At 40.0% G+C, this 57036-nt stretch carries 59 protein-coding genes, 1 tRNA gene and 1 pseudogene (1 of these 61 only partly in view); 33 read left to right on the forward strand and 28 right to left on the reverse strand.

Going from position 1 to position 57036, the window contains the following annotated elements:
- Positions 1 to 348: 348 nt before the first annotated feature.
- Positions 349 to 2343 carry an ATP-binding protein gene (locus ACE1AT_RS05610; RefSeq protein WP_374866304.1) on the reverse strand — a complete coding sequence of 665 codons (1995 nt, stop codon included), beginning with the start codon at positions 2341 to 2343 and terminating at the stop codon, positions 349 to 351.
- Between the two features lie 241 nt (positions 2344 to 2584).
- On the reverse strand, positions 2585 to 3526 hold the full coding sequence (locus ACE1AT_RS05615; protein WP_374866305.1) for a serine hydrolase: 942 nt from the start codon (positions 3524 to 3526) through the stop codon (positions 2585 to 2587).
- A 15-nt stretch (positions 3527 to 3541) separates the two neighbouring features.
- On the opposite strand from ACE1AT_RS05615, the gene ACE1AT_RS05620 reads away from it, so the two are divergent.
- The 3 genes from ACE1AT_RS05620 (at position 3542) to ACE1AT_RS05630 (ending at position 6846) form a co-directional block, all read left to right on the forward strand.
- Positions 3542 to 4309, forward strand: coding sequence for an NlpC/P60 family protein (locus ACE1AT_RS05620; RefSeq protein WP_374866306.1), 768 nt, complete (start codon positions 3542 to 3544; stop codon positions 4307 to 4309).
- Positions 4306 to 5340: a glycosyltransferase family 2 protein gene (locus tag ACE1AT_RS05625; RefSeq protein ID WP_374866307.1), complete on the forward strand. Its 1035-nt coding sequence runs from the start codon at positions 4306 to 4308 to the stop codon at positions 5338 to 5340. The genes ACE1AT_RS05620 and ACE1AT_RS05625 overlap by 4 nt, the downstream gene beginning before the upstream one ends.
- A 270-nt stretch (positions 5341 to 5610) precedes the next feature.
- The gene (locus ACE1AT_RS05630) at positions 5611 to 6846 is read left to right on the forward strand and encodes an MFS transporter (protein WP_374866308.1); all 1236 of its coding nucleotides are present in this window, start codon (positions 5611 to 5613) and stop codon (positions 6844 to 6846) included.
- Positions 6847 to 6920: 74 nt separating this feature from the next.
- Here ACE1AT_RS05630 and ACE1AT_RS05635 read toward each other — a convergent pair.
- Positions 6921 to 6994: transfer RNA gene (locus ACE1AT_RS05635), tRNA-Arg, on the reverse strand.
- Positions 6995 to 7032: 38 nt separating this feature from the next.
- Here ACE1AT_RS05635 and moaC point away from each other — a divergent pair.
- Together moaC and ACE1AT_RS05645 are read left to right on the forward strand one after the other, a co-directional pair.
- Positions 7033 to 7539 (forward strand): cyclic pyranopterin monophosphate synthase MoaC, encoded by a 507-nt coding sequence (gene moaC / locus ACE1AT_RS05640; protein WP_374866309.1) that lies wholly within the window; start codon positions 7033 to 7035, stop codon positions 7537 to 7539.
- 259 nt (positions 7540 to 7798) lie between these two features.
- The gene (locus ACE1AT_RS05645; protein ID WP_374866310.1) at positions 7799 to 8344 is read left to right on the forward strand and encodes an Hsp20/alpha crystallin family protein; all 546 of its coding nucleotides are present in this window, start codon (positions 7799 to 7801) and stop codon (positions 8342 to 8344) included.
- Between the two features lie 236 nt (positions 8345 to 8580).
- Here the strand turns inward: ACE1AT_RS05645 and ACE1AT_RS05650 are convergent.
- A pseudogene (locus ACE1AT_RS05650) lies at positions 8581 to 8679 on the reverse strand (Uma2 family endonuclease); the annotation flags it as partial.
- 95 nt (positions 8680 to 8774) lie between these two features.
- On the opposite strand from ACE1AT_RS05650, the gene ACE1AT_RS05655 reads away from it, so the two are divergent.
- The 4 genes from ACE1AT_RS05655 to ACE1AT_RS05670 all read left to right on the forward strand — a co-directional run bounded on the left by ACE1AT_RS05655 (position 8775) and on the right by ACE1AT_RS05670 (position 10775).
- Entirely contained in the window at positions 8775 to 9032 is a 258-nt protein-coding gene (locus tag ACE1AT_RS05655; RefSeq protein ID WP_374866311.1) for a 2TM domain-containing protein, read from the forward strand.
- Positions 9033 to 9145: 113 nt separating this feature from the next.
- On the forward strand, positions 9146 to 9457 hold the full coding sequence (locus ACE1AT_RS05660) for a DUF3181 family protein (RefSeq protein WP_374866312.1): 312 nt from the start codon (positions 9146 to 9148) through the stop codon (positions 9455 to 9457).
- Between the two features lie 223 nt (positions 9458 to 9680).
- Positions 9681 to 9899, forward strand: a complete 219-nt coding sequence (locus ACE1AT_RS05665; protein WP_016861275.1) for a hypothetical protein — start codon at positions 9681 to 9683, stop codon at positions 9897 to 9899.
- Between the two features lie 441 nt (positions 9900 to 10340).
- A complete protein-coding gene (locus ACE1AT_RS05670; RefSeq protein ID WP_374866313.1) occupies positions 10341 to 10775 on the forward strand; it encodes a hypothetical protein in 435 nt (144 codons plus the stop codon).
- Positions 10776 to 10858: 83 nt separating this feature from the next.
- Here ACE1AT_RS05670 and ACE1AT_RS05675 read toward each other — a convergent pair whose 3' ends face one another.
- On the reverse strand, positions 10859 to 12370 hold the full coding sequence (locus tag ACE1AT_RS05675) for an FAD-dependent oxidoreductase (RefSeq protein ID WP_374866314.1): 1512 nt from the start codon (positions 12368 to 12370) through the stop codon (positions 10859 to 10861).
- 179 nt (positions 12371 to 12549) lie between these two features.
- Between ACE1AT_RS05675 and ACE1AT_RS05680 the strand changes: the two genes are divergently transcribed.
- Entirely contained in the window at positions 12550 to 13335 is a 786-nt protein-coding gene (locus tag ACE1AT_RS05680; protein WP_374866315.1) for a Uma2 family endonuclease, read from the forward strand.
- A gap of 303 nt (positions 13336 to 13638) precedes the next feature.
- Here the strand turns inward: ACE1AT_RS05680 and ACE1AT_RS05685 are convergent, their stop codons facing one another.
- Entirely contained in the window at positions 13639 to 15027 is a 1389-nt protein-coding gene (locus ACE1AT_RS05685; protein ID WP_374866316.1) for a serine/threonine protein kinase, read from the reverse strand.
- A 216-nt stretch (positions 15028 to 15243) separates the two neighbouring features.
- Positions 15244 to 16281 carry a serine/threonine protein kinase gene (locus tag ACE1AT_RS05690; RefSeq protein ID WP_374866317.1) on the reverse strand — a complete coding sequence of 346 codons (1038 nt, stop codon included), beginning with the start codon at positions 16279 to 16281 and terminating at the stop codon, positions 15244 to 15246.
- A gap of 184 nt (positions 16282 to 16465) precedes the next feature.
- On the opposite strand from ACE1AT_RS05690, the gene ACE1AT_RS05695 reads away from it, so the two are divergent.
- From ACE1AT_RS05695 to glmS, 4 genes are all read left to right on the forward strand, one after another.
- Positions 16466 to 16720: a hypothetical protein gene (locus ACE1AT_RS05695; protein ID WP_374866318.1), complete on the forward strand. Its 255-nt coding sequence runs from the start codon at positions 16466 to 16468 to the stop codon at positions 16718 to 16720.
- Positions 16717 to 17145: a type II toxin-antitoxin system VapC family toxin gene (locus ACE1AT_RS05700; protein ID WP_374866319.1), complete on the forward strand. Its 429-nt coding sequence runs from the start codon at positions 16717 to 16719 to the stop codon at positions 17143 to 17145. Before ACE1AT_RS05695 ends, ACE1AT_RS05700 begins: the two co-directional genes overlap by 4 nt.
- Before the next feature lie 236 nt (positions 17146 to 17381).
- The gene (gene psaC, locus ACE1AT_RS05705) at positions 17382 to 17627 is read left to right on the forward strand and encodes a photosystem I iron-sulfur center protein PsaC (RefSeq protein WP_096677324.1); all 246 of its coding nucleotides are present in this window, start codon (positions 17382 to 17384) and stop codon (positions 17625 to 17627) included.
- A 415-nt stretch (positions 17628 to 18042) separates the two neighbouring features.
- On the forward strand, positions 18043 to 19944 hold the full coding sequence (gene glmS, locus ACE1AT_RS05710) for a glutamine--fructose-6-phosphate transaminase (isomerizing) (protein WP_374866320.1): 1902 nt from the start codon (positions 18043 to 18045) through the stop codon (positions 19942 to 19944).
- A gap of 318 nt (positions 19945 to 20262) precedes the next feature.
- On the opposite strand, the gene arsS is transcribed toward glmS, so the two are convergent.
- Positions 20263 to 21249, reverse strand: coding sequence for an arsenosugar biosynthesis radical SAM (seleno)protein ArsS (arsS, locus tag ACE1AT_RS05715; protein ID WP_374866321.1), 987 nt, complete (start codon positions 21247 to 21249; stop codon positions 20263 to 20265).
- A gap of 218 nt (positions 21250 to 21467) precedes the next feature.
- On the reverse strand, positions 21468 to 22436 hold the full coding sequence (gene arsM / locus ACE1AT_RS05720; protein ID WP_374866322.1) for an arsenosugar biosynthesis arsenite methyltransferase ArsM: 969 nt from the start codon (positions 22434 to 22436) through the stop codon (positions 21468 to 21470).
- Positions 22437 to 22770: 334 nt separating this feature from the next.
- On the opposite strand from arsM, the gene ACE1AT_RS05725 reads away from it, so the two are divergent.
- Positions 22771 to 24207: a phosphoglucomutase/phosphomannomutase family protein gene (locus tag ACE1AT_RS05725; protein WP_374866323.1), complete on the forward strand. Its 1437-nt coding sequence runs from the start codon at positions 22771 to 22773 to the stop codon at positions 24205 to 24207.
- Positions 24208 to 24327: 120 nt separating this feature from the next.
- Complete coding sequence (gene rdgB / locus ACE1AT_RS05730; RefSeq protein ID WP_374866324.1) at positions 24328 to 24906, forward strand: RdgB/HAM1 family non-canonical purine NTP pyrophosphatase; 579 nt, start codon at positions 24328 to 24330, stop codon at positions 24904 to 24906.
- A 93-nt stretch (positions 24907 to 24999) separates the two neighbouring features.
- Here rdgB and ACE1AT_RS05735 read toward each other — a convergent pair whose 3' ends face one another.
- Positions 25000 to 25338: a P-II family nitrogen regulator gene (locus ACE1AT_RS05735; protein ID WP_016858596.1), complete on the reverse strand. Its 339-nt coding sequence runs from the start codon at positions 25336 to 25338 to the stop codon at positions 25000 to 25002.
- Positions 25339 to 26032: 694 nt separating this feature from the next.
- On the opposite strand from ACE1AT_RS05735, the gene ACE1AT_RS05740 reads away from it, so the two are divergent.
- Entirely contained in the window at positions 26033 to 26329 is a 297-nt protein-coding gene (locus ACE1AT_RS05740; RefSeq protein WP_374866358.1) for a hypothetical protein, read from the forward strand.
- Positions 26330 to 26469: 140 nt separating this feature from the next.
- Here ACE1AT_RS05740 and psaK read toward each other — a convergent pair whose 3' ends face one another.
- The gene (psaK, locus tag ACE1AT_RS05745) at positions 26470 to 26730 is read right to left on the reverse strand and encodes a photosystem I reaction center subunit PsaK (RefSeq protein ID WP_026719191.1); all 261 of its coding nucleotides are present in this window, start codon (positions 26728 to 26730) and stop codon (positions 26470 to 26472) included.
- 989 nt (positions 26731 to 27719) lie between these two features.
- On the opposite strand from psaK, the gene ACE1AT_RS05750 reads away from it, so the two are divergent.
- From ACE1AT_RS05750 to ACE1AT_RS05760, 3 genes are all read left to right on the forward strand, one after another.
- Positions 27720 to 28148, forward strand: a complete 429-nt coding sequence (locus ACE1AT_RS05750) for a hypothetical protein (protein WP_374866325.1) — start codon at positions 27720 to 27722, stop codon at positions 28146 to 28148.
- 506 nt (positions 28149 to 28654) lie between these two features.
- Positions 28655 to 29341 (forward strand): DNA-binding response regulator, encoded by a 687-nt coding sequence (locus tag ACE1AT_RS05755; RefSeq protein WP_374866326.1) that lies wholly within the window; start codon positions 28655 to 28657, stop codon positions 29339 to 29341.
- A gap of 711 nt (positions 29342 to 30052) precedes the next feature.
- Complete coding sequence (locus ACE1AT_RS05760; protein ID WP_374866327.1) at positions 30053 to 31852, forward strand: ShlB/FhaC/HecB family hemolysin secretion/activation protein; 1800 nt, start codon at positions 30053 to 30055, stop codon at positions 31850 to 31852.
- Between the two features lie 110 nt (positions 31853 to 31962).
- On the opposite strand, the gene ACE1AT_RS05765 is transcribed toward ACE1AT_RS05760, so the two are convergent.
- From ACE1AT_RS05765 to ACE1AT_RS05790, 6 genes are all read right to left on the reverse strand, one after another.
- Complete coding sequence (locus tag ACE1AT_RS05765; RefSeq protein ID WP_374866328.1) at positions 31963 to 32712, reverse strand: M50 family metallopeptidase; 750 nt, start codon at positions 32710 to 32712, stop codon at positions 31963 to 31965.
- A gap of 164 nt (positions 32713 to 32876) precedes the next feature.
- Positions 32877 to 33227, reverse strand: coding sequence for an FHA domain-containing protein (locus tag ACE1AT_RS05770; RefSeq protein ID WP_374866329.1), 351 nt, complete (start codon positions 33225 to 33227; stop codon positions 32877 to 32879).
- A gap of 42 nt (positions 33228 to 33269) precedes the next feature.
- Complete coding sequence (locus tag ACE1AT_RS05775) at positions 33270 to 34199, reverse strand: FHA domain-containing protein (protein ID WP_374866330.1); 930 nt, start codon at positions 34197 to 34199, stop codon at positions 33270 to 33272.
- A 256-nt stretch (positions 34200 to 34455) separates the two neighbouring features.
- Positions 34456 to 35178, reverse strand: coding sequence for a 6-phosphogluconolactonase (pgl, locus tag ACE1AT_RS05780; protein WP_374866331.1), 723 nt, complete (start codon positions 35176 to 35178; stop codon positions 34456 to 34458).
- Positions 35179 to 35486: 308 nt separating this feature from the next.
- Complete coding sequence (gene rph, locus ACE1AT_RS05785; protein WP_374866332.1) at positions 35487 to 36227, reverse strand: ribonuclease PH; 741 nt, start codon at positions 36225 to 36227, stop codon at positions 35487 to 35489.
- A gap of 271 nt (positions 36228 to 36498) precedes the next feature.
- Entirely contained in the window at positions 36499 to 37059 is a 561-nt protein-coding gene (locus ACE1AT_RS05790) for an adenylate kinase family protein (RefSeq protein ID WP_374866333.1), read from the reverse strand.
- Positions 37060 to 37415: 356 nt separating this feature from the next.
- Between ACE1AT_RS05790 and ACE1AT_RS05795 the strand changes: the two genes are divergently transcribed.
- The gene (locus ACE1AT_RS05795; RefSeq protein WP_374866334.1) at positions 37416 to 37952 is read left to right on the forward strand and encodes a P-loop NTPase family protein; all 537 of its coding nucleotides are present in this window, start codon (positions 37416 to 37418) and stop codon (positions 37950 to 37952) included.
- Positions 37953 to 38008: 56 nt separating this feature from the next.
- Here the strand turns inward: ACE1AT_RS05795 and ACE1AT_RS05800 are convergent, their stop codons facing one another.
- The 4 genes from ACE1AT_RS05800 to ACE1AT_RS05815 all read right to left on the reverse strand — a co-directional run bounded on the left by ACE1AT_RS05800 (position 38009) and on the right by ACE1AT_RS05815 (position 41479).
- A complete protein-coding gene (locus ACE1AT_RS05800) occupies positions 38009 to 38494 on the reverse strand; it encodes a nucleoside 2-deoxyribosyltransferase (RefSeq protein ID WP_374866335.1) in 486 nt (161 codons plus the stop codon).
- Complete coding sequence (locus ACE1AT_RS05805) at positions 38491 to 39228, reverse strand: deoxycytidine deaminase (RefSeq protein WP_374866336.1); 738 nt, start codon at positions 39226 to 39228, stop codon at positions 38491 to 38493. The genes ACE1AT_RS05800 and ACE1AT_RS05805 overlap by 4 nt, the downstream gene beginning before the upstream one ends.
- Positions 39229 to 39230: 2 nt before the next feature.
- Entirely contained in the window at positions 39231 to 39824 is a 594-nt protein-coding gene (locus ACE1AT_RS05810; protein ID WP_374866337.1) for a cytidine/deoxycytidylate deaminase family protein, read from the reverse strand.
- A gap of 161 nt (positions 39825 to 39985) precedes the next feature.
- Positions 39986 to 41479: a thymidylate synthase gene (locus tag ACE1AT_RS05815; RefSeq protein WP_374866338.1), complete on the reverse strand. Its 1494-nt coding sequence runs from the start codon at positions 41477 to 41479 to the stop codon at positions 39986 to 39988.
- A 203-nt stretch (positions 41480 to 41682) separates the two neighbouring features.
- Here ACE1AT_RS05815 and ACE1AT_RS05820 point away from each other — a divergent pair, with 203 nt between their 5' ends.
- The 4 genes from ACE1AT_RS05820 (at position 41683) to ACE1AT_RS05835 (ending at position 44361) form a co-directional block, all read left to right on the forward strand.
- A complete protein-coding gene (locus tag ACE1AT_RS05820; protein ID WP_374866339.1) occupies positions 41683 to 41898 on the forward strand; it encodes a high light inducible protein in 216 nt (71 codons plus the stop codon).
- 112 nt (positions 41899 to 42010) lie between these two features.
- Positions 42011 to 43147 (forward strand): Gfo/Idh/MocA family protein, encoded by a 1137-nt coding sequence (locus tag ACE1AT_RS05825; RefSeq protein ID WP_374866340.1) that lies wholly within the window; start codon positions 42011 to 42013, stop codon positions 43145 to 43147.
- Positions 43148 to 43282: 135 nt separating this feature from the next.
- Entirely contained in the window at positions 43283 to 43756 is a 474-nt protein-coding gene (locus tag ACE1AT_RS05830; protein WP_374866341.1) for a TspO/MBR family protein, read from the forward strand.
- A 131-nt stretch (positions 43757 to 43887) separates the two neighbouring features.
- On the forward strand, positions 43888 to 44361 hold the full coding sequence (locus ACE1AT_RS05835) for a TspO/MBR family protein (protein ID WP_374866342.1): 474 nt from the start codon (positions 43888 to 43890) through the stop codon (positions 44359 to 44361).
- A gap of 52 nt (positions 44362 to 44413) precedes the next feature.
- On the opposite strand, the gene ACE1AT_RS05840 is transcribed toward ACE1AT_RS05835, so the two are convergent.
- A complete protein-coding gene (locus tag ACE1AT_RS05840) occupies positions 44414 to 45121 on the reverse strand; it encodes a M15 family metallopeptidase (protein ID WP_374866343.1) in 708 nt (235 codons plus the stop codon).
- A gap of 280 nt (positions 45122 to 45401) precedes the next feature.
- Here ACE1AT_RS05840 and ACE1AT_RS05845 point away from each other — a divergent pair, with 280 nt between their 5' ends.
- The 3 genes from ACE1AT_RS05845 (at position 45402) to ACE1AT_RS05855 (ending at position 47321) form a co-directional block, all read left to right on the forward strand.
- Positions 45402 to 46007 carry a VWA domain-containing protein gene (locus tag ACE1AT_RS05845; RefSeq protein ID WP_374866344.1) on the forward strand — a complete coding sequence of 202 codons (606 nt, stop codon included), beginning with the start codon at positions 45402 to 45404 and terminating at the stop codon, positions 46005 to 46007.
- Positions 46008 to 46100: 93 nt separating this feature from the next.
- Entirely contained in the window at positions 46101 to 46706 is a 606-nt protein-coding gene (locus ACE1AT_RS05850; RefSeq protein WP_374866345.1) for a VWA domain-containing protein, read from the forward strand.
- Positions 46707 to 46922: 216 nt separating this feature from the next.
- Entirely contained in the window at positions 46923 to 47321 is a 399-nt protein-coding gene (locus ACE1AT_RS05855) for a salt stress protein, Slr1339 family (RefSeq protein WP_374866346.1), read from the forward strand.
- 18 nt (positions 47322 to 47339) lie between these two features.
- On the opposite strand, the gene ACE1AT_RS05860 is transcribed toward ACE1AT_RS05855, so the two are convergent.
- The 3 genes from ACE1AT_RS05860 to ACE1AT_RS05870 form a co-directional block, all read right to left on the reverse strand.
- Positions 47340 to 47924: a Uma2 family endonuclease gene (locus ACE1AT_RS05860; RefSeq protein WP_374866347.1), complete on the reverse strand. Its 585-nt coding sequence runs from the start codon at positions 47922 to 47924 to the stop codon at positions 47340 to 47342.
- 77 nt (positions 47925 to 48001) lie between these two features.
- Complete coding sequence (locus tag ACE1AT_RS05865) at positions 48002 to 48340, reverse strand: winged helix-turn-helix transcriptional regulator (protein WP_374866348.1); 339 nt, start codon at positions 48338 to 48340, stop codon at positions 48002 to 48004.
- A 112-nt stretch (positions 48341 to 48452) separates the two neighbouring features.
- A complete protein-coding gene (locus tag ACE1AT_RS05870) occupies positions 48453 to 48740 on the reverse strand; it encodes a hypothetical protein (protein WP_374866349.1) in 288 nt (95 codons plus the stop codon).
- Positions 48741 to 49072: 332 nt separating this feature from the next.
- Here ACE1AT_RS05870 and ACE1AT_RS05875 point away from each other — a divergent pair, with 332 nt between their 5' ends.
- Positions 49073 to 49741 carry a class I SAM-dependent methyltransferase gene (locus ACE1AT_RS05875; RefSeq protein ID WP_374866359.1) on the forward strand — a complete coding sequence of 223 codons (669 nt, stop codon included), beginning with the start codon at positions 49073 to 49075 and terminating at the stop codon, positions 49739 to 49741.
- Positions 49742 to 49807: 66 nt separating this feature from the next.
- Complete coding sequence (locus ACE1AT_RS05880; RefSeq protein ID WP_374866350.1) at positions 49808 to 51304, forward strand: DHA2 family efflux MFS transporter permease subunit; 1497 nt, start codon at positions 49808 to 49810, stop codon at positions 51302 to 51304.
- 37 nt (positions 51305 to 51341) lie between these two features.
- Here the strand turns inward: ACE1AT_RS05880 and ACE1AT_RS05885 are convergent, their stop codons facing one another.
- Positions 51342 to 51755 carry a type II toxin-antitoxin system VapC family toxin gene (locus ACE1AT_RS05885; RefSeq protein WP_374866351.1) on the reverse strand — a complete coding sequence of 138 codons (414 nt, stop codon included), beginning with the start codon at positions 51753 to 51755 and terminating at the stop codon, positions 51342 to 51344.
- A complete protein-coding gene (locus tag ACE1AT_RS05890) occupies positions 51752 to 51997 on the reverse strand; it encodes an antitoxin family protein (protein ID WP_017313828.1) in 246 nt (81 codons plus the stop codon). The genes ACE1AT_RS05885 and ACE1AT_RS05890 overlap by 4 nt, the downstream gene beginning before the upstream one ends.
- A 436-nt stretch (positions 51998 to 52433) precedes the next feature.
- Here ACE1AT_RS05890 and ACE1AT_RS05895 point away from each other — a divergent pair, with 436 nt between their 5' ends.
- Positions 52434 to 54965, forward strand: a complete 2532-nt coding sequence (locus tag ACE1AT_RS05895) for a glycogen/starch/alpha-glucan phosphorylase (RefSeq protein WP_374866352.1) — start codon at positions 52434 to 52436, stop codon at positions 54963 to 54965.
- 62 nt (positions 54966 to 55027) lie between these two features.
- Positions 55028 to 55399: a cyclic nucleotide-binding domain-containing protein gene (locus ACE1AT_RS05900; protein ID WP_374866353.1), complete on the forward strand. Its 372-nt coding sequence runs from the start codon at positions 55028 to 55030 to the stop codon at positions 55397 to 55399.
- 341 nt (positions 55400 to 55740) lie between these two features.
- Here ACE1AT_RS05900 and ACE1AT_RS05905 read toward each other — a convergent pair whose 3' ends face one another.
- On the reverse strand, positions 55741 to 56619 hold the full coding sequence (locus tag ACE1AT_RS05905; protein WP_374866354.1) for a phosphodiester glycosidase family protein: 879 nt from the start codon (positions 56617 to 56619) through the stop codon (positions 55741 to 55743).
- A 300-nt stretch (positions 56620 to 56919) separates the two neighbouring features.
- On the opposite strand from ACE1AT_RS05905, the gene ACE1AT_RS05910 reads away from it, so the two are divergent.
- Positions 56920 to 57036: the beginning of a DUF5132 domain-containing protein gene (locus ACE1AT_RS05910; RefSeq protein ID WP_374866355.1), read on the forward strand. It continues 417 nt past the right edge of the window; only the first 117 of its 534 coding nucleotides appear in the window; the start codon lies at positions 56920 to 56922; its stop codon lies off the right edge, out of view.

Below are 57036 nucleotides of genomic sequence, written 5' to 3' on the forward strand. Positions count from 1 at the left end.
ATTTCCCCTTGTCCTCCTTGTCCCAATACGGTTCAGTTAAGGCTAAAAACTAAAACTAGCGTAGGTTGGGTTGAGGAACTAAACCCAACATTATCAAGGCTTTGTTGGGTTTCGCTTGCACTCAACCCAACCTACATTTCTGCTTGGATAAAACAAATATATTGACATTGATACTCTGTAGAGACGTTGCAGTGCAACGTCTCTACATGACCAAAATTATGACGAAAAATTCTTAACTGAGCAGTATTGATTAAACACCAAAATATCAGATGTAAGGTCTACCGCATTGATATAAATACGGTTTAATTATTATCAATTATCTTGGAAATGTAAAATTCATTCGAGTTTCTATGTGATCAAAAACTCAGTTATTTCTATAATTTCGTCAAAGCGAAAATTATAAGTAATTTGCGTTAGAAATTCAATTAAAGTTGGATATTGTCTGGGAATTTTAGCCAAAAGTTGAAAAATACTTTCATCGTTACATTCTTTAGCTGCTGTACGTAGTTTTTGTATCCATGTATCTGGCATTACTTTTAGGTCTTCAGGAGTTAACTTTCTAGATTGCACAAAATTATTTTGGTCAACTATACCTGGTTCCAAGTAAATGTAGCGTACGCCTAAGTGTTTTGCGAGGTGAGCAAAAATTTCTTCTTCGCGAAATGGTTTGCTGATAAAGTCATCACAACCAGCAGAGATCATTGCTTGTCGCTGTTCCTCAAAAGCATAGGCCGTGAGGGCAATAATTTTGGTACGAGATGGGGTGTTGATGTGATGGTTCTCCCCAACACCCGATTTAGATTGCTCCCTCCCTTTAATTTCCTTGGTAGCTTCATAACCATCCATAATTGGCATCTGCATATCCATGAATATAATGTGGGGATGCCAGCTTTCCCACATAGCTATGCTTTGTTGACCATTTTCTGCTTGTTGTATTTCAAAACCCAAGGGTCTTAAAAGTTTGACGAGAAACTGACGATGATCTTGATTATCTTCCACAATTAGCAAGCGATAAATCGGTTGATCTGGTGCTAAACACTTAACCCGTTGACTTGACAACTCCTTTGGCTGCTGTTTTATCTCTGCTAACTTGATCTGAATATGGAATGTAAATAAACTTCCTTGTTCTAGCACACTGTTGACAGTAATATCTCCACCCATTAACTGTACAAACTTGCGACTAATTGCTAGCCCTAAACCTGTCCCTTCTTGCGATCGCCTACCAGTATCGGTTTGGACAAAAGCTTCAAATAAATTGTTGATTTCTTCTGAAGCAATACCAGAACCAGTATCTTCCACCTCGAAAGTAAGGGATCGGGGATCAGGGATCGGGGATTGGGAATTAGGCATTGGGCATTGGAAGAAATTTCTCCCTTGTCTCCCTTGTGCTCCTTGTCCCTCGTGTCCCATTCTCACGCGTAGAGTCACACTTCCTGCTTGAGTAAATTTGATCGCGTTACCCAATAAGTTCAACAGGACTTGCCGCAGTTTACTTTCATCGGTGATGATATATTGTGGTACTGATGGCGATCGCTCAAAGACGAGAGTAAGTTTTTTGTCTGTAGCTTTGAAGCGCAGCATATCCTCTAAGCTATCTAACAAACCATATAAATCTAATTTTTTTTCATTCAGTTTTATTTTACCTGCTTCAATTTTGGACATTTCTAAGACATCGTTAATTAGTTGCAGCAGGTGTTGACCACTTTTGTTAATAATCTCAAGATACTCCCGGTTTTCACCGATGCAGGAAGTATCGTCATACATGATTTGAGAAAAACCTAAAATACTGTTGAGGGGAGTGCGGAGTTCATGACTCATTGCAGCCAAAAACTGGCTTTTGGCTTTATTGGCTGCTTCGGCTGCTTCTTTTGCATGTTGTAATTCGATTTCAGCTTGCTTGCGATCGCTGATATCTCGTGCTACCCAAAGAACCGATTGGTCTGATGTCGGGGAAATACTAGCACTAAACCAAACTTTATGCTCCTGCCGACACAAATAGTAATCAAAATAAAGTGTTTGCTGTACTTCTACAGCTTGTTTAACTTTTTCTAGCCATATCTGAGCAGTCTGTTCATGAAAAAATTGTTCTATCGTCTGACTAATTACATCAGTATCATCTGTATATATTTGATTAGGTTTTGTTGGGAGAATTTTTATACTTCCGAGTTGATTGTTGTGCAGATTGATCATAAGCACCACATCAGTCATTGCTTCAAACACAGCACGCATCTGAGCTTCAGAAGTTTCTAGCCTTTGCTCAAGTAACTTGCACTTGCTGATTTCCTTTTGTAGCTGCTGACTTAACTTTCTTAATTGGCATTCCTGACGATCAACTAAATCCATATATCTTAAATATTGACCAATATTGATTAATCATTAAGTTGGAGGCAAGGATTTATGCTGTTTCAGAACAATTTAAATTTTAAAGTATTTTTACGTAATTTTATGTATAAAACAATTTTCATTTCTCATTTGTCAGAGAAAGTTAACAAAAAAGAACATCAATCTGAGTAAAATTGCCGAAACTGCTTTGAAAGAGGGAAGCAGTTTTTTAATATCTCCCTCCCTTTTCCATGATCTTTCTCTAATTTAAACTGGTGAGTGCTTCGGCAATACGCTGAGAAACAAAAGGTAAAATATCACGATTTTGAGCGTGTGCTTTGCCTTCAGTAAATACCACTAAAAGATAAGGATGACAATTCGGTATTTCTATATACGCAGCATCATGTCGGACTTGACTAGTCCAACCTGCCTTTGACCAAATTTGTGCTGTTTGGGGAAGACCAGCACCTAAAAAGCCTGTAACTTGATCTTCTTCTACATCTTTCGGTAAATCATCAGGATTGAGACTACGTTTGAGTAGACTCATCATTGCTTGCGATCGCATACTAGATACTGCCACACCACCAATAATGCTATGTAACAACCTGGCGATCGCATTAGTTGTTAACATGTTACGATTTTCCAGTAACTGTCCATAAAAAGCGCGTTCACGTCCGTAAGGCCCATCACACCAAGTCTTTTGACAGACGTTAATACTTTCCATTTCTGGCCAACCCAAGGATTGATAGTAGCGATTCACAATATGACGCTGTTGCTTCCACGTCTCAAATGGGCCTGGTGGTAATTCTGGACCAGATGTAGTTCCTGTCAGTATATCTACTACCAAACTAGTAGCATCGTTACTAGAGTCAACAATCATATCACGTATGGCTCTTTCTAACTCACTAGAAGTTTGAACCATACCTTTTTCTATCCATTCTTGTGCTGCTACCAAGTAAAATAGCTTCACTACACTGGCTGGATAAATTCGCTCTGAGCCTCGATACATAAAACCACGGACTGGATGGTTCCAAAAAGCATCTGGAGTCAGCGCACCGCCAGTATTTACCAACACAGGTGGATCGTAGACAATCCAAGTCAAAGCAATTTGGTTGCGGTCTAAGGTCGGAAATTTTGTCCAAGTTGCTTCTAAAATGCCATTACCTAGCTTTTCTAGCTGTTCTTCTTGATTAAAAAAAGTCATTGTTGTGTTTGCAGAATGTCCCTAAATCTCAAATCCCAAATCGCAAATTTAGAATCAGGTGAGTATGAGTGTCTAACTAACCTGAACATATATGATTCTCCAGAATGTACACGCTTGGCTACCCAAGCTCAGGCTGGGCGACATTTGCGGGTGACATCAAAAAATGATGTAGAAACGCGCCTTAGCGAAGCCATGCGCGACAGCGCTATTGGCACATCTGTACAAGTGTGTTTGTGTGAGGATGATTATCCAGGCTGGTTGTCAGTTGCAGATTTGGTTTTATTACAAACAGCAACTGTACCTTATCAGGCTAAATCATTTTCCGAATCAGAAATCAAAAAATTGCTCCCAGAAGTGATTGCTTTTACTCACAAAGCGATGCAACAGCCTAATTATTATCTTTGGGGTGGTACAGTTGGGCCAAATTATGACTGTTCGGGGTTGATGCAGGCGGCGTTTCGTTCGGTGGGTATTTGCTTACCTAGAGATGCATATCAACAGGAAGATTTTACCCAATCAATTGACCTTGTACTAGTGAAACCGGGTGATTTAGTCTTCTTTGGGACTCCCCAAAAAGCTACTCATGTGGGACTCTATTTAGGAGATGGTTATTATATCCATAGTTCTGGTAAAGATAAAGGGCGTAATGGTATAGGGATTGACATTCTCTCGGAACAAGGTGATGAGGTGAGTCAGTCATACTATCAGCAACTACGCGGTGCTGGCAGAGTGGTGAAAAGTTACGAACCGCAGAGTCATAAAGGATTGAAAGAAAAAATATGAGGAGTGGATTAGTTTCTAATGGGGTAGCTGGACAACATGAGGCGATTTCCTCACCAGTTCCCAATGTTTCAGTGGTGGTACCGGTGCGTGATGAAGTGGAAAGTTTACCTCATTTACTGGAGGCGATCGCTTCTACTTTAAATGCTAGTAATCTTACTTATGAAATTATCTGTGTGGACGACGGTTCTACCGATGGTTCCGCGCAGTTCCTGAAAGAACAAGCACAAATCCGCAATGATTTAAAAGCAGTCATTCTGCGGCGTAACTACGGTCAAACTGCGGCTATGGCGGCTGGATTTTACTATGCACATGGCAAAGCAGTCGTAACTTTAGATGCCGACTTACAAAACGACCCAGCAGATATACCGATGTTGTTGGCGAAACTCGATGAAGGCTACGACTTGGTTAGTGGTTGGCGGCTAAATCGCCAAGATGCAGCTTTGACAAGACTATTACCCTCTAAAATTGCCAACTGGTTAATTCGGCAGATCACTAGTGTACATATACATGATTATGGTTGTTCATTAAAAGCCTATCGTGCAGAATTGGTAGCAGATATGAACCTCTACGGAGAACTGCATCGATTTTTACCAGCTTTGGCGTATATCGAAGGCGCAAGAATTACCGAAATGGCTGTACGTCACCACGCGCGTAAGTTTGGTCGCAGTAAGTACGGTTTGTCACGGACTTTTCGGGTGATGATGGATTTGTTCACGATCGCCTTTATGAAAAAGTTCCTCACCCGTCCAATGCATGTTTTTGGGCTATGGGGCTTGATTTCTATGCTTTCAGGAGGTGCGATCGGCGTTTATTTGACCTGGGTAAAATTAGCTTTTCATCAAGATATTGGCGATCGCCCTTTGTTAATTTTGGCTGTTCTGTTATTAGTGACAGGGGTACAGTTATTCTGCTTTGGTTTATTAGCAGAGTTGCTAATGCGTACTTATCATGAATCCCAAGGGCGTCCCATCTATCGAGTCAGGGAAGTAGTAATGGGATCGGGGACAAAACAATTAAAAATTCAAAATTAAAAATTGGGAAGGGGGACAACTTCTCAGTTATCAGTTATCAGTTATCAGTTATCAGTTTAATTTGATCACTGATCACTGATCCATGCCCCATGCTCAATGCCCAACCAACAACCAATCTGTCAGAATCCTGAAGTATTAGCTATTATTAAGTAATGTAACAATAATTGTTAGTTAAAAGTTCCAAGTCCATAATGCCAAGTCTAAATTCTATGACAATTGACTCTTGACAATTGACTCTTGACGATTGACTTAAATTAACTTGCATTTACCGTGAAATTACTTAATCCAATTGATACTCAACTACAACGAAACCTGCTGGTTTTATTCACAGCAGGTTTACTGTTCTGGTCTAGCTTGGCTTCTTTGTTGCCAACGCTACCACTTTATCTAGAAGAGATCGGGGCGAGTAAGCAACAAATTGGGGTTTTAATGGGTAGCTTTGCCATTGGGCTGCTGTTATTTCGCCCTTGGTTGGGAAGTTTAGCAGACGAGCGGGGTCGTAAAATTGTACTGCTGATTGGGATGGTGGTGGTGGCGATCGCTCCCCTTGGTTATGAAATCACGACATATATACCTTTATTAATTGTGTTGCGTGCTTTTCATGGCATTAGTATCGCTGCTTTTGCCACTGCTTACATAGCGCTGGTAGCAGATTTAGCCCCGGCTAGCAATCGTGGTGAGATTATTGGCTACATGAGTTTGGTTAATCCGGTTGGTTTAGCAGTGGGGCCAGCTTTAGGTGGTTATTTACAAGCTGCGGCTGGAAATACGGCGTTGTTTTTGTTATCTGCGGCGTTAGGTGGGTTAGGGGTGTTATGTATTGTACCAATTGTTAATCCACCTGTTGATAAGCAGCGAACCAAAAACCTCGATTCTAATTTTTGGCGAATGTTGGTTAGTCCCAGGGTGAGAGTACCAGCATTTGTAATGTTAATGGTTGGTTTGACTGTCGGAACTTTGCATACTTTTGCACCACTGTATATCAAATCTACTCAGGTTGACTTAAATCCTGGGTTATTTTATACAGCTTCGGCAATTTCTAGCTTTAGTGGTAGGGTATTTACTGGTAGGGCAAGCGATCGCCTGGGGCGAGGATTGTTTGTGACTATTGGTTTAGTTTTTTACTCTCTATCAATGGTATTGATGTATCTGGCTAACAATACCAGTACTTTCTTACTCGCTGCCCTGATTGAAGGTATTGGAGGCGGTACACTAATTCCGATGATTGCAACACTCATGGCTGATCGTTCCCTTCCTCAAGAAAGGGGACGTATTTTTGCCATATGTATAGCTGGATTTGATTTTGGGATTGCGATCGCAGGCCCAATTGTGGGTTTTGCTGCTGAACAAGTGGGATACCGTATTAGCTTCGGTTTCACAGCAGCATTAACCGTAGTTGGTATGATTGTTTTTCTTACCCAATCTAGTAAAACTCTTCCCACTTCCCTACGTTTCGCCCTTGGTCGTGGTCAAGATTATTATGCCTTAAATACAATTCAGGATTAAATATTACAAATTACAAATTAAAAAAGAAGAATGCAGTTTCCTCATTTTTAATTTGTAATTTTACAATTTATAAACGGGCGAGGAGGGATTCGAACCCCCGACACCGTGGTCCGTAGCCACGTGCTCTAGTCCACTGAGCTACACGCCCTTGCGGTCACAGGATCTAATAGTAACACATGAAATTAAATGACGCAAGATAATTTTCAAACTGCTTCTGTTGATCTGACCCACCTAGATCACCAAGGGCAAGCCCAAATGGTAGATGTGTCAGAGAAACCATCCACAGTCCGCCAAGCAACAGCAGCTGCAAGAGTGCGAATGTTAAGCGCAACCTTTGCTGCTATCCAAGCAGGAAACGCCCCTAAAGGAGATGTGTTAGCAACAGCAAGACTAGCAGGAATTCTAGCTGCTAAACAGACAGCTAACTTGATTCCTCTATGCCATCCTTTGCCTTTGCACAAAATAGAAGTACTCATCACACCAGACCCACAATTACCTGGTTATCAAATTCAGGCAACAGTTAAAACCAAAGCTGAAACTGGTGTAGAGATGGAAGCCCTGACAGCTGTTTCTGTTGCTGCTCTTACCCTTTATGATATGGCAAAAGCTTTAGAAAAATCGATTCAAATTGAATCAATTCAATTAATAAGTAAAACTGGCGGCAAATCAGGAGATTATTGCCAACAAGAATAGACTTTATAAGAAATAAAAAATAAAAAATAAAAGGTCATCCATTTGGCTGATGAGGCAAATTTTTACTCTTGATAGTTTACAATTAATAGTAAGAGGTTATACCAATTCTATATGAAGACGCATACAAAGACCTCACCCCGGCTTCGCCACCCCTAAGCGCAAGCGGGGAGGGGTTGGGGGAGGGGTAAAATTCGGGAGCAGCTTCACGAAGAATTGGTATTAATACTTCTTGCCTGAGATAGAATCGGAGGGCTGAAATATGGCATTAATACGTTGGGACCCTTTCCGGCAAATTAACCGTTACGATCCTTTCCGGGAAATTTCTAGCCTGCAACGCGAAATGAATCGCCTGTTTGATCGCATGATCACTACTAGTGATGATGGTGAGGAAATGGCTAGTTTTGCTTTTATGCCACTAGCTGAAATGCACGAAAATCCTGATAATATCGAACTGCGGGTAGAACTTCCTGGTGTAGAGGCTAAAGACTTGGATGTAAAAGTTACTGCTGAAGCTGTTTCTATCAGTGGTGAACGCAAATCTGAAACTACAACCGAAGAAAAAGGGATGAGACGTTCGGAATTCCGCTATGGTCGTTTCCAACGCATGATTCCTTTACCTAGTAGAATTCAAAACGATCAAGTACAAGCAGAATTTAAGAACGGTGTTTTGTGTTTGACCATGCCGAAAGCTGAGGAAGAAAAAAATAAAGTTGTCACCGTTAATTTAGGGGGACAAGAAACTCAGGCAATAGGCGATCAGTATGATCGACAAACTCAACAGCAATTACAATCTCAATCAAGTTAACTTTAACCCAAATTAATTAGCGAGTTAATTAGCCAATTAATTAGCTGTTGATATTTTTGGTTGTTGCACAAACACTGCTAGAAAATAATGTATAACAGGATTGACAGGATAATTCACAACCATATTGTGCTGTCAGTCCTATTTTTCTTTGCTCCAAAATATTGAGAAATGCCATACTGACGACAGATTTTCACCAACCATCGGTAATCTTAGCCTATGGCAAGTTATCAGGATCATGTTAAAAATTTTTGTCCGTCTGGACGGTAAATTACTAACTCTCCCTGGGTGGTATCAAAGCGAATTCCCAAGCGAGGACTAACCCAACCATCCATTTCCCCGTTCCCTATTTTCCACTCAGACGGTAACAACAGCCGAAAAAATCCTAAAATGGGTCAGAAAGCAAATTTTATTAAAATCTGTAACAAAGTATATGCCTCCTCGCTGGCCTCGTAAACCTGATCGCAAAGACCCAGCTTACCGCAAGCTAGATGACCGGATGAATTTTGCTGTCCATGTGGCAATATTTGCAGCGTGTAATTCAGGGTTGTGGTTTTTTCACAATTTCTTAAAAACTACCTGGGAATGGCTACCTTGGGTGACAGCTGGCTGGTCAGTGGTATTGTTGGTTCACTTGATTTATATTGTGGCGATCGCTAATTATTCTGAAATCCCGTCTAAATCCACCTGAAGACGGACTGATCAAGCTGGGGCAATTGTAACTTGTGGCTGTAGAGTCTTTTGGGAATTGAGCGATAATAGTAATAGTTTATAAATTCGCTTCCGTTCCTTAGGGTTATTTTTATGACAAAGACTAACACCACAGAATTACTGGAAGCCCTAGCAAATGAAATTGGCGAAAACGTTTACATCGATATTGCTAAATGGCATTTATATCTATCAAACGCCAAGTTACATACTATCGTTGCAGAACAAGTCTACCCCATAATTACTGCGAATAAGCCAGTAGATGAAGAGGATGTGATCAAAGTTCTAGAATCTATTCCTGTCAAAATTGGTGGTGGTAGAAGGGAAGTTCCTCTGATTGATTTATTACCTCTGCAATGTCAGGTAAATTTGGTAGATATATTAGAAAAATTCCAACGCGAAATGTAATATTTTGTGATTTTGTGTTAAGTAGCTTAAATTTTACTTGACTTAATACTCAATCATTCTCTTTGTGAAAGAGAAACTATAACTGCGTATCTGTCTATTTAGAAGTTAACTCTAGTAGCAAATGTATTTGCTAAAGCTTGAGAAACAGGACTGGTACATAGTTTTTTTATGCTTTTTTTTGATTCCTTATTGAAGCAATCTAGATTTATGAGGGTTATTTATTATGTTGCTACAGCTTAAAGATAGTGGTGAATTGTTGAAAATCCTTGATGTTCAAGAGTTAATTGACCCTAGTATTGATAGTATTCAAGCTAGAGATCAAGAAGGTCAAGAAGAACAGTCACCAGAATCTTATAAAAAGGAAAATCTCGTTTTTCCTTCTGGTGAAAATCTACCTCGTTGTTGGATGGATGCAAATTATAAACATGCAAAAGCTTCTTAATTTTAGGATTTAAGCAAATAAATAAGCAGAGATGTGAGCGATCGCGTCTCTGCTTTAGTTTTTGTTTAGTATCTAAATTTATAGAAAATTTTGATAGCTTATATTATTTAAAATCGATGAAAGAACATAATTGTTAATATTGTTACATTTTGGTATCTCAAATTTAAAAGTTCATATTCAATCAAAGTTGGGATGATGGGTATCACCCATCATACTTGCAACATTCAGCCAATGATATTATTAGCGATCGCGCTTGAAAAATCTTCCTGACAAAATCACCAAGAAATGATTGGTAAGCTGAGTTCGGTAGATAAAATATAAAGAGCGATCGCCCTCATTTTCTGTGAACTAACTCAGAATCATTTGCAAAAAGAGGGATAATTATTGTTGTGGTTAAAAGTGAGGAGACTTTCTAGCAAAGTGACAATATAGGAGGTAAAGATGGGTCGTCTACTTTACGAACACGCATTTTCTTACAAGGGATATTTAATCATTCCTTTTGTTTTTGGAAAAGCGGATAATTACGAAATTTATTCGTATAAATTGTTGTCAGCAATTGGTTATAAAAGTCAATTCCACAAAGTAGAAAATCCAGCGAAAATATATGGCAGCAGTGTCAGTAACATCCTGGAGATTGCCAAAGAACATATAGACCAAAACTCAGAATTTGTCAGCGAGGGTGATTACTTTAAAAACCGCTATGTTTACCGTAATAGCCTCGTAATTGTTTATCGACAAGAAGGTAAATCTTTTTACGATCACTATCCACCAGACTCATTGAATAACATTGCAGCACCCAAAATATTCACATCAGAATATGAATGTCTGAGTTGGATCAAGCAAGGGCTTGATAGCTTAAATGTGCGGCGTCGGTAGTCCTTTAATAACTGAGGTGGGTATTTTGCCCACCTTATCCTGACTTTTCAAATAAAAGTGAAAAGTCAGATTGCTATAGAGTGTCAAGGTAGCCAAAAATTAGGTAAGATAGACTTACTAACATGATGTACAGTTCTATTCACTGTCCTTGCTAATTGAATGTGAGGTTCATCAGCTTCTACTGATATAATTTGTGCTGGCGTACCCTCACCCAAGTGAGAAATTACTAAATTTGCTGCTTCTAAACCTGTGACGTAAGCTTTTTCTTGAGACCAAGAACCGTGGCGATTAACAATCCAATCACCACTCATAAATACGTTTTTCACGCTAGTTTTGGCTGGTAGCATATGGCGATAGCTACCAGGTGCAAAGTGAGTAACCGCCTGTGGTAAACGAATAACGCTGCTATCAATTACTTTTGCTTGGTGAAATTCGGGTATACAAGTTGCTAAATAACGCTGTACTATCGGTATGATTTCTTGATCTTCTAGGGGAATAAACTGATTAGCATGATAAAAATCAACTTCTACAACTGTCCCCGGTTCATGTTGATATTCATCGTGTAGAGCGTTCAAATCAAAAAATGTCCAACCTGTAGTTTGATCAAAGCCAAAACAAGCATTAGAAGGACGAGGAATTGTAATTTTACGGTCAAACCAAAGACGAGTTGCTAAAACATCAATCGCCCCTAAGTTATTTAAATTGCGGAATTCTGTACGAGTTTGCAAACTGCTACTACTAGAAACAATCTTTTTCATCCCAGTGACACCGACAGCAAAAATTATTGCATCAGCATCAAACACTTCTTCCCCGCAAACTACACCTGTCGCTTGATTATTACTATCGATAATTAAGTCAGTCACACGTTTATTAGTGAGGAATTTTCCCCCTAATTTTTCAATGTATTGTATCCAAGGGCGAAATATTTTTTCTCCTACAGTTCCCCGACACCAAACCACATCAAAATCAGGTTGATGCGCCAGAATAAAATAGTAAAGCATCCCTAAAGCTGCTGCTGCGGAACATTGTTCACCAGGCGCAAACAAGCCTACCAATAACATTGGTTCAAAGGATTCGCTGTAAAGTCGTGCAGAAACACCAAAATCTTTGAATAATTCTCGCGCCGTCACAAAATCATATCTTCGCCAAGCTGCATCAGAATGATCAAAATCAATGACAGCGTAAAGTAAAGGTAAGGCGCTGAGGCGGTCAATTAATGGTAGCCGTTTAAAGTGAGTATAGATAAAAGTTCCCAGAGGTGTGGGAAGTTGGGGTAAGTTTTGAAAAATTGGTGATTCAACTTCTAAACCTGCGGGTGAATATTGGGACGAACGAGTCCAAGTGGTAAAGGGGTTAATTCCTAATTTATGAATAAGGGCAAAGATATTTCTGTAAGGATACCAAAAACCGTGAATTCCTGCTTCTACTGAACGTCCTCCTGGCGTTTTCCAACCAGCAACAAGCCCACCAGGGTAAGAACCTGCTTCGAGAAGAGTCACATCGTAACCTTGTTTTGCTAGGTGATAGGTTGCACCTAACCCAGCCCAACCTGCACCAACAACAATCACTTTTTTACGTTGTGATGCTTCTGTCATCTTTAATCTCCAGTTCTCATCGCAATTCCTACTAAGTCCACTATCAAGAGTAGACAATTATTATGCTATCAAGAGAACAGCTTGAAGTACTATCACTTGAAGACTTACAGATACATTACCGTCCGTCAATCGCTTTTGATAAACTAAAAAACAACCCTTACTCCTGCAAAGGTAGCCTTATGACCTCTGCAACCAATCCACCCAACACCCTCACCCCTTTCCCCGATCACACGCAATTACCGGAATCCGACGGTACATTTGTGAAAAACTTCCAGGAACATCCCCAAAGCATTCTATTAACCGACTCTATCAAACCAATATTGCAAAAACGTCATCCTGATGGGCAATACTGTATTGGTCAAGATTGTGGGATCTACTGGCGGATGACTGACCCCCCAGAAAAAGGCGCAGAAGCACCGGATTGGTTTTTTGTAGGGAATGTACCGCCCTTGCTAGATGGACAAACGCGGAGGTCTTATGTGCTGTGGCAAGAGTTTATCGCCCCGTTGATTGTATTAGAATTTGTCTCTGGAGATGGTAGTGAGGAACGAGACAAAAATCCTTGGAAGGGTAAATTTTGGATTTATGAGCAGGTGATTCGTCCTCCTTTTTATGGCATTTATGAAGTAAATAAAGCCAGCGTGGAAGTTTATGAATTAATTGGTGGACAATATGAGTTATTAGAAGCAAATGAACGGGGACATTATTCCATAATTCCTTTAGGAGTCGAGTTAGGCATTTGGCACGGAGAATACCAAAATATGGAATTACCTTGGCTGCGCTGGTGGGATTTGCAAGGTAATTTGTTGTTGACTGGTGAGGAAAGAGCCGAACAAGAATCTCAACGAGCAGAACAAGAATCTCAACGAGCAGAACAAGAATTTCAACGAGCAGAACAAGAACGTCAACGAGCAGATCGTTTGGCTGAACAATTGCGCGCTCTCGGTGTGGAACCGGAAGCTTAGTGTTTTGCTCGGCGTTACGTAAAATAGGGATGAAGAATTAACCACCAAGACACTAAGACACCAAGAATCAAGTTTTTCACTCAATACGGTTCGGTTAAGAATTTTTCGTCATAATTTTGGGCATGTAGAGACGTTGCACTGCAACGTCTCTACAGGGTTTAATGTAGATCGATTTGTCTTATCTGAACCGTATTGGGTGTGGAACCGGAAACTTAACATTTTTGGTGTTTGGATTAAAGGTGTGATTGATCGCTTCTCTATCCAATACAACTTTGTTCAATTATCTTCTGGAGCTTGAACAAGCTATGAGCGCGTGTTAAATACCCAGTGTCCTATCCATCCCAAACCCAAACCCAAACTGGAAACGCCAGCTAAAATCAGAAAAGTATGAAACTTGTTGAAGGATTCTAGTAATTTTTTCCAAGCCGCAGCCGCAGCCACAGCCCAAGCCACAGCCCAAGCCATAGCCCCAGCCGCAGCCACAACCCCAGCCACACCCCCAAAAGCCAAAGCCACAGCCACAGCCCAAACCACAGTCACAGCCACACCCCCAGCCACACGCCCAGCCAGAGCCACAGCCACATTCCCAGCCCCAGCCAGAGCCACACCCCCACCCAGAGCCACAGCCCAAGCCCAAGCCCCAGCCCAAGCCCCAGCCCAAGCCCAAGCCCCTAACGAACCGTTAGACATGGCTAAGGAGTAGCCTATGAATAGGTAATTCAACAATACACCAACCAACCACCCCCAGGGAATAATTCTAGGTGATTTAGTAGCTGCTTGACCTGGAGTAGCCTTTGACGCTGACTTAGCTTCGGGAGGACGAACAACTTCTTTTCTATGAACTGGTTCAACAGTCGGTGGAGAAGTTTGTTTTGGTACTTCTAGCATTGCCAACCATGACTGCATTGACTGAGGGCGGTCTTCAGCCTCCAGTGCCATACCCTTGAGAATTGCTCGGTTTAACTGTTCGCTGATACTTGAAATAATTTCTTTGGGTGGAGTCAAGAGTGTATTATCTAGCTTACGAGCCAAAGAAGTTGTAGGGCGCTGACCTGTCACCGCATAATAGAGCGTGGCAGCTAGGCAGTAAATATCAACTGTTGGCTCCCGACTTCCCCTAGTTCTCTGCTCATAGGGTGCAAATCCATCATTACCTGCCCTATTTGTTGAACTCAAGGTTAAGGGAATAATTTGTTTGGCAATACCAAAGTCAATTAAAACTGCTTTATCATTCTTCCGCAACATAATATTTCCGGGGTGGGCGTCTCGGTGTACTAATCCTGCTTGATGCAATACACACAAGGCTTCCCCAATCTGGCGGATACAATGTACAATCTCTGCTTCTGGTAACGCTCCCCTGTTTCTCACCGCTTCAAATAAATTTTCTCCCGGCACAAAATCCATTACTAAACAGTGAGTATTACCTTCCTGAAATAGTTCAATAACTCCCACAATATGAGGATGGGGATCTTGAGATAGACGTGCTAGTATTTGCCCTTCTTCAATAAATCGTTCTATGTACTTTTGATAGTCTGGGTCATAACTGAGATATTCATTTGGTGTTTTGATAACAACGTGGCGATTTAACTCAATTTGCAATGCTTTATAAGTTATCCCAAATCCTCCTTGTCCCAGGACTTCTTCAATTACATATTTACCATTTTGCAATTGTTGTCCCTTTGCCCAAGGCATGAATACCTCTAAATCAGAAAAATTACTTTAATCCCAACACCCTAGTAATAGTTTAACTAAATCTACTTAAGAGCCGTGAAATAAATTTCCAACTCAGAGCTAAATCCTTATAAAGCAGATTAAAACTCACTATTGATAGGTGTTTCAGTCAGCTTTAACTAACTTCAGCTTTTAGCCCCAGCTTTAGTTGAGGGCTAAAGTAAGTGCCATTCAAATCTACGGTGTCTTAGTAGATGACGGACTGGGAGACTGTGAAGGTGGACTAGTAGGCGGAGATTTGGAATCATGTTTATTAATCCAATCAGCCATACCCGAAAGTAACGCTCCGATCGCTGCGATCGCAGCAAATACTAGTCCCAAAATCTGAATTCTTCGCTCCCACGTTGCGTTCGTGCTAGAAGTTATAGTAGATACAGGTGTGTTAGTTTCTCCAGTCAATCCCAATAAATCGAGCCATTCCCGCATCGATTGCGATCGCTGTTTGGGGTCTAATTTCATACCAGTCAAAATTGCTCGGTTGGTGCGATCGCTAATCTGATCATTAATGTCTTTTGGAGGAACTAAACGAGCCTTATCTATCTTACGTCTCAGCGCACTGACGGGTGTTTGTCCGGTGAGAAGCACATATAAAGTTGCTGCCAAAGAATAAATATCACTATAGGCATTTGCTTGAGTATTTTGAGCGTAAAGCTCAGGCGGTGTAAATCCTTCGGAAGTTTCCTTAGTTCGGTTTGTGGTTAAGATATGGTCAAAGTCTAAAGCTAAACCAAAATCAATCAGCACCGCTTCCGGTTGTCCTTCTCGCACCCGCAAAATGATGTTTCCTGGGCGCACATCTCGATGAATCAGGTGATTTTCATGCACCACTATCAAAGCTTCCCCAATTTGTTGAATATAACGTAGTGCTTCTGATTCTGAAAGTCTTTGCTGGCGACGATCAGCTAAACTCACTCCATCAACATATTCCATTACCAGACAAGAATGTTCTCCTTCCTTAAAGGTGTCTGTAACTTGCACAATGTGCTGATGTTGACAATGAGTGAGTTTTAAACCCTCCCGCAAAAACATCGTCTCCAAGCGATCGCGTTCCGACTGACTCAGGGAATTGAGCAAGTCATCGTTTAGTGTTTTAATAACTAAGCGATCGCCATTCCTGTTTTTGACCAGATATGTGATCCCAAAGCGTCCTCTTCCCAACTCTCTTTCAATGGTGTATTTGCCATTTTGCAAGCGATCGCCATTTGCCCAAGCCACACAAAGCAACTCCCAAAATACTTACATTAATTCTCACACAAGTAAAATCTTCACAATCTAAGCTTGGTTTTACCGAAAATTCGCGGAAAACACACTCTTGTATCTATTATCGGTAAGGCATTCGCCACAGCAAGCTATAATCTCAAAAAGCTAATCCATATAACAAACTCATAAAAAGTCAATTATGGCTCAAGTCTTGGTTGAAGACCTAGACCCCATCATCCTAGAAAAGCTAGAAATCCTTGCCAAACAGCACGGTCACTCTTTGCAAGCAGAAATCAAACGCATCTTGGAGATGGCAGTACAAAGTGAGGCAACTTCAAGCAAGCAAGTCAATATGTCAAAGGTGAGAGAAGCTGCTTTCCAAATGCGGTTGCAATTAGTAGGTAATATCCATACCGACAGTGCAGAACTCCTCAGAAAGGAGAAAAATAAGTGAATCGCTACGTTGTTGATGCCACTGTGGCTGTTAAATGGTTCATACCAGAGATTAACAGCGAAAAAGCAGCTCGTCTTTTGGACGGAACTTATGAATTACTAGCCCCAGATTTACTACTACCTGAGTTTGGGCATATTTTGTGGAAAAAAGTTCAGCTAGGGGAAATTACCCAAGAAACAAGCCGCAGAATTATACATAATTTTAAAACAGTGATGTTGCAGACTTATCCTTCAACATTGTTGTTAGAAACTGCTGTAGAAATGGCTAATAATTTAGCACAGACTGTAGATGACTGTTTTTATATAGCTCTTGCTTTTACGGAAGAATGTCAGCTTGTCACAGCTGATCGCAAATTCTACAACTCGCTCAAGATTAGTTTTTTTGCCGATAAACTTGTGTGGGTAGAAGATATATCTAATCCGTAGCGGGCATCAGGGAGCAGGGAGCAGGGAGCAGGAAGACGTGGTGATAAAGGAGAATACCAATCCCCAATCCCCGATCCCTGATGCCCAATCCCCGATCCCCGATCCCCAATCCCCAATCCTATTACGTTGTTTAAAGTTATGTAGCCTTTTGATTACGACAGATGAGTCACTGCGGTAAACTAAGCCTTGATTATGATTCTTTCGCGGAGAAGAACACTTCATTTAGGAGTTTTTTAATGTCTCATACCGTAAAAATTTACGATACCTGCATTGGCTGCACCCAGTGCGTCCGCGCTTGCCCCACAGACGTATTGGAAATGGTTCCCTGGGATGGTTGTAGAGCTAATCAAGTAGCTTCTTCCCCCCGCACAGAAGACTGTGTTGGTTGCAAGCGTTGTGAAACTGCTTGTCCCACTGACTTCTTGAGCATCCGGGTATATCTGGGAGCTGAAACAACTCGCAGCATGGGTCTGGCTTACTAAAAGCTAGAAAAAGCCCACACCATACCCGATTGGAACGGGTCGGTGTGGGAGCAGTCACTTTTTAATTAGCAAACTTTTTTTTACAGGTAGGGTAGACATTAATCGCTTCTCTAGTCAGATTGGTGAGAAACGTCTACTCTATAAATTTATCGTTTTTTATAAAAATTAAAAAATCTTAGCATTTAATCTATTGTCAATGGTCATTTGTCATTTGTTAAGCCCGTACAGTGGTGGTTAGTTCTTGCTTTCCTAGTATCCCCCTTGTCCACGCCACGTGCTACAACGCTTTTAACCCGCAAGGGCGCAGTGGCTCCCCTTGTCCCCGATCCCCGATCCCCAATCCCCCATCCCCCATCCCCTGACTTAGCATCTATACTGGAATTTAATCATCCTGAAAATTGTAGTGGTGTGAGTAATGTGTGGTATCGTCGGTTATGTAGGGACTCAAACGGCGACAGAAATTCTCTTATCTGGGCTGGAAAAACTGGAGTATCGAGGCTATGACTCTGCTGGAGTTGCTACGATTTGGGAAGGAGAAGTTAATTGTGTCCGGGCTAAAGGCAAACTATCTAACCTACGTTCCAAGTTAGAACATTTACAAACTCCTGCCCAAATTGGTATTGGTCATACTCGCTGGGCTACTCACGGGAAGCCAGAAGAATATAATGCTCATCCGCATATGGATACAGCAATGCGGATAGCGGTAGTAGTAAATGGAATTATTGAAAACTACTCTAAGTTGCGTGAGGAACTGAAACAGCAAGGATACGAATTTCGTTCCGATACCGATGTCGAGGTCATTCCCCATCTCATTGCTCAATTTCTCAAAGAAGAAATCGCTTTCGGACAGACTAATTCAGATTCTCTGTTCTTGGAGGCTGTCCGAAAAGCTGTTAATGAATTACAAGGTGCATTTGCGATCGCTATTATAAGTGCTGACTATCCCGATGAGTTAATTGTCGTTCGTCAACAAGCACCTATAGTTATTGGTTTTGGCCAAGGAGAGTTTTTCTGCGCCTCCGATACTCCCGCAATTATTTCCCATACCAAGGCGGTGTTACCCCTGGAAAATGGTGAATTGGCACGTCTGACTCCTTTGGGCGTAGAAATTTATAACTTTGCTGGCCAAAGGTTGAAAAAACACCCCCGCCTACTCAGTTTGAATCCGATGATGGTAGAAAAACAAGGATTCAAGCACTTCATGCTCAAAGAAATCTACGAGCAACCAGGAGTAGTAAGGGCTTGTTTAGAATCATACTTTAAAACCGATTGGCATCCAGCAAATAGTAGTAGTTCTCCCATCAATATTGGTTTACCAAGTGAATTTTACGCAGATATAGAACAAATTCACATTGTAGCTTGTGGTACTAGTTGGCACGCGGCTTTGATCGGTAAATACTTACTCGAACAACTAGCACAAATTCCCACCCAAGTACATTATGCCTCCGAGTTTCGCTACGCCCCCTCACCTCTGACGCCCAACACACTAACCATTGGCGTTACTCAATCAGGTGAAACTGCTGATACACTAGCAGCTTTGGCAATGGAACAGGAGCGCCGTCAGGGTAGAGAACCAAAGTATCAAGCACGACTTTTAGGCATTACCAATCGTCCTGAAAGTAGTTTGGGACACATGGTTTCCCATATCATTAATACCCTTGCTGGGATTGAAATTGGCGTAGCGGCAACAAAAACTTTTATTGCTCAATTGATGGCGTTTTATGCTTTAGCCTTGGATTTAGCTTATAGTCGTCAAACACTCCCCCTAGAAAACTTAGAAGATATTCTCAAAGGGTTACGCCAGATTCCCAAAGAAATGGAAGCAACTTTGGAAAGTCAGGAAAAATTAACCGAACAATTAGCACATGAATTTGCTGAAACCCAAGATTTCATCTTTTTGGGTAGAGGAATAAACTTTCCCATTGCTTTGGAAGGTGCATTGAAGTTAAAAGAAATTAGTTATATTCATGCGGAAGGCTATCCTGCTGGAGAAATGAAGCATGGGCCTATTGCTTTATTAGATGCCAAAGTACCAGTAGTGGCGATCGCTATGCCTGGTAGTGTATATGAAAAAGTGATCTCTAATGCCCAAGAAGCAAAAGCCAGAGATTCTCGGTTAATTGGTGTTACCTCGGTTAAAGATGGAGAAGCAGCAGAAATCTTTAATGATTTAGTTCCTGTCTCCTTTGTGGATGAATTGCTTTCTCCTATCCTGACGGTAATTCCTTTGCAATTACTGGCTTATCATATCGCCGCCCGTCGTGGTTTGGATGTCGATCAGCCCCGTAATCTTGCTAAGAGTGTCACTGTGGAATAGTTAAATATTATACTTTTACAATTTGATAAAATGGCTTATTCCGAAGCGATCGCACTTCGGAATAAACCATTTTATTCCAAGCTATTCGCGCTGCTTTTGTTAAGCACACCACCACTGGGGTAAAAGTCCTTACTATTTTTTGGAAGCCAGCAAGAGAGGATTGCAATAGTACAACATAAAAAAGCCGCAAAACAATTGTTTTACGGCTTTTAATGTGGTGTGAGGAGCTTAACTAGATCCCATCATAACGATGATTCACCAATCCCAACGCACTCGTAACAGTTTTTGTAACAAGATTTTTGTGAAATTGTATACTCCTCACACCAAAGCACCGCCACAGCTAGAACCACACCCAGCAGTACAACCGTAGCAATAGGCCGCAGTTTGGATCTCATCAATCAAATCTAAACTACTAGCTGCTAGTAACTTGGCTATTGTCAGATTTTCACCATCGCGAGTTTTTGCAGGTAAATTCATCATCTGGTTAAAGTCGCAATCATACAGATTACCAAGATAATCAACAGACAGTTGATCACGACACATCAAATTTTCTACAACGTTGGAGTTGAAATTTGACTCTAAAAACTGCAAATAAGGTGCATATAATTTCTTTCGTTCTAAATGTAGTTTAGTTCTGCCTACTGGTAGGTTAGTAATAGTGAATAAATTGTTAAATATAATACCAAAATGCTCTTGTAAAAATTCTTTGTAATCTTTTTCTAGCTTGACTTGATCTGGAGTCAAGGAAAATTTTTCACTGGAAGCTAATTGAGGATTATACACTAAATCTAAAATTAAATTTGGATTTTTGCCATAACCAAGTTTATTCAGCCATTGCAGCGCTTTGATAGAATCATCATACACACCATTACCACGCATTTTATTAACATTATCTGCTAAATAGCAGGGTAAAGAAGCAACTACTCTTACTTGGTTTTGAGCAAAGTATTCTGGTAAATCACCAAATTCTTCTTCAAAATAAATAGTTAAATTAGACCTAACTATCACCTCTTTATTTGCTAATTTGGCTGCTTCAACTAATGGCTTAAATCCATAATTCATTTCTGGCGCACCCCCTGTCAAATCGACAATTTTAATCTGGGTAAATGTGCGAATGATTTTAATCAATAGTTGGCAGATTTCGGGAGAAAGTTCTTCTGTACGTTTTGGCCCTGCTTCTACATGACAATGGCTACAAGCTAAGTTACAGAGCTTTCCTAAGTTAATTTGTAAAACGGTAATTTGTTGCTTGGTTAAAGGTGAAGAAAGTTTTTCTTTGAAAGGTGTTATAGATGTTTTAATCATGATTAAACATTTGTCGTAAGAATAATTGACTTATAGCGGTTCTCGACCTAGTGAGGTACGTTTTCAAAGCTATTAACTTTATTAAGAAGGATTGGGGTATACCTCAGTTGCTTAGGAAACGCTATATCTTGAAAATGGGTGTAGAAAGAGTCAATTTTTTATGCTTTGGTGTAGGATTTTTCTATTCCTTTAACTCTTCCCTTTTACCCAAATATTATTTAACAGCAACCACCGCCGTCATAATGCCATGTGGAATCAGTAATAATTATTTCGTCTGGCATATAAGCAGCAAGTTTAGTGGCAGTTTTATCACATACTACTGCTGGAAGACCACGTTGTAAAATATGACCTGCACCATCATCAAAAAATGGTTCTGAGCCTGCATAAATTGCTGTTTTGCCAGTAAAAATACAAGCTCCATCTTCTGGAATAGACACTTTAAAAGATACTGAATCAAGACTTTCTAAAAGTAATGATTCTGACAAATTATAAGTTTGGCAATCTAACAAACGATAAGGGCGACGGCTGCGAATTTCTACTTGACCAAAGCCCGCATTGATGATGCGTTCAATATATTCTGCATAAGTGAGAGCGCCGGATAAACACATCGCCCGTAAACGCTCATCTTGTTGTAAATGTGGTGGTATGGAACGAGTTGCAATTGGGTCACTCATCTGCAAACGTCCACCAGGTTTTAATACCCGATATGCTTCCTGCAAGGCGCGAGTTAAATCTTCTGGTTCAAAAATATTAAAAAGGCAATTTTGGGCTACAACATCTACAGCAGCATCATCAACAGGTAAGTTAAAAGCATCGCCGGCACGAATGTCTACGAAGCTAGGATCAAACCAGGGGTTTTCTGTAGCAGCAATTTCCAGGTTACGTGTAGCAGCTTGGCGCATCTGTGCAACTGGATCAACAGCAATCACTGCACCAGAACGGCGGGAAAAATAGGCAAATTGTAAGGCTTCTAAGCCTCCACCAACACCGACATACAGTACAGTAGGCTGGTTTGCCAGTTCTGTTGCATGAACAGTTGTACCACAACCATAATTCATTTCCTGCATTGGTTGGGGAATTTTTAACCCAGGTAGTTGTAGAGGTGTACTTTGTACACAACAAAGCCCGACTTCCGGTGTTTGGGCAACTTGACTGTAGAATTGTGCTGCGGTTTCGAGATAAGTCATTATGTTAGATGATCCCAAGTATGTCTTAGGGTCTAGAATCAGCCTTGTGATCCTAATATATTTGAAACTCTATTTGATGAGTTTTTGCTGAGACAGAATGGTGTTTTGTGGAACACTTTCACTCAAATTTCTGTCATTACTGATTTGTCTGGTCATTTTTATTTTGATTTGGATGAGTTCGTAGTCAGCAATGCGCGTGCTTGAATTAATTAGGGCTTTAGCACTACCTAAAAATTTAATTTTATTTCACAACACTGTTGATACTTAAATCTTTTTTTACTGAGTGTTTTGTGTAAATGCTACAATCCTCCTAAATTAAAATTGGGATACCTCAATGCCAGTTGCAGCTAAATCAATTAAGTTTGGTACCGATGGCTGGCGCGGCGTGATTGGCGATGATTTCACTTTTGAACGTCTAGCCCTAGTTGCGCCAGTTGCCGCAAAAGTACTATTCAATACTTACGGGAAAAAAGTCGGCGATCGCACAATTGTAGTCGGTTACGATCGCCGCTTTATGGCAGAAAACTTTGCCCAAAAAGTTGCTGATGTTGTCTCAGCAGCAGGGTTTGATGTTTTGTTTAGCGAAACCTTTGCACCAACCCCGGCTTTTAGCTGGGCCGCAAAACAGCACAATGCTTTGGGGGCGCTAGTCATCACTGCTAGCCACAATCCAGGGCAATATTTGGGATTAAAAGTTAAAAGTGCTTTCGGTGGTTCTGTACCGCCAGAAGTAACTCAAGAAATAGAAGCGCTTTTAGAAGAGGAAGTACCAGTTGCCTCTACTCCAGGTAAGATTAAAAACTTTAATCCCTGGGAAAGCTATTGTCAAGAGCTAGAAAGTAAAGTTGATATAGGCAGAATTCGTGAAGCCATAACCTCTGGAAAACTGACAGTATTTGCTGATGTCATGCATGGTGCTGCGGCTGGTGGACTAGGAAAACTACTAGGCGATGCAGTTAAGGAAATCAATAGCGATCGCGATCCAACTTTTGAAGGTGGGGCGCCAGAACCTTTACCTAAATACCTTTCCCGTCTGTTTGGGGTAATGAAAACCCACCGAGAACACAACCCTACAGGTTTAACAGTGGCGTTGGTGTTTGATGGTGATTGCGATCGCATTGCAGCTGTTGACGGTGCAGGCAATTTTTTGAGTTCGCAAATTCTCATCCCGATCTTAATTGACCACTTAACCCTGCGGCGCAATTTTACAGGAGAAATAGTCAAAACCGTGAGCGGTTCTGATTTAATTCCCCGTGTTGCAGCACTGCACAAACTATCAGTATTTGAAACACCTGTTGGTTACAAGTACATTGCAGACAGAATGCTAGCAGCCCAAGTGTTACTCGGTGGTGAAGAATCAGGAGGTATCGGTTACGGTAGCCATATTCCCGAACGCGATGCACTGTTATCAGCATTGTATGTACTCGAAGCGATCGTTGAATCTGGCTTAGATTTAAGCGATTATTATCGGCAATTGCAACAACAAACAGGCTTTAGTTCTGCATACGATCGCATTGACTTACCCCTAGCAAGTATGGAAGTGCGGAGTCGCCTTTTGCAACAATTGCAAACAGAACCATTAACAGAAATCGCCTCAAAAGCAGTCACAAATTGCCAAACAATAGACGGTTATAAATTCCGCCTCGCTGATGATAGTTGGTTGATGATTCGTTTTAGTGGTACAGAACCCGTTTTACGCCTCTACTGCGAAGCTTCAACCCTCGAACAAGTACATCAAACCTTAGCTTGGGCAAAACAGTGGGCAGAATAGTTAATAGTCAAAAGTCCATCGTCAAGAGTCCATCATCAAGAGTACAGAAAATTTAAAATTCCCCTTGACAATTGACCATTGACAATTGACCATTGACCCTTGACTAATGACAATTGACCAATGACTAAATTACTCGTAGTAGCCACAGGAAACCCAGGTAAATTGCGGGAAATGCAAGCTTACCTATCGAATTCTGGTTGGGAATTAAAACTCAAACCAGAAGAATTGGAAATTGAGGAAACAGGTGAGAAATTTGCGGAAAATGCCTGTCTGAAAGCATCACAGGTTGCTAAAGTCACAGGTAACTGGGCGATTGCAGATGATTCTGGTTTAGAAGTAGATGTCCTCAATGGTATACCAGGTGTGTATTCTGCCCGTTATGGCCAAACCGATGCTGAACGCATTGCGAGATTATTACGAGAATTAGGTGACGAGGTGCAGCGCCAAGCCCAATTTGTGTGTGCAGTGGCGATCGCTCGTCCAGATGGTGCGATCGCTTTACAATCAGAAGGTATTTGTCGTGGTGAAATTCTCTATAGTCCTAGTGGCGATGGTGGTTTCGGCTATGATCCGATTTTTTATGTCCCTGAAATGCAAAAGACCTTTGCTGAGATGACACCAGAAATGAAGCGTAGTATCAGCCATCGCGGCAAGGCTTTTGCAAGCTTACTTCAAAAATTGCCAGATTTGCAAGCATAGCTGGTAGGTGTTAGTTGTTAGTTGTTAATCACTAACTACTAATGTACAGACGCGATGTTCCTCGCGTCTCTACCCACTAACCACTAACCAAAATTAAACTGCTTCTGTATTCTTTTCTCCAGTTCTGATCCGCACAACTTGTTCAACTGGCGAGATAAATATTTTACCATCGCCGATTTCACCTGTCCGGGCAGCAGCGATAATCTTATCCACAACCATATCTACCTGGTTATCTTCTACGACAATTTCTAGTTTGAGTTTTTGCAAAAACTCCACCGTATACTCGGAACCGCGATAGCGTTCTGTTTGACCTTTTTGTCGCCCAAATCCTCGAACTTCAGAAACGGTCATGCCAACTATACCAGCATTGACCAAAGCAATTTTCACTTCATCAAGCTTAAATGGACGAATAATAGCTTCTACTTTTCTCATTGTTTCGCTCCTGCTTTTTAGTAGCTTCTATCTATATAACCAGATCCTTTGTCCAAAGCTTTAACTGATAACGCAACCGATAATTGTCAAAAAGTGTCGATACATACAAAAAAATTAATATCATGTCCGCTTGAACACTTATACTATCCGCTCGTGTCGGTAATTGCAAAAGTTCCATCTTAATTTATCACTATTTTGTAGCTTATTTGACAGAAGCAAATTCTTGTTTGCTGAACTTAGAAGGATTTGGGTGTTGCAGAATAGAAATTATGAATGTCCCCCTTCCAATCCCCTATTTTGGGAACTTGGCAACTGTTATTTTAGTCCATGCCTTAAACTTAGCTTCATATAGCTGAGTATTTCACTATAGTTTGGTGATGTGCGTTCACGAAGTGACTCCTCTGGAGTATCGTTCAAAGTTGGATTGAATTCCCAGTAGTTTTTACCACAAAAGTGGACTTGCAAGTAGAAATAACAAAAACAAGTACAGCCATAACCACTTTTCCGTAATCTTTGGGTTATCAGATCACACAACTTTATATAGAATTTACGGAACACTGACCATACAAATGTGAAAATACTATCTATTCTGCTTTCGTTAATCCCCAAAACTTGTTGAGTAATGAACAGAAAATTAGCTCTCTCTTTGTTTTCTAGCCCCGCACTTATGCTGTCTATGCTGTCTATGGTGATGATGACCCAACCAGCACGTGCAAATCAAACAGTGAATTCAACAGGAACCCATGTTTCTTGTATAGAGTCTCCTCACTCTGCAACTCACCGTCTAGTATGTACACGGGTAAGTAATACTCCTGCTGCACTACCCAAACCAGAAATAAAACTAGCTCAAAATAACAATCCCGGTGACATAGTTGAAATGAGTTTTTCTGAAGAAGAAAGCGATACAGCCATAACTTTATTTGGCTGTGATTGCACATCTTGCATCAATGCCTTACGCCAAATGCGCGGTCAAACTCCCATGCCAGTGTAGCAAATTGACGGCGATCGCCACAAAAAAAGAGTCAGAGAGTGAATTCTCTGACTCATAATCGGAGACAAAAAATCATCAACCCAGTAGTGAACCGCAAATATGAATACGGCAAATCACTTGTGTTGCTTCTGGTACAAAAATTAGAATCTTCCCAGGTTGTGTAAACCCAAGATCACACCTGCTCCCAATAAATGACCAAAAGCCGTAGTAGCTAGTAAGGCTGGCGCTCCAAAACCGCCAAAGAACTGGTTTGATGGCAAAGCCGGTTCTGCATTGGGGTACTTGATAGTGAATTTACCAAAGAGAATGGCAAGAATATTGCAGAGAATCATGGTCAACCCAACAGCTGGACTCCATTGCAGAGGTGTGGTTGCAGCCGCTAGTAAAGTAGATGTCAGCAACTGAATTTTCTCCTTACAATTGTGATTGCGTTAAAAATACCATGTGAACTTCTTACCAAAAAAAATCAATCCAAAGTTTAAATCTGCATTAATAGTTAACATTTTTTTTAATTACTTCATAGTCTATATCTATTTTTCTTGGTGCCTTAGTGTCTTATACCAATTTAATATGAAGACGCATACAAAGACCCCTCCCCGCAAGCGGGGAGGGGTTAGGGGAGGGGTAAAATTCTATGCAGCTTCACGAAGAATTGGTATTAGTGGTTTAAAAATTAACTTGGCTCTTCAGTACATATTATGCTAAAATCGCTCAACTAAAGCTCAAATAGCTTGCTAGTCAAGGAAACTGACCTTTAATTTTTAACATTTTTTAAATTTTCAAGCGTTTCGAGTATCTTAGAGGATGTTTGAAAAGGGTCTTTTAGTGTCATCTTGTAGGCGTAGCCTTCCCCTAGGATACGCAGCGTAGACGCGACAGCGGCTTCCGTAGGTAGCGGAGTGAAACATCTCAGTATTTGCTCAAAACCCTAGATTCTACTCTGCCTTGAAGCCGCAGATGCGTCTACAGAATGACAGTTTTATACCTTCCTTGACTTTTCAAACATCCTCTTAGCCTTTATTGAAAAGGAAAGAAAAATAAAACCCTCGTAGAGACGTAGCACTGCTACGTCTCCACAATCCTGGTTTTTACAAATGATTTAGGATTGCTATAACAGGTACTGAATAACCAATATTTTTACTAACTTTTTAGCATAATTCATACTGAATAACCAATATTTTTACATTTTATTGATCATGTTATATATATTTATTTTATAAAATTATTGGTTCATTTTCAATCAGTTATTATTTATTTGAATAATAGGGTTATGATTTTATTTTTGCGAAACTAGGTACACTTCCTGTTTCCTGTTCCCTGTCTTCACGACTAAGCTCATAAATCAAACCGGATTTATTTCTCAGATTATATTGATATTAACTATTAGATTATGAATATTGAATTTTTTCATCAGTTTCCTTTGACTACTCTAGTGTTACACTGGCTGGCTTATGCTTTTTTAGGATGGTATTTATCTGTTCATCATATTGTTTGGCTCGTAGGAGTATTGGTAGTTGCTTTGGTGTTAACTTTAGTTGGGCGGAGTCTGTCTTGGTTAAACCGTTTATTGAATTATGGTTCTCAAGTCTTAATTGTTACCGTGGTTTTGAGTGCATCGGTTATTGTAGTAGCAATTTTGCCACTATTTTTTACTTTTATTGTTACACCATTAGCAACTACGGTTTTAGCAGAAATAGAGCTACGTTTTGCTGGATTTAGCAAACGAGATGCATTATTATTTTTAACTTTATTAGCTGTGCTAGGTTTAGCAGTAGGTGAAACAATTGATATAATGTTCTTACCTAGTAGTAGATATTAATTACCAATATTAAGTAACTTAAATTTATTGAAATAACTTCGTAGTCAGGACTTTAGTCCTCACTACAAACCTTTGATTATTTGCACTGTTTTACTTATCTGAGTTTGATCAAATTGGGAGAAAAAAACCTGATCTCTCAAGAAATTGGGGTTGTTCTTATGACTGAATAATTTAGAAATGCCATATATGAAATTAGGTAGCGATCGCTTCCCATATTTCCCTATTATTACTTAATTTGACAAATATTCTCTACAAGCATAATTGTAACATTATGTTAAAAAAGGCGTAATAACTTCATTAGTTTGAGGAGTATTACTAGAGAGATTACAAATAGACATATTTTGAAGGTCTAAATTCATCCTATTGATAGAAATCTAGGGATAATATTTGATTTTTGAGTTATATTTGATTGTTTGAGTTTTCACATCATGATTAATCTAATTTTCTGCGTCGATGTAGCAGAAATCAATTCAATTCCATAAAGTATTGAAACGTGAGAACACAGCATGAACAAAGATTTATCAGATAATACACTGAAAATTTTGTTAATTGATGGTCATGAAATGTGTCTGAGTGGAGTATTCAGGTTACTAAACTCACAGTACCCACATGCAAAAATTGTGACTGCTAAAACTGCTGAAAATGTTTTAAATCAAATTTTACTATTAGAACCTGATCTGGTTGTAATGGATATTCTTTTATCAGAAAAACCAGGAGTAATAGCACGAATTAGTACGGGTATACAATTACTCCAAGATATGCTCAATAACTATCCTAAGCTTAATATCGTAGTTCAAAGCGAACATGTAAAAAAACTAGTGCGAATCAAATCTACTATTTACACACACAAAGGAGGTTTTACAATAGCTGATAAAAGTCTTTCCAGTGGAGAAATGCTCATCAGAGTTAATTGGGCATTACAAGGACTAACTCATATCAAAGATATTCAGTCTATCTACTCTGAATTAGAAATCCAACCAGAGTGCTTAAGACTGTTGAATCTAGCTTTTCAAGAAGGATTACAAGATAAAGCGATCGCAGAAAATATCTGTGTATCAGAACGCATGGTGCGCCACTACTGGGATAAACTACAAGAAGCTTTAGGAATTGATTGTCATGAATTAAAAAACCAAGGCAAAAATATCAGAATCATCACTCAAATTCGTGCTAGGGAAGCTGGTTTAATAGATTGAAAAAGTTTTGAAACTAATACTAATATACTCACCAGCAAAAATCAATTTTTTTGATTGTTCGGCTAATGGTTCTACTGCTTCAGAATCAGGGAACCATAGTTTTTTGTCATCAAACCATGACTAATTCATTGTATTAATAAGAACTAAATAAAAAATACTGCTTGAGGTTAAAAGTATTATAAACCTGGTTTTTTTGAAAAATTTTTATATTTACTTATGAAATTCAAAGTGATTTTAATTACACTAAGTCCGCGATTTTTTTTGATGTAGTATGCTCTGTAAGTACTTGCAACTATAGTCACTTTTAGTTTAAGCTTTGAAACTAATAAATCATTAGTATAAAAAATCATGTTAAACCTCGTCCATCTTGAAAAGAGGAGTTTTTCAAAAAGGACATTATGTAGGTTGGGTTACACTCCGTTCCACCCAGCCTACAAAACTACAAAACTACAGTTCTCAAAGTAGACGTGGTTTAATTAAAAAATATTTTATTGCTTACCATTGGCATAGCATTTAAACATAAAATTACGTAAATAAATCTAATTCATTGTGATTGAATTAGGTTGAAATATTGTTTTATAAGTTTATATTGTTAGAACAAAATTCAAGTAAATTAAAGCAATAGTAATCAATCTCAAAAAAATTAACACAAAGCCAAAAATACCCAGGGCTATTTCATTCTTGGCATCACCTTGTCACATAACTCTTACCATGTCCAGTAAAATTCAATTTCAATTAAATATGTACAAATACTGGTGTTGGTTGAGTGTAATAATAATATTTAGTGCAACGGCAATCAAGCCACTAAAAGCCCAAGTTATTAAAACAACGCAAATACCAAACCACAAAACTGCTCAAGTTCCAAATATTAGACCGGAACCTGGTAAACCTCCCTCAGATCAGCCTTTACCAGAACAGTCACCACTACTTCTACCATCTCCAGAAGAATTATTGCAACCTCCTGATACAACAACTCCTACTCCAGAACCAATCCCAAGCGGTGAAGTTCCTCAAACTATCATCGTGAAAAAATTTAAAATCACAGGTAGTACGGTTTTTAGTCCTGAAGATTTTGACAAAACTACTAAACCTTTTACGAATCGCCCAATTACCTTTGCACAACTGTTCCAACTTCGTTCAGAAATTACTAAACTTTATGTAGATAAAGGATACATTACATCTGGGGCTTATATTCCCCCACAAAAATTGCAGAATGGAGTAGTGGAAATTAAAGTTGTTGAGGGTGAACTAGAAGATATAAAAGTTATAGGGACTCAAAAACTTCACCCTAAATATTTGCAAAGTCGTCTGGCGATTGCTACAAAAAAACCACTAAATCGCGATCGCTTGTTAGAAGCATTGCAGTTATTACAACTTAATCCCTTAATTGAAACCTTATCAGCAGAACTGTCAGCTGGATCTCGTCCTGGTCAAAGTTTACTGGAAGTAAAAATTACAGAAGCCAATACTTTTAACGTACAGTTGATTTTGGATAATGGGCGATCGCCAGCTGTCGGCACTTTTCGTCGGCAAATACAAGTAAACGAAGCCAATCTGTCTGGATGGGGCGATCGCATTAGTGCTGTTTACGCCAATACAGATGGTAGTAATGCCCTTGACTTAAATTATACCCTGCCCATCAACCCCCACAATGGCACTTTGTCATTTAGCTATGGTTTTTCTGACAATCAAGTTATAGAAAGACCCTTTGATGTCCTTGACATTCAATCAAATTCTAATTATTACGAACTATCACTGCGTCAGCCCATAATACAAAAACCCACTCAAGAATTTATCTTAGGCTTAACAGCAAGTCATCGTCGCAGTAAAGCTACATTTTTGGATGACGAAGTTCCTTTTCCAGGGACAGGTACAGACGCTGAGGGAAGAACACAAGTAACAGCTGTACGCTTTTTTCAAGAATGGGTTTCTCGTGATAGCCAGCAAGTATTTGCTATGCGTTCTCAGTTAAGTGTCGGACTTGATCTTTTTGACGCCACCATCAATGAAACCTTCCCCGATAGTCGTTTTGTCGCTTGGAGAGGACAAGCGCAGTGGGTACGTTTATTGGGTCGCGATACTTTGTTAGTACTACGAGGTGATGTACAACTGGCAGATAGACCACTCGTTCCCTTTGAACAAATTGGTATTGGAGGCTTAGATTCCGTGCGGGGCTATCGTCAAGATGCTCTATTGACAGATAATGGTATTTTTGCATCTGCGGAAGTGCGAATTCCCGTTGTTCGCTTCTCAGGACGCAACAACTTTTTGCAGGTGGCTCCCTTTGTGGATTTTGGCAATGGTTGGAATGATTCTGGTAGATCGGACTTTGAAGTTGAACTCGATAGCCATACCTTGCTATCTGTGGGATTAGGGTTGCGCTTACAACTCGAAGACAATCTCACCGCTCGCCTCGATTGGGGTATTCCTTTAATTTCAATTACTTCTGAGGATAAAGACTCTTGGCAAGAAAACGGTTTGTACTTTTCCATCATTGTCAATCCTTTTTGATCCATGATGGAACTTTGGGTGTAAGGGTGTAAGAAAAAACAAGAATTTTTCTTAAATTTTTATCCATGAACTATCCCAATATCTTCCCATACCCCTATACCCTCATACCCCTACACCTTACGATAGACAAGGCGGAGACTCTGGACAAGAATAATTAAAGACGCGATCGCCATCACAGCTCCCCAAAACCAGTAAGGTAAAAGTAATTGTTGCTGCATTTGGGCAGTATCAGATATGCCTAAAGGCCCTGCACTATAGCTAAATAAATAATCAAGTTGGTGATAAGTACTTACACATGCTTGTACACCTAAAAACTGTATAGCAAATCCCTGCATCCAACGTGGTGTTTTCAGACCAATACCTAGAATAATTAAACCCAATAAGGGAATTGCCACTAATCCAAATAGGGATCTGACCCAAATTGCCGTTGATAATAGTAAAAAACCACCTAATATTTTTAAACTCCACGAAGCAGTTTTGAAATTACGAGAAGCCAAGATTAAAGCCGCGCCAGCAATAGGTGGTCCCATTGGCCCAGCTGCTGCAACTAAAGCACGACCAAGAGATCCTAGTAATAAACTCCCACTGTAGCTATAAGATGCGACCCCGGAACCGTTGGAAAAAATCAGTAATTTTTGAAAGTTTCCTCCCAAAACTAGAGCCATCAAGCCATGACTCATTTCATGAAACCAAGTCGCTAGGATAGTAAATGGGTATAAAATATACTCACCCACCGGAACTTGCCACAGGATGATTGTTGCGATCGCTGCTGTGATCAACCAGGTAAGCCCCATGCGTTCAACCTCTGGTGGAGCTTCGTTAGCTAATAAGGGTTGATGCTGTTTATTTGATTCCCTCATGGGTTTTTTTCCTTGGGTAGTGATCCCAAAAGCAGAAGTTGCTTTTTTATCTATACTAGCTGCTTGGTAGAAGTGGGAAATTGGAAGGGAGACAAGGGAGACACAGGGGACAAGGGCGGGGGCAAGGGGGACAGATAAATCCAAAATCCAAAATTGTTTGACCACTAACCACTAACTACTATTTGTGACTTGGTAACTGTTGCTGCGGTCGCTACTCCTAAACGGATTTGAATTTGTGGCCCGGAACGAGCTAGACGGAGGATAACCCCATCGCTAACTGGCACTCTCACAATTACTTGCCCATCTACATAAGTTCCATTCGCACCTAAATTGACGACTTCCCAGCCATTATCTACTCGTCTTACTTCTATATGGCGGCGGGAAACCACAGCACTATAGAGAACAACATGGTTATCCGCCGCTCGTCCGATAAAAATGGCTGGTTCGTCGTCTGCAAAAGTCCAGCTTTGGGCTGGAATGGGTTGTAGTGGATGCAGGAGGATAAGTGTAATCACGCGCTAGGCTTGTAGCAATTCTCCTCCACTATAACTGACCCTTTAGGAGATTTGAAATATGAATGTCACTAGATCTCCTTTGCCTAAACTGATGCGATCGCCTGGTCTTAACCGATGTCTGTTTCCAGGTAATAAAGGCAAATTATTGATGTAGGTACCGTTAGAACTGCCTACATCTTCAATATAGTAAGCGTCTCCCTCCACACGGATATCTGAGTGTATCCGCGAAACAATTTCTGAGTTGGGAAAGCCAGAAACATCCACATCGGGTGGAATCCGGTCATTAGGCTTACCGATATGAATTACAGACAGATTCTGTGGTAATTCAATTTGCCTATCGCTTTGGACGTGAACAAGCCGTGCAGTTACTTGCTGTAATTGCGTTCTCGAAGTGGCAGGTGGTGATACGGGTTGTGGCGGTGGTGCTGGCGAGGGTTGTGGTGCTGGCTCGCTTTCGCTTTCGCTTTCGCTTTCTATTTCAACTACTGGACTCTCTTCTTCGGCAACCACTGGTGGTGGGGCTGCAACGGTTGGAGGTGGGACTGACGCTGGAGGTTCTGGAGGTACTGGTGGTGGAGAGGGGCTAGTTTCCTCAGCATTAAAAGCTGGAATTGGGGGTGGTGGTGGACTACTTTCTGCTGAAGGAAATGCTACAGCTGTTGGTGGCAAGGGTGGAGAGTCAGGCGTAGTGTAAGCAGATCCACTCACTGATGCAGGTTGCGGTTGTACAAGTGGATCAGGTACAACTAACGGTTCTACTTCCACAGGAATGTCAGGTGCTACGGTTGCTGCTACTGGCGTTACATTACCTGTACGCAGGTGATAGCCACACTGTCCGCAAAAAGAAGCATCTGCCTGCACGGTTGCCCCACAACTAGGACAGTTAGTAGTCGCTGGTAACGGGGTATAGCAAGCTTCACACTGGGTAGCGCCATCAGGGTTGTGGTGATTGCAGTTAGGGCAGACGATCATGGAAATTAAACCTTTCTTTTAGGTCATCGTACAATAGTGCTGGCAAGCAGAGGCACAACTCTAGCTTGAAAATAGGGAGCGGGGATCAGGGATCAGGGATCGCTTAAGAGGTTTTCATGCCCTCTTTGTGGGCTATTAACCGTGGGATTCTAGCTTCTGATTTTAACAAGTAGTTCAATTTAGTTATCAGTTATCAGTTATCAGTTATCAGTGACTACATTATTCTCAATGTTTGTAACTGTTGATTGTTCACTGTTTACTGATTTAATTCTTCACCAGCTGCTGCATCCAGTAGCCACCATAGTTCACCTTCAGGTTGAATGAGGCGGGATGGATAAGTAGAGTTATCTGCTTCTGGTGCGAAAACTTGAGCAAGCGCTGGTTTTTTGTTCGCACCAGCAACTACGAAAATAACGCATCTAGCTGCATTAATAAATGGATAGGTAAAGGTGATACGAGGATTACCATCTTTGTTGCCTACGGTAATGAGGCGATCGCGTACTTTGAGTGCTTCTGTGTGTGGGAACAAAGAAGCTGTATGTGCATCATCACCCATTCCTAGCAAAATCACATCCAAAGCCGGAAATTCTCCAGGTGAAGAGTGAAAAAACTCTTGTATTTCCTTTTCATGTTTAGCCGCAGATACTGCTGGATCACCTTCAGTGGTGGGTACAGCATGAATGTTAGCTGCTGGGATGTTAACGCGATCTAACCAGGCACGACGTGCCATACCTTCATTACTATCTGGATGATCGGGCGGAACATAACGCTCATCTCCCCAAAATACATGAATTTTATCCCAAGGGAGATTTTGGGTAGCGATCGCTTCGTACAAAGGCTTGGGTGTACTTCCGCCAGATAAGGCAATGCTAAATTTTCCTCGCTGTTCAATAGCAGCCTTAATTTGCGAGACAATCAATTCTTGAGCTCGCGCTATTAAAGCTGTTTGATCTGGTAAAATCTCAATTTTTCTCTTCATCGCTTCCTCATCATATTTGCGACTTCCAGCATTACCATATCGAAATTACTCACTTCGTGAAGTCAATGGTCAATGGTCAATGGTCATTTGTAAAAACTCTGGACAATTGACAATTGACACTTGACTTTGGACTCTGGACTTCAGACAGCAGATAACACTTGTTTATTCAAACCAATTACGGCAATTTAATAAAATCTTGCCGAATCTTAATAAAAATCATCAGTAACAATGACATTTGATAGTTAATAGTGAACTGTTCTCCGTTTTTTAATAGTTCACTGATAACTGATAACTGATAACTGATTTTGTCATCCTTGATATATTTGATGCCAATCAGCGATCGCTTCTCGTTGGGAAGCTAATAAATTTTGAATTCCTTTTTCAGCAAAATCTAACAGATCATTGAGCTGGGTACGGCTAAAACAGCCTTCTTCCGCAGTTCCTTGGGCTTCAATAATTCCCAAGTGCTGATTCATCACCACGTTAAAATCTACTGTAGCGGCAACATCTTCAACATAGTTTAAATCTAAAAAAGGCTCTCCCTGTAGTAATCCTACAGAAACAGCTGCTACTTGTCCAACCAGAGGCGATCGCTCTAAAACTCCCTGCTGTAATAATTTAGAAATTGCATGTGCGAGAGCTACAAACCCACCTGTAATCGCTGTTGTTCTTGTACCGGCATCTGCTTGCAAAACATCTGCATCTATAGTCAGCGTACGCTCTCCCAGCAGTTCTAAATCTACTGCTGCTCGTAAACTACGCCCAATTAAACGTTGAATTTCCTGAGTTCGTCCAGACAATTTCAAAAATTCTCGTTCTTGTCTTTGTTGGGTAGCAGTTGGTAACATACGATACTCAGCAGTCAACCAACCTCTGCCAGTACCAGCAAGAAACTTAGGGACTCCTTCAATCACACTGACAGTACATAGCACTTTCGTCTCACCAGAACTTGCCAGAACAGAACCATAGGCAAAGCGAGTAAAGTCTTGATTAAAGGTAACAGGACGCAGTTCGTAAGGTTTTCGACCGTCTGGACGCTGCCAAGCCATTGCAGTAGCCTCAAATTTGATCAGACACTGCCTTTAGGGTATCGTTTTAGCTCGCAGTTTCAAGAAATTTAAACAACTATCTAAGGATTGGGATCGGGGACACGGGGACACGGGGGACACGGGAGACAAGGGAGAATTGGGAGACAAGGAGGACAAGGTGGAATTATTCAACAAGTTTCTTCCCATTGGCGTAGCGTCTCCGTAAGGAGAATCCCCAATTCGCAATTCCCCCAATCCCCAATTCCCAATCCCCGATTCCCGATCCCCAATGTCAACAAACAGAAAGCAGGTTCATGATAGTGTGTAGTACCATCTCTGGGGATTGGTCGCCGTTAATGGTTAAGAGGCGGCGGCGACGGTCGTAATATTCTAAGATGGGAATGGTGCGATCGTAGAATAACTCAACACGACGTTGGACAATTTCTGGTTGATCATCTGGAAGAGAACGGCCTAAAGCACGACTAACCATAACTGCTTGTGGTACTTGTAGATAAATTGCCCAGGTTAATTGTTGCCCTAACTCATTCAATAAAAAATCTAGTTCTTCTGCTTGAAAGGCTGTCCGAGGATAACCTTCTAACACCCAACCACGGTTAGCATCAGGCTGCTTGAGTTGATTCAAGATGAATTCAATAATCACCTCATCCGGTACTAGTTCCCCTGTTGCTATGTATGGTTGTGCCAGGCGACCCAAGTTGCTAAAGTTAGCAATTGCTTGACGTAATAGTTCACCTGTGGAAATCAAAGGAATTTCAAGTTGACTACACAGCTTTTGCGCCTGTGTACTTTTTCCGGCTCCTGAACCTCCTAGAATAACTAATTTTACAACCATAAATTCCTAATCCTGTCAATTTCACAATTGTCTCAGTCTGTTTTGCTGGGTTAAAAAAAATTAATATCCGAAGAATTCAGAGGTTTATCGGGATATTCTCAGAGATTTTGCCTATTTTTTTCTTTGATTTTAATTTCAAAATCAGTGTTTTAATTTTTACCAACCACTTCATACGCAAAATCATAATTTAAATCTTCATAAACCTTGACTTGAGTACAGAGGTAGTGTTTGACTAAGAATGCAACTTGCCAAATACACTACACATCCTCAAAATAGTTTGATTATACAAGCAGACTTACTAGAATAAACCTCAGCGAAAACTCTTTATTGTATTGTATTTTTTTTAATACTCAACTATGGTTGCCCAGCTAGAAAACCTAAACGGAAATTTGACACTTGATCTACCATACTCAATAGAAGGACTCGTACAAGTTTTCACGAGTACACATCGTAGCTTTTTTACTAATGTTATGGCTCAGGCACTGAGAATCGCTGGTCAAGGTACGCCAGTTTTAGTAGTGCAATTTCTCAAAGGAGGCATTAATCAAGGGCATGAACGCCCGATCCGCTTGGGACAAAATTTAGATTGGATTCGCTGCGATTTGCCTCGTTGTATCGATACACCACACCTCGACGAAAGCGAAACACAAGCCTTACAAAAGTTGTGGCAACATACACAAAAGGTCGTATGTGAGGCTAAGTATTCTCTCGTTGTCCTGGATGAGTTAAGTTTAGCAATTAACTTTAATTTGATCCCCGAAACAGAGGTTTTAGCCTTTTTGGCAAAACGTCCGGCTCATGTCGATATCATTCTCACAGGGCCAGATATGCCCAAGTCGATTCTAGAGGTGGCAGATCAAATTACAGAAATCCGTCGCAGTCATCAGCCTTAACTGCACAAGCATAGTGTAATTGAAAGATTTATAAGGTGAATTGCGATTCATTGAGATTAACTGGAGTACGATGGTGCTGACGAAATTTGTGTTATGTGCTGTCGTCTCCACTCTTCCAAAACACTCTCAAGTTTAGTCAAAGCTTCTTTATAGTCGTTAAAATCAATTTCAGAAAATACAGTGGGTATACCACGTGGGAATCTAGATACACGTTTGCCTTTTTCGTATAGGAGAATAATCGGAATGCCTTTTGTATCTGCGTAAGCCAGTTCCATACCTACACCGAACGCAGGGAACCCAAGATAAGCTATGACTAAATCTGACGTACTGACTTGCTGTTTGTCAGTCTCAAAAACTTGGCGAGGATCTATATTAGGGTGACTGATGGGATCAGTGTGTAGATGGGGAATATAAGTTTGAAAACCCATTGCTTCGCAAAGTGATCCAATATCTTCATAGAAAATTTTGATTTCTGCTGGGTCATTAATTCCAGTCAAAGCCCCAGATATGTACACTTTGCTTTTGTGTGTGGTTGTATTCATAACTTAGATTGGGGTTTCAAAAATTTATCATACACGATGGGAGCTATAACCGCTAGAAAAGCAGCTACGGAAGAACCTACAGTAGCATTAATTACAGAGCTAGTAATACCAATACTTAAAGTGGCAAGAACTAAAAATATCAATAATATATTGCGATCTGAATTTGATTTTTCTATAGCTTGTTTTTTTCTTTTTTCTTCTGCTTCTATTCTGGTTTTTTCTATTTGGGCTTTTTCTAATAGTTGATCCCAAAGATCATCTCTGTCGATAGGTCTACCGAGATTTGTTTTGGCTGCAATGCCTACACTATAAAAACAAATAGTACAGAAAGGTTCAGCAAATCTCAGTTCTGTATAACTATCACGATGATTATGAATTGAAATTAGTAATTTTCCTGACCAACCTGGGTCTACTGTCGTAGAAATATCTGAAAAACCCTTCGTAATAATTTTTGATACCATTGCATGTATAGTGGCTGAAACTTTCTTAGATAAGCTAATATCTTCCAAAGTTTTTATTACTATTGTGTCGTTTGGTTCAATCTGGATTGACCCATCTTTTTCTATTTCAATTACACGTTTTTTATTCCATGAAAATACTTCTTTACCTACTCTTAAATCATAACCAACAGGTGTTAAATATTTTTTATCGAAAGGCTCTATAAATAGACCCTCTTCCAGTGGGTTAGAACTCCATTTTTCCATTGCTGTTTTTATATCTTCATCGCTAAACACTGTCAAACTCCATCATTATTGTTGATTTCTGAAGGTGTAACTAGTTTATTTCCCATAAAAGACGTAGGATTCAACAGAAATTGAGCAGCTTTTTGTGCTGTTGCCTCAGACAATTGAATTTGTTGAAGAGTAACTAAACCTTCATTGACAAATAAGTCTCTCACTAAAGCTTTTTCTCCAACATTAAACGAGGTTTCATAGTAGACTTCATTGATTCCTGCGGAGATAATTAACTTCAAGCAGGATAGGCAAGGTTCTAAGGTAACATAAATGCTTGCACCCTGAGTAGAAATACCATGCTTTGCAGCTTGAGCGATCGCATTTGCTTCCGCATGTACAGCTCTTGATGGTAATGTTTTACTACTATCACAGCTGCTCAAATCAGGATAGCAATAACCTTGAACTGTACAATGAGCCGAACCCGATGGTGAGCCATTATAACCTGTTGCCAAAACCTGCTTATTTTTAACAATCACAGCACCCACTGGGAAAGCAAGACAAGTTGAGCGAGTTGCTGCTAGTTTAGCCAACATAAGAAAATATTCGTTCCATGTTGGTCTTTGAAAAGGTTGATAAAATTGTGAAATATTATGCATAATTAAGTTAGTAAAAATTTTTATTTATTAAAATAAAATAATTCGGACAAAAGTTTACAAAAAAATTACTAGGATTAAAAAACTCCAATCAAGCGATTGAAGCTTTTGCAGATATTTCCTTCAGAAGATAATTGATTGCTAATTTTTTCCAAACACTTCTTTCACCTATCCTGCATATACTGTATACCACTTTTAATACAGTCACTCGCCTTTTGCAATTCGATGCCTAAGTATCCTGCGTGTTCAGGATGAACTGCTGGAGAAGCAGCACAAATCTCTCTGAGGAGTAAAAGTGGATTTTTTCCTCGATAATACTTAATCACGTCACCGCTACCAGGAGTTGTTTGAGTAACAACAATTTCTTTGCCATCTACCTCAATCAGAAAATTACCAGAAGGGTCATAATAGTCGCGCTGATTGTAGATTAAAGCGTACTGGTTAGCAATTAGCCTATCTGCATTTTCCCAGGTATCGTCATATATATGGGCTGACTGACTAATAGTTATCAGTGCTCCCATCTTCAAATCGTATTCGGAGCGCTTGGCAATTTCATTTCTAATGTATTGCTGTAAAGCTCTTAAACCCATCGCATTTGCGGGCCATGCAGCAAACATATCATTACTTCTAAGTGTAGCAGTTAGTGATATTTCATTGTTCACAACCCGCAGCCAAATATGATTTAAACAAGGACTTCCGCCTTTGTCGTGATCTTTCACATCCCATAAATTCATCACTGCACTCGCTGCGTCTATTTCTCCTATGAGTTTATGAATTACTTGCTCAACTTGATCGCGTCCAAACCACGAACGTAAACGTTGACCATATGTATATTTGACACCTTCTTGATAAGGCGCATCATCTAAAATTTGGGGAATGTATTCTTCAAGAAAACTACGATCAACTGGCAGATAATTTGGTTCTGGAAAATAGAAATCAGGTGGTTCATCCGTCACAATAGCCATCAAATCAATTAATTCTTGCCATTGTCCGTCATAACCAGTAGGGCGAATTGTTCCTGTTGTCTTAATACGATGAATGATTTTTACCCAAGTTTCTGCTATTGTCTTACCTTCAATTCTGTGTCCGTAGCGAGGCCCTGGTAAAACTGTTGGTTCATTAGTTGACATGGGATATTCTAAAGCTGACCCCCACGGTTCAACTATTTCTCTATCTGCAAAATATTTCGCTATAGTACAAGCTTCTGCGATTGATTTTGCTTCTTGAAACTCAAAAGAATCCCGCAGCTTTTCTAAAGCACTAGCTGCTATTTCAATATCTATATATCCTGTTACGGATGAACGAATTACCCAGCAACGCTGTCCAGAGTCAGTGAAGCCTTCCTCAAAGCCATGACGGAAAAAGTCCAGCAAGCAAATTCCTGCACCCGCGTTTTTATCTTCTCTCGTAGCGTTAAGAACAACTAAAAAGCGGACGTGGGGGTTAAAAAGTAAATTGCGAATAAGTAAGTTTATCCCTCTGGTGGGTGAGTATAGCTGTCCAATTACGGCATACTCTTGTGGCTGGAGGTGTTTAGCGATCGCCTGCTTTACCGTCCATCCTGTAATTATTGCTGTCTGTCCCAAGCCATAGATCAGCTGGTTAGGCTTGTACAGCGCTTTGTACTCAAATTGGGTTGCTTTACCCGTTCCTATCATGCTTGCCTAGCTCAAAGTTAAAAAGACAGACCAGCTTACCATATCACCACAACTGGCACTACTATTGCAAGTGCTTTAGAAAAGTTGAGTAACACATGTGATCGCATTTCTTAGCGAACTTATTTTCTTTACATTTTTTAACTTTATTGTTACCATTTTTAACATAAATGCAATTATCCCCTTTATTCATTTAGGAAATACTCATGCGTACAAACGGTGCAATCGTTGATGATCAAGGAAAAATGAACAACTTTGCGATCGAGCCAAAGGTTTACGTAGATGAACAAGGCGATCGCACTGGGTTCACTCCTTACGCTGAAGCGCTCAACGGTCGTCTAGCAATGATTGGCTTTGTGTCTCTGATTGCATTTGAAGTATTCACAGGACACGGTGTCTTTGATATTTTTGCCAACCTGTAAACAATTAAGTTTTCACATCACTGACGCTTTTTTTATCTATGTTATGTAGAGATGTAAAATTTTTTATATCTCTACATTTTTTATTTACAGTCAGCGAAAGCTTAATAAACTTATGTCATCCACATCCCATTACAGTTCAGCTAACCAGCAACCCATCGGTGTTGCAGTTGTCGGTACAGGGTTCGGTCAAAAAGTCCACATACCCGCATTTAAAGCTCATCCCCGTACCCAAGTGGTTGCTGTTTATCACCGGGATTTAGCAAAAGCCCAAGCTATAGCCCAATCACAAAACATTCCTTACGCCTGCAATACGATTACAGATATTGTTTCTCTCAGCGAAATCAAAGCAGTCAGCATCGCGACACCGCCGTTTCTCCACTACGAAATGGCTAAGGAAGTTTTACAAGCTGGAAAACATGTATTACTAGAAAAACCTGTAACTTTAAATGTAGACGAAGCTAAAGAACTTTATTTTTTGGCAAAATCAAAAGGTGTGATTGCTACTGTAGATTTTGAATTCCGCTTTGTACCTGGATGGCAATTATTTGCTGAACTTTTATCAGAAAACTATGTTGGTAATAAACGTTTAATTAGAATTGATTGGTTGGGTTCTTCTCGTGCTGATGCTGGGCGTCCTTGGAACTGGTATTCGCAAAAAGAGAAAGGTGGTGGTGCATTAGGTTCTTTGGGTTCCCACACTTTTGATTATATTAACTGGCTGTTTGGACCTGTACGCAGATTAAGCGCTCATTTCAGTACAGCTATACCCCAACGACAAGACGCTAACACAGGTGAATTCAAACCAGTGACTACCGATGACACCTGCATGTTGATGCTGGAATTAGCAGATGGAACACCTTGTCAAGTTTCCATCAGTGCGGTGGTACATGCATCTCGTACACATTGGTTGGAAGTGTATGGCGATCGCGGTACTTTAGTTTTAGGTAGCGAGAATCAAAAAGATTATATTCACGGTTTTCGTGTTTGGGCATCTCAGCCTGGTAAACAATTAACAGAGATAGAAGTTCCTAATCGTTTGATTTTTCCAAAAAATTACGCCGATGGTCGCATTTCTGCATTTCTCAGAATTGTAAATCAATGGGTACAGGGAATTGATCAAGGAGAAGAAATTATTCCATCTTTGCGAGAAGGAGTTTATTCTCAGTTATTGATGGATTTATCACATGAATCAAATATGAAATCAAACTGGGTTGATGTGCCTAGTTTAGAAGAATTTTTGGAGAGATGAAAAGCTAACTTGGGATAGAAGTTAGGATAACGTGTCAATATTTAAAATTTGAATTGTTCAAACCAGGGATGGATGATTATTAAACGTGGAAATTGACAAAATCTGACTAGATCGCAAAGGGTGAGGCAATAATGCATGATTAAATCTTGGATGGTAATTGGTGGGGTTGCTTTCTTAGTTGCTTTAGGTGCAAACTTTATCACTCCTGGCGATCGCAAATGGTTTAAACGCCTACAAAGACCGAGATGGCTAACATTTGAAGCAGCAATTCCTGTGATTTGGACTGTAATATTTATTTGTGGTGCTTGGTCTGCTTATATTGTTTGGGAAAAGAACCCAGGAACAAACACAACCTGGTTATTAATGGGACTATATTTACTTTTAGAAATAGTTACTATCGCCTACACTCCTGTAATGTTTAGGACTCGTCATTTGAGAGTAGGTACGATTATTGGTGGAACAGGTTTTGTGATTGGGGTGATATTAGCGCTCGCAGTTTTTCCCATTTCTATTTGGGCAACATTATTACTTGTACCTTATTTATTATGGAGTCCAATTGGTACATACACAACTAAAGCAATGGAACGCCTTAATCCTCAAGATGTATAAGGGTTATTTGTTGTTTGGAACTAACAACAATCAACTATTCATAATTAACAATCCAACTAATGACTGATTAAAGTCATATCCTAAATTGTCAAAATTGCTGTGTAAAACTCATACACACCAAAGAATAGAAAATGATTCAATCTTGGATGGTCATTGGGGCTGTAACTTTTTTAGTTGCAGTTGGTAGTTTTTTTATCACACCACGTGATGTGAAATGGTTTACACAATTAAGTCGTCCACGTTGGCTAGTTTTTGAACCATTTATACCTGTAATTTGGACTGCGATTTTTATTAGCGGTGCTGCTTCTGCTAGTATTGTTTGGCAAAAAAATCCAGGTAGTTTAATAACCTGGTTATTAATGAGTTTTTATCTATTGCTGGAAATTATTACTGTCACATACATACCTTTAATGTTGAGGTTTCGCAGTCTCAGAATCGGAGAAATTATTGGTTCAGTTGGTCTTGTTTTGGGTATAGTGCTAGCGTTATCTGTTTTACCTATTTCTCGACTTGCTAGCTTATTGCTTGTTCCTTATTTGGTTTGGAGTCCAATTGGAACTTATACAACTGAAGAATTAATCCAGCTAAATCCTGAAGATGCGTAAGTTTTGTTGGTTGTTGGTGCTGCAAAACAACCAACAATCAAGAATAAATTACTTAGATTAATCTAGCGTAGCGTGCTATAAAATTTTTACTTGGATCGGCTTGATTATGTAACCAAGCCCACATCTGATCACCGATAGAAAAATGCCACCATTCGCGGGGATTGCGTTTAAAATCGGCTTTTTCCATCACATCTCGTAGTAGTAAACGATGAGCGTGATATTGTTGTGCTTGTGGTTGTTCACTATTAGTATAATAATCAGGAAGCGATCGCTCTGACATTTCATCAATAGGCGAACCCATATCTACAATTTCCCCATTCTCATCCACCAAAGTTACATCCACAGCAGCACCAGTACTATGAGGTGGTGGTGTGTTTTCATCTAAACTAGGTTCAGCCCAGATTTTGTAAACTTCTTGCCAAATTTCTTGACGCTGAGTTGCTGATAAATTTACCTCAACAAGTCCTCTAGTCTTTACCGCTTCGGCAAAACTGTAATCTACCATAAACTGTTGCACAGCTACAGGACGATAAGCATCAAAAATTTGAATCCGCCAGTCAGGACGCAGCAATTGTAAATGATTTTGGGCTGCGATTAAACTATCAACAACGGTTTGGCGAAGAAAATAAGGCGAATGTTCCCCATAAGGTGCGCCTAATTTCTCATAAGGATGGGGAGATTCCACCGCAAACATTTCCAGGGGAATAGCTACTAGTGGTTCGCCACACTCGTGAATGGGAATATGATGATAAGGTCTCATGGATTGTAAGGTGAAAATTTGGTTTTCCAAATGTTAGCTTGTGGCGTTCTCAATTAGTTTAAAAGATCGCTTGATAATAACCCACCTAAGACTTACGCATTGACAAAATGAGTTACTTGTGTTGGAAGTGTCTGGTGTGTCTGATTGTCTTCGTGTCTTCTTTTACAGATGAGTTAAGGTTGTAGATGAGTAGCAAAACTCGTAAAGAAGCTTGAATAGCTAGTCAATACTGGAGAAGCCTAGACTAGACTAGAGACGTCGAGTAATCAGTAAAGGAATTATGATGAGCGATCGCGACTACACCTTAATCATCGATAAAAGCGGTAGCATGTCAACTCCCGATCAAGTCGGTGGTAGAAGTCGATGGGAAATTGCTCAAGAATCTACCCTCGCTTTAGCACGTAAATGTGAACAATTTGACCCAGATGGGATTACGGTTTACCTATTTTCTGGGAGATTTAAACGCTACGACGATGTTACCTCCGCCAAGGTAGCGCAGATATTTTTGGAAAATGATCCATCTGGTACAACAAATTTAGCAGGTGTACTTCAAGACGCAACCAATCATTACTTTCAGCGCAAAGCAGCAGGAAAAACCAAAGCCAATGGTGAGACAATTTTAGTCATCACCGATGGTGAACCAGATGATCGCAAAGCTGTATTTGAAGTCATCATTAGTGCAACTCGCCAGATGGAACGCGATGAAGAACTAGGAATTTCCATCATTCAAGTAGGTAATGACGCGCAAGCAACTAAATTTTTGAAAGCTTTAGATGATCAAATGCAAAGTGTCGGTGCAAAATTTGATATCTGCGACACAATGACCCTTGATGACATGGAAGATATGAGCCTTGCAGATGTTTTAATGAATGCAGTAACTGATTAATTGGTCATTGGTCATTGGTCATTTGTCAAGAGTTAACAAACAAAAATCAATAATCAACTATCAACAATCAATCGCTAATTGGAGAATCAAAAAATGCTCGAAAATCGTGACTATACTCTAATTATTGATAAAAGTGGCAGTATGGCTACGCCTGATCAAAAAGGTGGTAGAAGTCGATGGCTAGCTGCACAAGAATCTACTTTTGCTTTAGCAAGTAAGTGTGAACAATTTGACCCAGATGGCATTACTATTTATTTATTTTCTGGTAGATTCAAACGCTATGAAAATGTGACATCAAGTAAAGTATCACAAATATTCCAAGAGAATGATCCAGCAGGAACTACTGATTTAGCAGCAGTGTTAAAACACGCCATTGATAATTATTTTGAACGTAAATCAGCAGGTCAAACTAAACCAAATGGTGAAACAATTTTAGTTGTCACAGATGGTGAACCAGACGATCGCAAAGCTGTCATGAAAGTAATTATTGAAGCTTCTCGGCGTATGGACAGAGATGAAGAATTAGCTATTTCTTTTATTCAAGTTGGCAAAGATGTTCATGCAACCCGTTTTCTGAAAGTATTAGATGACGAATTGCAAACTGCTGGTGCGAAGTTTGATATTTGCGACACCATTACAATGGATGACATGGAAGACATGAGTTTATCTGAAGTCCTCCTGAATGCGATTAATGATTAAGTAGTTAGGCAAAATTACATTTATTCGTGAAGGTTAGGGAATAGGGAATAGGGAATAGCTTGAATAATGTGTAATTAATTTTGTAATGGTACTTAACTATCAATCTTTAAAAATCACAAAATAAACCTCTAAAAGTGAATCCCTACACTATTTTTTTACAGCAGATAAATAGAAGAGTGAATATTTTGATATGCAGTAAATCAGGAGTTAAATATCATGGACTCTATTGATAAGCTGTTAGCTGAACTGCAAGCTGAATATCAGCAACAAAGCAATGAACAGCCCAAACAACAACCAAATACAGCAACACCGAATATTCATCAATCATCTTCAAAGTCAGCATCTTTAATAGATATACTTTTAGAAGAAGTAAAGACTGATTTTGAAGAACAAGACCAAGCAGAAAAATTAAGAATCCAGGAAGAATTAGAAAAAGAAAAAATTAAGCAAGAACAAATTAAAGCCAAGCAAAGGGAGGCTTTAAAACAACAAGCTAAAGATTGGTTGGCTAAGTTAGATCCTTTCTCGCCGGAGGGATTGTGGTTTGAAAGATTCGCGGAAAGATATTCATCAAAATTAGAAGCAGCAATCGATTATTTACAAGCTAACGAGTAGAGTTAGTGATTATATCGCCTATTTATTTTCGGTTGTTTCGGCTTCAAATTGAACTTGTCGGTACAAATCAGCGATCGCTATTTCTATATTCACCGATTCAAGTCGCAATTTGTCGCCCAAATTATATTCCCACAATACCCATTGTCCCTGTTCATTGCGTCGAAAGACTTCCACACCTGGTTGCGCTATTTGTACTAAGACATATTCTTGCAAGGTTGGAGATTGACGATATGCAGCAAACTTTTTCCCTCGATCAGCTGCTTCTGTTGAAGGTGATAGCACTTCGATAATTAAGCAGGGAAATTGTATCAATAGTGGATCGCGATCGCGCTCGTCGCAAGTCACTACCACATCAGGATAAAAATACTTCAGCCCCGGTTCTACCTGCACCTTCACATCAACAATGTATACTTCACAAAAGTGATTTGCTAGGGCATCATCTAGGAGTTTGAAGAAATTTCCAGAAACCCGATTATGGTTGCGTGTCTCACCACTCATTGCTATAACTTCGCCATCCCAATATTCGTAGCGTTGCTCTTGGGTGGGTTCCCAAATCAGATATTCCTCTGCGCTCATTAAAATCCGATCAGGTAAAGCAACCATCGTTCAATCGGGCAAAGATTTACTTTTCTAATTTTTTAGCATAGCGAAAAAAGGAAACAATCAACTACAAAGAACAATTATCTATTGATTTTGTCGTAATATTGAACTGCCCAATCATGCATTGCATAGAGAATTGGTTTGAGACTTTCCCCTAGAGGTGTTAGTGAATATTCTACTTTTGGCGGAATTTGTGCATAAACTTGACGATGAATAATCCCATCTTCTTCCATTTCTCGCAGTTGCTGCGTCAGCATTTTTTGTGTAATTCCTGGTAAAGCTCTTTGCAATTCACCAAACCGCTTGATCCCTGCCATTAATTCTCTAATAATTAATACTTTCCAACGTCCACCGATTACATTCAGTGTTGTTTCTACTTCACACGTCAGTCTGTTCGGATTTTCGGCTTCAGCTTTCATAGTGGATTGGGGACTAGGGAAGATGGGTTTTCATGCTTTTTATTTTACATAAATAAAGGTTTGCCGCCCTGTAACAAGCCCAGTTTCTTTAAAAAACCGGGCTTTTGTGTTTTTATTTCGGACACGCAGGTAAAGATTTGTCAGCATAATAGCAGTCAAAATGCTCTAATGCTTCCTGACTAGACTCAAAGCTGCTGCTAGTTGTATAAGCTTCTTCTTTACCGTAAAATTCACGTTTCCAGATTTTCAGATAGTACCCTGTATTATCAGTATTCTGCCAAAGTTCGTAACTATACTCACCACCCGAACCGTTGCTTACTAAATAATCAGCCTTCGCAACTGTGGATACACTTATGAGTGTCAAAGTGGTTAATAAAGGCAATAAAATTTTTTTAACCATTTTTATGCGTGTAAATATTACACTCACATTGATAATTTATTTGGCAGCTAAAATGGTAAACTTATGTCTTTAAGATGATAAAATTAGTTTAAAATTTTACAAATTTTGCTAGTTTTTATTCTGTATTAATACTTAAAAATGTTTGTAGTGGTGTAAAGAACACCAACTACAAACAACCTGTAGCTTTGATTCAGAGAATGTAGTATTAGATTTTCACAGAAGTTTAAGTTTAAGAACTTTTCCTTCTGTATTTTTTATGGGCAAAAAAAAATAGACTTATGCAGTTTTGCGATAGAAACAGAAAAGAATACACTAAAGAGCGATCGCACCTCATGAGTAATCACAATAAAACTCTTGGATTAGATAAATCTCTTTATGACTACTTGCTTTCAGTATCTTTACGAGAGCCAGAAGTTTTAACTCAATTGCGTCAAGAGACGGCGCAGCAACCCATGGCTATTATGCAGATTGCACCGGATCAAGGACAGTTTTTAGCCTTGTTAGTCAAGTTAATGGGAGCCAAAAAAACTTTAGATATCGGTGTATTTACTGGGTATAGTTCTTTGGTAGTAGCTTTGGCTTTACCAGCAGATGGTAAAGTAGTAGCCTGCGATGTTGATGAAGAATACACAGCGATCGCTCGCCGTTACTGGCAAAAAGCAGGTGTCGCAGATAAAATTAGTTTGCATATTGCTCCAGCTTTGGAAACTTTAGAAAAATTAATCGCAGCCAAAGAAACCGAAACATTTGACTTTGCTTTTATTGACGCCGATAAAAGCAACTATGACAACTACTACGAACTAGCTTTGCAACTTGTGCGTCGGGGCGGACTGATTGCGATCGATAATGTCTTATGGTCAGGTAGAGTCGCAGATCCTCAACAACAGGACAACAGAACTAACAAAATTCGGGCTTTTAATCAAAAACTGCATCAAGATCAAAGAATTACACTCAGCATGGTAGCGATCGCTGATGGTTTGACTCTAGCAATGAAAAATTAAAGAGGGGATAGGGGATAGGGGATAGGGAAAACTCTAAATTTAGCATCCACGATCATCCGAGAGACAATGGAAAGAGGAGAACTTTCAAGCTTGTTGGTGGTGATTCCATTGAATAGCGAACCAGTACCCGAAAATATTTCTGATTCTGAGCGATCGCCATTTCAAATCTGGTTGGCTTTATTAAGTGTAGGATTGGGCTTAACAATGTTTACACTTGATAGCGCCACAGTCAACATTGCTCTACCTACAATTACAAAGGCTTTTGATACTCACTTAGCTATTGCTCAATGGGTGATTATCAGCTATCTAATTGTTTTTACGGCTCTGATTTTCAGCGTTGCTCGTTTGGGTAATATACTCGGCAGACAGAAATTATTCCAAGCTGGATTAACTTTGTTTACCATCAGCTCATTACTGTGTGGATTAGCACCTGGAATTGGCTGGTTGATTGGCTTTCGAGTCTTGCAAGGATGCGGTGCTGTGCTAATTGTGGGATTGGGAATGACAATTATTACTGAGTTGTTTGCTCATACCTCGCAATATGGATTAGCCTTAAGTCTTGCTGCGGTGACGCTTTCTGTCGGTTCTGTGTTGGGTCCGGCGCTTGGTGGTTTACTGGTTACACTTGGGGATTGGCAGGCGATCTTCCTAATTAATCTTCCCATAGGAATGATTGCAATTTTGTTATTCGTTTGGTGTGTTCCGTCTTCCCCAAATCCCCGTAGTCACCAAGAAAGCTTTGATGGACTGGGAGTAATTTTACTAGCGCTGGTGATGCTTAACTTGGCGTTGGCGATCAGCGAAGCACAAAAACAAGGCTTTCACAGTGCGATCGCTCTGATTTTACTAATTATTGCCATCATCGGTTTAATTGTTTTGGTTTTGGTTGAGTCTCGAACCAGACAACCAATAATTGACTTGTCTTTATTTCACAACCGCACCCTCAGTATTAATCTCTTGACTATGGTAGTAGTTTACATAGTCATGGCATCTCGGTTATTAATCTACCCTTTTTTCTTAGAATTAGTTGTGCAGTATCCAACTGAGCAAGTTGGAATGTTAATGATTACCTTACCAATCAGTAACGCCATAATTGCACCGATATCAAGACGTTTCGCTGATCGGTTTGGTAGTCATCGCTTGATTCCCATTGGTTTGATGTTGTTAGCATCTGGATGTATGCTGGCTAGTACTTTTAGTAACCAGTTAACACCCTTGGGTTACGTACTTAGAGATATGGTCATGGGTGGAGGTTTAGCGATGTGGCGATCGCCCAATAATGTCGCAACCATGAGTATTGCTCCCCAAAATAAAATTGGTGTTGTTTCGGGGTTACTAAACGAATCATCTTTAGTTGGTCAAACTCTCGGAACTTCGTTAGCAGCAACTTTATTTGTCACATTTATTTTAAGTGTTGTCAATTTACCTCATACAACACCTCTTGGATCTGTGCCACTTCCAGCACTGATTTTTGCCATGCACAGGACATTTTTGATTTTGGCTATCTTCCTGGGAATAATGCTTGTTGTTAATATTGCGTTTCAAATGAGGAACAGGGAATAGAGAACGGGGAAAAATCTGTGTAATTAACGCTCTTTCATCACTCGCGCAACAACGCCCGAAAACCTGCTTGCACAAAATGTATATCAGCAGTTACAGCATCAGTCAAACCTTGTTCCCACATCACTACAAAAGAAATGCAATCTGTAAAACCCCAAGTTTTATCAGGACGTTCGCTATAAAGCTGTAATGCACGGGCAAACAATGGTGTATCTACCGTTACCACCTGTAAATTAGCTGTATTGTAACACTGCTGGATAAATTGCACTGCGCTTGGGCGATTAACAGCACTCAAAGCATTACCAACTTCCACCAATACCGCTTCCGTTACCCAAACAGCCATTGCTGCTCGTACTCTTGGCAGAAATGCTTTAGCCTGATGATGATACTGGTCACGTTTATTCAACAAAGCTTGGATAAATACCGTATCCAGAAAAAAACGCTCATCACTCATGAATTGCCTGTAGTTTCCTTCTTCGGTGTACCGTACAAATAATGATCGTGTTCGCTAGACCAATCGGATGGTGCTTCCACAGTTCCCGTCATCGCCTCCAACACATCCCAAGCATCCCCAGACGGTGATGGTTCCTTCAATTCTTGAATTGTAATTACATAACGTGTGTTCGGTGTCAAATCCAAGGATACATCTGGACGCAAAACATTTCCATCAAATACAACCGTTACCTTCTTGTTCATAAAAAAACCTCTGGAACATTCCCTGTATTTTATGCCGAGAAATTTTATAGATTCTTTATTCTATTTTCTCGATTGATTATGATTTTCTCGATTCTGTGAAAAGTCAGATTGGCTTACATTGCTAATGCATCGCTCTGCATTGCTAATGCATCGCCCTACATTGTTAATGTATCGGCTTACATTGTTAATGTAAGCTAAAACACATCTAATTTGTACATTTTAGAATTTTAATAAAAATCATCAAACCCTTTGGAGTCTTACTCTGCATTCTGTTGTGTCTGGAGCGGTTTAACCAATCTTTCCATCAAACATTACCATCCGTTAACAATAGGAACGTAGCTTTAATTTATAGTGAATCCCCAATCCCCGTTGCCCCTTTATCCCCAGAGGGGGCCCCGCCTTCCCCGATCCCCAATCCCCGATCCCCAATTTTCTTATGACTGCAATTGATCCCAACAAAAGAGCAGCTTTACAAATAGAAGACGATCGCACAGGTTTAAGCATTGAAACCTTGCGGCGAGCGATGGCGGATAATCTCTTCTATATTCAGGGTAAGTATCCTGAGATTGCCACAGAAAATGATTTTTACATGGCGCTGGCTTACACAGTGCGCGATCGCTTACTCAAACGCTGGATCAGCACAACAAAATCATATATTGAAAAAGATGTCAAAGTTGTTTGCTATCTCTCAGCCGAATTTCTCATGGGGCCGCACCTAGCAAATAACTTAATTAACTTGGATATTTACGAACAAGTACGCAAAGCAGTTGTAGAATCAGGATTGAATTTAGAAGAATTAATTGAGGAGGAAGAAGAGCCGGGTTTGGGTAATGGTGGTTTAGGTCGTCTTGCTGCTTGCTACATGGATTCTCTCGCTTCCTTGGAAATTCCAGCAATTGGCTATGGTATTCGTTACGAATTTGGTATTTTTGACCAAGAGATCCGTGATGGTTGGCAAGTCGAAATCACTGACAAATGGTTACAGTGGGGTAATCCTTGGGAAATTCCGCGTCCAGAAGTAGCCTATGAAGTGAAATTGGGTGGTCGGACAGAATCTTACACTGATAATCAAGGAAATTACCGAGTACGCTGGATTCCTGACCAAGTAGTCAAAGGTATTGCTTACGACACACCCATACTAGGCTATAAAGTCAATACTACTAATATCCTACGGCTGTGGAAAGCAGAAGCCCCGGAATCATTTGATTTTCAGTCATTCAATATCGGCGACTACTACGGTGCAGTTAATAAAAAGGTTGTTTCCGAAAACATTTCCAAAGTTCTCTATCCCAATGATGAACAAATTCAAGGTAAACAACTACGTTTAGAACAGCAATATTTCTTTGTTTCCTGTTCTCTCCAGAATATGATTCGCATTCATCTAAATCGTGCTGGTAAGAGTATGGAAAGCTTTCACGAATATTTTGCTGTCCAACTCAATGATACTCACCCTGCGATTGGTGTAGCGGAACTGATGCGGTTGTTGTTGGATGAACATCAATTTGGTTGGGAACAAGCTTGGGATATTACCCAAAAAACCTTCGGTTATACTAATCACACTCTACTACCAGAAGCTTTAGAAAAGTGGTCTATTAGCTTATTTGGTAAATTGCTACCTCGCCATTTGGAGATTATCTACGAAATCAATCGCCGTTTCCTTGATCAGGTGCGGTTACTAGATCCTTACGACCAGGGTAAAATTGCCAGACTATCGCTGATTGATGAAACAGGTGATAGATATGTGCGTATGGCTAATCTCGCATGTGTTGGTAGTCATGCGATTAATGGTGTAGCGGAGTTACACACTGAATTGTTAAAACAAACAGTTCTGCGAGATTTTTATCAATTGTGGCCAGAGAAATTCAGCAATAAAACTAACGGAGTTACACCACGACGTTGGATAGTATTAAGCAATCCCGGTTTGACTAGTTTAATTTCTAGTAAAATCGGTGACAACTGGATTAAGCATCTTGAAGACCTCAGACAATTAGAAAGCTTTGTTGAAGATAGTAATTTCCGTCAACAATGGCGACAAGTTAAGTTAGAAACTAAGCACAATTTAGCAAAATATATTCAAAAGAAAACTGGTATTGTTGTTAATCCAGAATCCCTGTTTGATATTCAGGTTAAGCGCATTCACGAGTATAAACGTCAACATCTGAATGTACTGCACATTATTAGCTTGTATAATCACATCAAGCATAATCCTGATGTTGAGATTACCCCGCGTACATTCATTTTTGGTGGTAAAGCTGCACCCGGTTACTATATGGCCAAGCTGATCATTAAATTGATCAACTCCGTAGCAGAGGTTGTTAATGCTGATCCCCATGTACGCGATCGCATCAAAGTTGTCTTTTTACCAGACTATAATGTAACTTTGGGTCAAAAAGTATACCCGGCTGCTGATTTGTCAGAGCAAATTTCCACTGCTGGATTAGAAGCTTCTGGTACTGGGAATATGAAGTTTTCGATGAATGGGGCGTTAACTATTGGTACTCTTGATGGTGCCAATGTTGAAATTCGTCAAGAAGTAGGAGAAGAAAATTTCTTCTTATTTGGACTGCGAACTGAAGAAGTCCAAGCACTCAAATCTCAAGGCTACAATCCTTGGAATTATTATAATTCCAACCCCCAACTCAAAGAAGTAATAGACTTAATTGCTTCCGGAGTCTTCTCTCATGGAGATATAAATCTGTTTCGTCCTCTGCTCGATTCTTTGCTTCACCACGATCCATTTTTACTACTTGCTGACTACCAATCTTACATTGATTGTCAACAGCAAGTGAGTCAAGCTTATCGCGATCAAGATAATTGGACTCGGATGTCAATTTTGAATGTAGCGCGGATAGGCAAATTTTCCTCGGATCGCTCGATTCAAGAGTATTGCCAGGATATTTGGCAAGCACAACCACTAACTATAGAATTAGAAGAGTATGTTCAGTCGAAAGCTGGTTTAAAAGTTTAACTTTAACAAAAATACTATGTATTACAGTATTTTGAAATGTGATGTAGTTAAAATGCATTATCATGCTTGAACCAGCAGAAACCGTAAAAATCTTTCAAAAACAGCCAACAATCAAAACTTTTTCCAGTGGTCAAACCATCTTTACAGATGGTGAAATTGGGGATTGTATGTATGGTATTTTGAATGGAGAGGTAGACTTATACGTCGATGGCAAAGTAGTCGAAACTATTCATCGGGGAGATGTATTTGGGATGGGAGCATTAGTGGTTCCAGAACAAACCAGAGCATCGACAGCAGTTGCTAAAACCGACTGCGAATTAGCGATTTTAGACCGAAACGGTTTTCTGTTCGCCGTGCAAGAAACCCCCATGTTTGCATTACTCGTGATGCGAAGTTACTCCGAACGTTTACGTTTGCTTAAACGCTCTATTTAATACTTTTGTGGTAATGGGTAATGATTAATAGTTGTTGGTTATTTCCAATGCAATACTGCTCGGATAAGACAAATTTGAGAACTGTAGTTTTGTAGTAGTTTTGTAGGTTGGGTGTAGCGACAGCGAAACCCAACATTATAGTCTCGTTAATGTTGGGTTACTGAACCGTATTAGGGCATAATTTCGTGGGGGTTCTCGTTTGAAACAAGAAAGTTCTCACCTGAAACGAGAAAGTTGTGGTTTTGAACTTGGATGTTCTCACCTCAAACGAGAAAGTTGTGGTTTTGAGCTTGGATGTTCTCACCTGAAACGAAAGCAAACAACACTCAATAAACAACAAATCACAAAGATTCTGCATAAAAGCCCAAATGATTAGCTACAGGGCGCTCCCGCATTGGTATTTTGGTATGTATGGGAGCGTTTAACACTTTTGCCTCGGTGTTTTTTGCTACTACCAATGTAGTAGAACCACCACCATCGAAATTGAGCGCTGTATCTGCACCTAATGCGATCGCAATATTGGCTAACTCTTTTTTCGTTACTCCTTCGCTATAAACAGGTTGTTTACCATCAACAACAATTAGCCAGAGTTTTTTACCTGCTTGATCAATTGCTACAGCCACATGGGGATATGGTTTATCGTTTTGTTGTTCTAGGTTTTTGGCTTTTGGCTTTCCACCTTCAACTAATATTTGACTTCCTGCAACACCTTGAATTGTACCTTTAGGACATTCGTCACGATCTAGCATGAGGGCGCGGTTTTTCAGAAAGCACAACACTCGCCATCCTGGTTCGGGTTTGGAATATCGATAACCATGAGAAATTACTTCGCCGAGTGGATAGGAGAGATCACTACTATGAGGATAGTAATCCCAAGGAGTGTTTTCTACAAAGTGATGAAAGTAACTAGCATTAATTGCTACTTGCACCTTGAACTCACGTAAAAATTCTGAGGTGGTACGGGCTTTTGTTTCCACACCTTGTTCTGGTAGTATTCCTGGTGTCACCAGTGGTTTCACACCTGGCGCAGTTAAATCTATACTGACTATATGAATGATCATTGGGCGTGGTTGGGAACGAACTTGGCGTTGATAGGAAATACCACGAAACAATGCTTGTTCTTGATCAGTCTGCGGTGGGCGTAAAAAGTGGAGTCCGCCATAAATTATTAAAGGTAATAAAAGTATGGCAGTACCAGCAGCAAATAAATATTGTTTCATATCATGTTTGCTTGAATATTTATATTATGCTTTGAGGTTGGTAATGGGTAATTGGTAATTGGTGATTGGGCATCGCAATGGGAATATAAACTGATTATCTGGACTTGGTATCATTATGTGATGACAAAAAATTATGTTTTAGAAATCCACCACTGATGCACACAGATAAATTTTAGATTAACGAAAGATTATGAAAACATTATTTCCCAAAATGGAAATTAAACCTACAGACCGATGGATTGAGGCTTAAATTAAATTAATATTTGATATGATCTGCCTATTTGCGAAGGAAATTTTCAGATGACATCTACATTTGAGCAAGAACAAATTAATGTACCTGAATTAGTCGAGAGTATCACAGGGTTAATTTTTGCACCCATAATTCTTCCTTTAGCAGCAGCGGTACATCAGCCTACA

It is taken from the genome of Pelatocladus sp. BLCC-F211 (assembly GCF_041928655.1).
Lineage (GTDB): Bacteria > Cyanobacteriota > Cyanobacteriia > Cyanobacteriales > Nostocaceae > Pelatocladus.

Coding starts and splice junctions, on each gene's coding strand:
- ACE1AT_RS05610 (WP_374866304.1), bottom strand. CDS start 2,343: ATGGATTTAGTTGATCGTCAGGAATGCCAATTAAGAAAGTTAAGTCAG.
- ACE1AT_RS05615 (WP_374866305.1), bottom strand. CDS start 3,526: ATGACTTTTTTTAATCAAGAAGAACAGCTAGAAAAGCTAGGTAATGGC.
- ACE1AT_RS05620 (WP_374866306.1), top strand. CDS start 3,542: ATGTCCCTAAATCTCAAATCCCAAATCGCAAATTTAGAATCAGGTGAG.
- ACE1AT_RS05625 (WP_374866307.1), top strand. CDS start 4,306: ATGAGGAGTGGATTAGTTTCTAATGGGGTAGCTGGACAACATGAGGCG.
- moaC (WP_374866309.1), top strand. CDS start 7,033: ATGACGCAAGATAATTTTCAAACTGCTTCTGTTGATCTGACCCACCTA.
- ACE1AT_RS05645 (WP_374866310.1), top strand. CDS start 7,799: ATGGCATTAATACGTTGGGACCCTTTCCGGCAAATTAACCGTTACGAT.
- ACE1AT_RS05655 (WP_374866311.1), top strand. CDS start 8,775: ATGCCTCCTCGCTGGCCTCGTAAACCTGATCGCAAAGACCCAGCTTAC.
- ACE1AT_RS05660 (WP_374866312.1), top strand. CDS start 9,146: ATGACAAAGACTAACACCACAGAATTACTGGAAGCCCTAGCAAATGAA.
- ACE1AT_RS05665 (WP_016861275.1), top strand. CDS start 9,681: ATGTTGCTACAGCTTAAAGATAGTGGTGAATTGTTGAAAATCCTTGAT.
- ACE1AT_RS05670 (WP_374866313.1), top strand. CDS start 10,341: ATGGGTCGTCTACTTTACGAACACGCATTTTCTTACAAGGGATATTTA.
- ACE1AT_RS05675 (WP_374866314.1), bottom strand. CDS start 12,370: ATGACAGAAGCATCACAACGTAAAAAAGTGATTGTTGTTGGTGCAGGT.
- ACE1AT_RS05680 (WP_374866315.1), top strand. CDS start 12,550: ATGACCTCTGCAACCAATCCACCCAACACCCTCACCCCTTTCCCCGAT.
- ACE1AT_RS05685 (WP_374866316.1), bottom strand. CDS start 15,027: ATGCCTTGGGCAAAGGGACAACAATTGCAAAATGGTAAATATGTAATT.
- ACE1AT_RS05695 (WP_374866318.1), top strand. CDS start 16,466: ATGGCTCAAGTCTTGGTTGAAGACCTAGACCCCATCATCCTAGAAAAG.
- psaC (WP_096677324.1), top strand. CDS start 17,382: ATGTCTCATACCGTAAAAATTTACGATACCTGCATTGGCTGCACCCAG.
- glmS (WP_374866320.1), top strand. CDS start 18,043: ATGTGTGGTATCGTCGGTTATGTAGGGACTCAAACGGCGACAGAAATT.
- arsS (WP_374866321.1), bottom strand. CDS start 21,249: ATGATTAAAACATCTATAACACCTTTCAAAGAAAAACTTTCTTCACCT.
- arsM (WP_374866322.1), bottom strand. CDS start 22,436: ATGACTTATCTCGAAACCGCAGCACAATTCTACAGTCAAGTTGCCCAA.
- ACE1AT_RS05725 (WP_374866323.1), top strand. CDS start 22,771: ATGCCAGTTGCAGCTAAATCAATTAAGTTTGGTACCGATGGCTGGCGC.
- rdgB (WP_374866324.1), top strand. CDS start 24,328: ATGACTAAATTACTCGTAGTAGCCACAGGAAACCCAGGTAAATTGCGG.
- ACE1AT_RS05735 (WP_016858596.1), bottom strand. CDS start 25,338: ATGAGAAAAGTAGAAGCTATTATTCGTCCATTTAAGCTTGATGAAGTG.
- ACE1AT_RS05740 (WP_374866358.1), top strand. CDS start 26,033: ATGACCCAACCAGCACGTGCAAATCAAACAGTGAATTCAACAGGAACC.
- ACE1AT_RS05750 (WP_374866325.1), top strand. CDS start 27,720: ATGAATATTGAATTTTTTCATCAGTTTCCTTTGACTACTCTAGTGTTA.
- ACE1AT_RS05755 (WP_374866326.1), top strand. CDS start 28,655: ATGAACAAAGATTTATCAGATAATACACTGAAAATTTTGTTAATTGAT.
- ACE1AT_RS05760 (WP_374866327.1), top strand. CDS start 30,053: ATGTCCAGTAAAATTCAATTTCAATTAAATATGTACAAATACTGGTGT.
- ACE1AT_RS05765 (WP_374866328.1), bottom strand. CDS start 32,712: ATGAGGGAATCAAATAAACAGCATCAACCCTTATTAGCTAACGAAGCT.
- ACE1AT_RS05775 (WP_374866330.1), bottom strand. CDS start 34,199: ATGATCGTCTGCCCTAACTGCAATCACCACAACCCTGATGGCGCTACC.
- pgl (WP_374866331.1), bottom strand. CDS start 35,178: ATGAAGAGAAAAATTGAGATTTTACCAGATCAAACAGCTTTAATAGCG.
- rph (WP_374866332.1), bottom strand. CDS start 36,227: ATGGCTTGGCAGCGTCCAGACGGTCGAAAACCTTACGAACTGCGTCCT.
- ACE1AT_RS05790 (WP_374866333.1), bottom strand. CDS start 37,059: ATGGTTGTAAAATTAGTTATTCTAGGAGGTTCAGGAGCCGGAAAAAGT.
- ACE1AT_RS05795 (WP_374866334.1), top strand. CDS start 37,416: ATGGTTGCCCAGCTAGAAAACCTAAACGGAAATTTGACACTTGATCTA.
- ACE1AT_RS05800 (WP_374866335.1), bottom strand. CDS start 38,494: ATGAATACAACCACACACAAAAGCAAAGTGTACATATCTGGGGCTTTG.
- ACE1AT_RS05810 (WP_374866337.1), bottom strand. CDS start 39,824: ATGCATAATATTTCACAATTTTATCAACCTTTTCAAAGACCAACATGG.
- ACE1AT_RS05815 (WP_374866338.1), bottom strand. CDS start 41,479: ATGATAGGAACGGGTAAAGCAACCCAATTTGAGTACAAAGCGCTGTAC.
- ACE1AT_RS05820 (WP_374866339.1), top strand. CDS start 41,683: ATGCGTACAAACGGTGCAATCGTTGATGATCAAGGAAAAATGAACAAC.
- ACE1AT_RS05825 (WP_374866340.1), top strand. CDS start 42,011: ATGTCATCCACATCCCATTACAGTTCAGCTAACCAGCAACCCATCGGT.
- ACE1AT_RS05830 (WP_374866341.1), top strand. CDS start 43,283: ATGATTAAATCTTGGATGGTAATTGGTGGGGTTGCTTTCTTAGTTGCT.
- ACE1AT_RS05835 (WP_374866342.1), top strand. CDS start 43,888: ATGATTCAATCTTGGATGGTCATTGGGGCTGTAACTTTTTTAGTTGCA.
- ACE1AT_RS05840 (WP_374866343.1), bottom strand. CDS start 45,121: ATGAGACCTTATCATCATATTCCCATTCACGAGTGTGGCGAACCACTA.
- ACE1AT_RS05845 (WP_374866344.1), top strand. CDS start 45,402: ATGATGAGCGATCGCGACTACACCTTAATCATCGATAAAAGCGGTAGC.
- ACE1AT_RS05850 (WP_374866345.1), top strand. CDS start 46,101: ATGCTCGAAAATCGTGACTATACTCTAATTATTGATAAAAGTGGCAGT.
- ACE1AT_RS05855 (WP_374866346.1), top strand. CDS start 46,923: ATGGACTCTATTGATAAGCTGTTAGCTGAACTGCAAGCTGAATATCAG.
- ACE1AT_RS05860 (WP_374866347.1), bottom strand. CDS start 47,924: ATGGTTGCTTTACCTGATCGGATTTTAATGAGCGCAGAGGAATATCTG.
- ACE1AT_RS05865 (WP_374866348.1), bottom strand. CDS start 48,340: ATGAAAGCTGAAGCCGAAAATCCGAACAGACTGACGTGTGAAGTAGAA.
- ACE1AT_RS05870 (WP_374866349.1), bottom strand. CDS start 48,740: ATGGTTAAAAAAATTTTATTGCCTTTATTAACCACTTTGACACTCATA.
- ACE1AT_RS05875 (WP_374866359.1), top strand. CDS start 49,073: ATGAGTAATCACAATAAAACTCTTGGATTAGATAAATCTCTTTATGAC.
- ACE1AT_RS05880 (WP_374866350.1), top strand. CDS start 49,808: ATGGAAAGAGGAGAACTTTCAAGCTTGTTGGTGGTGATTCCATTGAAT.
- ACE1AT_RS05885 (WP_374866351.1), bottom strand. CDS start 51,755: ATGAGTGATGAGCGTTTTTTTCTGGATACGGTATTTATCCAAGCTTTG.
- ACE1AT_RS05890 (WP_017313828.1), bottom strand. CDS start 51,997: ATGAACAAGAAGGTAACGGTTGTATTTGATGGAAATGTTTTGCGTCCA.
- ACE1AT_RS05895 (WP_374866352.1), top strand. CDS start 52,434: ATGACTGCAATTGATCCCAACAAAAGAGCAGCTTTACAAATAGAAGAC.
- ACE1AT_RS05900 (WP_374866353.1), top strand. CDS start 55,028: ATGCTTGAACCAGCAGAAACCGTAAAAATCTTTCAAAAACAGCCAACA.
- ACE1AT_RS05905 (WP_374866354.1), bottom strand. CDS start 56,619: ATGAAACAATATTTATTTGCTGCTGGTACTGCCATACTTTTATTACCT.